Here is a 57,671-nt window from a genome sequence, read left to right as displayed (position 1 = left end):
CGACGGCCTGTTGAACGACAGTGCGGCCACCACCAGGATCGGCAGCGCCAGGTAACCGAGCACCAGCAACGCCACGATCATCACCCAGCGGTCCGCCAACCAGCGCGAGAGTCGCATTAGAGGACCTCCTCCGTGCCGGCCCTGCGCAGATAGCCGAAGACCACCGCGAGGATCGCCGCCATCAGCAGGAACGACAGTGCGGCACCCTGCGGGTAGTCCAGCCGGACCAGGAACGCCGAGTCGATGACGTTGCCGATCATGTATTCGTTCGGGGTGCCGAGCAGTTCGGCGTTGATGTAGTCACCGCTGGCGGGGATGAAGAACAGCAGCGTGCCGGCGACCAGACCGGGCATGGACAGCGGCAGCGTCACCCGCCGGAACGCCTGCGCCGGGCTCGCGTACAGGTCGGTGGCCGCCTCGAGCAGCCGGGGGTCCAGCCGCTCCAGGCTCGCGTACAGCGGCAGCACCAGGAACGGCAGGAAGTTGTACGTCAGGCCGAGCACCACAGCGAACGGCGTGGCCAGCAGCCTGCCGTCCGGTGCGAGCAGGTGCACGTCCCGCAGCAGGCCGACCAGCGCGCCGTTGTCCGACAGGATCGTCTTCCAGGCCAGCGTGCGGACCAGGAAGCTGGTGAACATCGGCGCGACCACGCACACCAGCAGCAGGTTCTTCCACCGGCCGGCCTTCTGCGCGATCGCGTACGCCAGCGGGTAGCCGAGCAGCAGCGCCAGCACCAGGGCCAGCCCGGCGTAGCCGAACGAACGCAGGAACTGCGGCCAGTACGCCTGCACCACATCCGGGTAGTTGCCGAACGCCCAGGTCATCGCGTACCCGGTGGAGAGCGAACCGCTGGGGTCGTACAGGCTGGCCGCCGCCAACTGCGCCAGCGGCACGCCGAAGAAGATGAGCAGCCAGGCCGCGCCGGGCAGCAGCAACAGGTACGGCAGGAGCCGGTGCCGCCCGGGTCGAGGTGCCGAGGGCGGTGGCTCCCCCGATCCGGTGCGGGCCAGGAGGGTCATGACGCCGCGCCCACCGGCTCGTCGAGCACCGGCGACGTCCGGTCGGTGTCGGCGGCGTCGCGGGGCAGCAGAAACGCGTGCCGGGGATCCCAGTACGCCACGGCTTCGCTGCCGACCGGCACCCGCTCCGACGCGCCGCTGTTGGCGGCGAAGACCGACACCTCGGTGCCCCAGCCGGTGCGCAGCAGGTACTGCGTGCTGACTCCCACGTAGGAGGCGTCGGTGACCACCCCGGTGACGTGCTGATGTCCTTGGGGCACCTGGTCGGCGGAGCCGACCAGAATCAGCTTCTCGGGGCGTACCCCCAGGTGAACCGGACCGTGGTCGGCCCGCGACCGGCCGGCGGGCACCGAGAACCGCGTGCCGTGCGCCGTCACCGCGACGTCGCCGCCGCCGGCGCCGGTGGCCTCCCCGGCGAGCAGATTGGACTGGCCGAGGAAGTTCGCCACGAACGCGGTGGCGGGGAACTCGTAGATGTCGGCCGGGGCACCCAACTGCTCGATCCGGCCGGCGTTCATCACCGCGACGGTGTCGGCCATGGTCATGGCCTCCTCCTGGTCGTGGGTGACGTGCACGAAGGTGATGCCGACCTCGATCTGGATGCGCTTCAGCTCGATCTGCATCTGTCGGCGCAGTTTCAGGTCGAGTGCGCCCAACGGTTCGTCGAGCAGCAGCACCTGCGGCCGGTTGATCAGGGCGCGGGCCAGCGCGACCCGCTGCTGCTGACCACCGGAGAGCTGGGCGGGGCGGCGGTTGCCGTAACCGTCGAGCTGCACCAGGGACAGCATCCGGGTGACCTCGTCGTCGACCGAGCGGATGCCGCGTCGGCGCAGCCCGAAGGCGACGTTCTCGAAGATGCTGAGGTGGGGGAAGAGCGCGTAGCTCTGGAAGACGGTGTTGACCGGCCGCTTGTACGGCCGCAGCCGGGCAATGTCCCGGTCACCGAGGAGCACCTGGCCGGTTGTCGGTTCCTCCAGGCCGGCGATCATCCGCAACGTGGTGGTCTTGCCGCAGCCGGACGCGCCGAGCAGCGCGAAGAACGAGCCCTGTTCGATGGTCAGGCTGAGGTCGTCGACAGCGGTGAAGACGCCGAAGCGTTTGGTGAGGTTGGCCAGGCGCAGGTCGCCGGCGGGTGTCTCGCGCGCCATCCCCGTCACGCCCCGATGACCTGCTGGAACTTACCCTCGTACTCCCGTTCCTGCTTCTCGTCCAGGGCCATGAACACCTTGGACTTCGACAGCAGCGCCTCGTCGGGGAAGATCAGCGGGTTCGCTGCCAACTCGGGGTCGATCTTCTCCATCTCGGCCTGCGCGCCCTTGACCGGGCAGATGTAGTTGACGTAGGCGGCGAGCTTCGCCGCGACCGCCGGCTCGTAGTAGTAGTTGATCAGCGCTTCGGCGTTGCTCTTGTGGGTGGCCTTGTTGGGGACCATCATGTTGTCGCTGTAGAGCATCACGCCGGAGTCCGGCGCGACGAACCGCACCTTCTCGTCCTCACCGGAGAGTTGGATCACGTCCCCGGACCAGCCGATGCACGCGGCGATGTCACCCTTGGCCAGGTCGGGCGCGTAGTCGTTGCCGGTGAACTTGCGGATCTGGCCGGAGTCGACGGCCTTCTTGAGCTTGTTGAGGGCGTCGTCGAACTGGGCGGCGGTGAAGTTCGCCGGGTCGTGCCCGTTCGACCCGAGCAGCAGACCCATCGTGTCGCGCATCTCGCTGAGCGCTGTCACCTTGCCCTTGAGGTCGGGGCGGGTGAGCAACTCGTCCACTGTGCGCAGTTCCTTCGTGACGTTGCCGTTGTACGCCAGACCAGCGAGGCCGGACTGCCACGGGATGGAGATCCGGTTCTCGGTGTCGAAGGGGCGGTTGAGCAGCGACGGAAGCAGGTTGGCCTGCACGTTCGGGATGTTCGCCGGGTCCAGCTTCTGGATCCAGCCGAGCCGGATCATCCGGGCCGCCATCCAGTCGGTCAGCACGATGATGTCCCGGTCGGTGCTCTGGCAGGCGGCGAGCTGGTTCTGGACCTTGCCGAAGAACTCGTTGTTGTCGTTGATGTCCTCGGTGTAGGTCACCTGGATGCCGGTCTTCGTGATGAACTCGTCGAGGCTCGGCCGCTTGGACTCGTCCTTCTCGTCCACGTCCATGTACTGCGGCCAGTTGGCGAAGGCGAGCTTCTTCTCGGTGCCGGAGAGGTCCTCGCTGACGCAGCCGGCTTCGGTCTGCTGCGCACCCTTGGTGCCGCAGCCCGCGAGGCTGCCGCCCATGGTGAGCAGGGCGGCCGAACCGAGAGTGCCGGTGAGCAGTCCACGCCGGGAGAGGGGCCGGAGGGGAGTACGCATGACGACTCCTAGGGGGTCATCGTCGGCGGGCGGGACGGGGAGGCGCGCCGGCGGGAATGTCGGGAGGATGAAGTGCCATGGACGACTGATCCTGACATGAGGTGACCTCCCTTACAAGGGATTCCGTTGTGGGAATAGCGATGTACGACGAAATACGCCAGACTACGCGGGGATACACGCGCGACATCACGATTCGGGATATGGGGAGCGGGCAATGACAAACCGGCAGCACGAGAACAGCAACGGCGGTCGACGCGTCGCTGTCCGTGACGGTGCCAATCACGCTCTGCTGGATGACGTGGCCAAGCAGATCATCGAGCAGCTCCAGGAGGACGGCCGCCGCCCCTACGCGACGATCGGCAAGGCGGTGGGGCTGTCCGAGGCGGCGGTCCGCCAGCGGGTGCAGCGGCTGCTCGACTCCGGCGTGATGCAGATCGTGGCGGTGACCGATCCGCTCCAGCTCGGCTTCCCCCGGCAGGCGATGATCGGCCTGCGTACCGACGGTGACCTGGAGGCGGTCGCGGACCGGCTGGCCGAGCTGGAGGAGGTCGACTACGTGGTGATCACCGCGGGGTCGTTCGACCTGCTCACCGAGGTGGTCTGCCGCAACGACGACCACCTGCTGGAGATCCTGCAACGGCTGCGCGCCGTGCCCGGGGTGCTCTCCACCGAGGCGTTCGTCTATCTCAAGCTGCGCAAGCAGACCTACACCTGGGGCACGGCCTGAGCCTCCCTTTGATCAACTCGGCTTTCCGGAAGTCGGGGCGTCCGGGCCGCCCTGATGCCCCGATTTCCGGCAACCCGAGTGGATCGAGCCGGCGGCCGCGGGGGGAGCTACCACCGGTCAGGCCCTTTGGAGCTGATGTCGCAAACGATTCAACGGCCGGCGGACGCGACCTGGACAGCCGAGCGGCACCCGACCGACTCGTCCTGATGTCGCAAACGATTCAGCTCCAAAGGCAGCCACCAGCACACCTCCGGCCCCCGCCCAGACTCCCGCCGACCGCCGACGAACTGGCCAGCAGCAGTACGAATTCCGTTGCATCCATGACGTCAGCGCGCTGAATCCGTCGCCAACGGACGGTGATACCGCCGATAACACTTGCTTCGTAGCGTAAGACTGTGCGATAACCGTTGGCAGAGCGGCCGGCCTCACCCCGTTGACCGGCCCGATGACCGATGGGGCTGACATGGCCAACGCCACCGACCACCTCTGGATGCACTTCACCCGGATGGCGAGCTACTCCGCCGGTGAGGTGCCGACCATCGTGCGCGGCGAGGGTGCGTACGTGTGGGACGCGCAGGGCCGCCGCTACCTCGACGGGCTCGCCGGGCTCTTCGTGGTCAACGCCGGCCACGGCCGCACCGAACTGGCGGAGGCTGCCGCCAAGCAGGCCGGCGAGCTGGCCTACTTCCCGCTCTGGTCGTACGCCCACCCGAAGGCCGTCGAGCTGGCCGAGCGGATCGCCGCGCTCACCCCCGGCGACCTCAACCGGATCTTCTTCACCACCGGGGGCTCCGAGGCCGTCGAGGCGGCGTGGAAGCTGGCCCGCGCCTACTTCAAGCGCACCGGCAAGCCCAACAAGTACAAGGTGATCAGCCGCTACATCGCCTACCACGGCACCTCCATGGGCGCCCTGTCGATCACCGGCCTGCCCGGCATCAAGAGCGACTTCGAGCCACTGGTGCCGGGCGCGATCAAGGTGCCGAACACGAACTACTACCGGGCGCCCGAGCACGGCGACGACCCCGAGGCGTTCGGCCGTTGGGCCGCCGACGAGATCGGTCGGGCCATCGAGCGGGAGGGGCCGGACACTGTCGCCGCGGTCTTCCTCGAGCCCGTGCAGAACTCCGGCGGGTGCTTCCCACCCCCTCCCGGCTACTTCGACCGGGTACGGGAGATCTGCGACGCGTACGACGTGCTGCTCGTCTCGGACGAGGTGATCTGCTCGTGGGGCCGGTTGGGTGAATACTTCGGCGCGGTGCGCTACGGCTACCAGCCGGACATCATCACCACCGCCAAGGGCATCACCTCCGGCTACGCCCCGCTCGGCGCGATGATCGCCAGCGACCGGCTGATGGAGCCGTTCCTTACCGAGACCGGCATGTTCGCCCACGGGGTGACCTTCGGTGGACACCCGGTCTCCTGCGCGGTGGCCCTGGCCAACCTGGAGGTCTTCGCCCGCGAAGACCTGGTCGGGCACGTACGCGCCAACGAGGCCGCCTTCCGGGCCACCCTGGAGAAGCTGTACGACCTGCCGATCGTCGGCGACGTCCGCGGCGACGGCTACTTCTACGGCATCGAACTGGTCAAGGACAAGACCACCCGGGAGACCTTCAACGAGGCCGAGTCGGAGCGCCTGCTGCGCGGCTTCCTCTCCACCGCCCTGTTCCAGGCGGGCCTCTACTGCCGGGCCGACGACCGGGGCGACCCCGTCATCCAGTTGGCCCCGCCCCTGATCGCCGAGCAGCAGCACTTCGACGAGATCGAACAGATCCTCCGCACAGTCCTAACCCAAGCCTGGACCAAGCTCTAACCCCACCCACCCACCCCAGACCGTGTTGATCAAGAGGTTTGCGTCAAGAACGCGCCAGACCATGACCGAAACCTCTTGATCAACGCCGGGAACGGCGGGGGCCGGGCGGCGCGGGGGGGCCGGGAAGGGTCGGGGGCCGGGGGTTAGTGGTTGGGGGGGATTACTCGGAGGTGGCCTCGGCGGCCGGTCTGGTGGGGGTTCTCCGAGTGGTGCTGGTCCGGCTCCGGGGGGCGGGGGGCCGGGCGGGCGGCTTCGCGGACCGCTTCGGCCAACGCGACCAGGTCGTCAGTGGTGGGCGGCGGCGGCTCGAACTCGCCCTCGTGCCGGACGACGTCCCAGCCCCGCGGGGCGGTGAGGCTGCGGGCGTGCGGCTCACACAGGTCGTACGTGTGTGGCTCGGCGAACGCCGCCAGTGGCCCCACCACCGCTGTCGACTCGTTGTAGACATAGGTCAATGTGGCGACCGCTTGCCGGGGGCAGCCGTTACGGGAGCAGCGCCGTGGTGACCTCACGTGCGGCAGGGTATCTCCATTACCGGGTCCGGCGCATCGGTTCGCGTTGCGACACGCCCGTCATGGTGATCACAGTCGACCGCCCTGGGCGCGCCGCGCCACAGGATCGGCGCTGCCGCTGGCCAGCCCGACACGGGCGCTACCCTTTGCCTCATGACGAGCCCGGAACACCGCCGCCCCGGCTCGGGCCGGCGTGCGCATCGGGACCGGCACGGGCGCGGCCTGCGCGGGCGGCTGGTCCCGGCCACCGTGCCGCTGGCACGGACCAAGGCCGAGGTCTTCGACGACCTGGTTCTGGACACCGTCGAGACGTTGGAGCGTCGGTTCGCCAAGGAGCTGGCGGGTGTTGAGTTCGCGGTCGAGGACGTCCCTCCGGACCTGAACGTCTACGACTCGGATGTGCTGGAGGACGGCGAGGTCCCGCTGGCCCGGCTGCTGCCCGGTCGCCCGGGCCGGCAGGAGATGCCGCCGCGGATCGTGCTGTACCGACGGCCCCTGGAGTTCCGGGCGATGGACCGCGAGGACCTCGCCGATCTCGTCCATGACGTGATCATCGAACAGGTGGCGAACCTGCTCGGGGTGGACCCGGACGAGCTCGCCTGAGCCGACCTCCGAGCGGAGAGTCGGGCGGCCCCCACCGCCTCGACCCCACACCGCCCCGACCTGAGACCGGTCAGGCGGCCCGCCGCTTCAACTTGCGCCGCTCCCGCTCGGAGAGCCCACCCCAGATTCCGAACCGCTCGTCGTGACCCAGAGCGTATTCAAGGCACTCGGTCTTGACCTCGCAACGCGAACAGATCCGCTTCGCCTCGCGGGTCGAGCCGCCCTTCTCGGGAAAGAACGCCTCGGGGTCGGTCTGCGAGCACAACGCCCGCTCCTGCCACTCCGGCGCGTTTCCGAGCAGGTCGGCCACCTCAAGCTGGCCGTCCATCAAATGCCTCCTTGTCGCGCACCGGCGTCATCGCCGCTGCAACCCCCCACGCGAAAGGCGTGCTTGTCCGTCCGGTCCCGTTTTGTTGCGTTCCGTGCGAACAACCCCATTCAAATTACACGCGTGTAATGCGTGCGCCGTCAAGCCAAACTTGATAATGGAGTCGCCCTCCCGACACCCTCGGCCGACCCACTCGGGCCGTCCAGCCTCGCAACCTGCCCTATCGATTCAGACCCCGGCCGAGTAACGCCCTCTCCGGCGAGTTGCCCGACTTTTCTCCCGTGGCGCTTCCCCGACGAGTCGCCGCCCGGACGGCACCGGAGACCTCCAACGCTAAGCTGATCTTGGTGGGAGACAGGTTAACGCGACGCGGCACAGACTGCCTGTCGAGCCGCAGACAGCACTCGCGCCCCGTCCATGATGTGGACGGGGCGCGGCGGTAGAACCGATTCGTCGAGATCAGTCAGTTGCACCAAAACCGCTGCTCGGCCAGGCGAATTCAGCTATCTCTCCACCATGGACAGAAATCGTGCCGGCGGACGTACGGTCGTCCCACCAGACGGTATAGATCCCGCTCGGCAGACCGGGATAGACCGCACTGTGGAACGAGCCGTCCCGCACCTTGCGCTCGCGCACCGCCGAGTGGACCCGCCGGTCGTCGTCGCGACTGATCTCGATCTCCCGCCCCCGCAGATCCCGACCCGTGTAGATGATCAGGGCACCGGTGTCGCCGCCCATATCCAGGACGACACTCCCGGTCTCCGACGGCCCGTACGCGTGCTCGTGCATCCGCCCGCCCCCTGCGCGGTCAGGACGCCGCCGACGGGTTGTTGAACCAGTCGGCGGTCAACGTCTGCCGGCGGGTCAGTCGCGGCCACTCCCGCTTCCGCTGATCACTGGTCATGGGCAACCTCTCCGGCGTGGCGCGAACGCGCCCGCGGAGACGGACGGGTCCGACGCCGCCTCGCGACACCGCCGGGCCCCTGAGGGGACACCGGTGGCGGTCCTCGCCGTGACCGCCACCGGCACCGCGTGGTACGGCCGGCGGCGGGGAAAGGTTCGACGTCAGGGCCGGGCGTGACCGTACGCGGTCGACCGCTTGCGCGCCGGGCGACCGGCGGCCTTCGCGATGGCCCGCAACTGCTCCTCGGTACGCGCCGACCCGTTGTCGGAGCCGGCCATCCGGGAGATCGTCTCCTCCATCAGCGTGCCGCCGAGGTCGTTGCAGCCACCCTGGAGCATCGCGACAGTGCCCTCGTCACCCAGCTTCACCCAGGAGCACTGGATGTTGTCGATCCGGCCGTGCAGCAGCAACCGGGACATGGCGTGCACCACCCGGTTCTCCCGCCAGGTCGGCCCCGGTCGGGCGATACCCGCCAGATAGATCGGAGCATTGGTGTGCACGAACGGCAGCGCCACGAACTCGGTGAACCCGCCGGTACGGTCCTGCACCCCGGCCAGCACCCGGAAGTGCGCCAGCCACTGCCCGGGGTGGTCGACGTGGCCGTACATCATCGTGGAGCTGGACCGGATGCCCAGCTCGTGTGCGGTGCTCACCACCTCGACCCAGGCGGCGGCCGGGAGTTTGCCCTTGGTGAGCACCCAGCGCACGTCGTCGTCGAGGATCTCGGCGGCGGTGCCGGGGATGGTGTCCAGCCCGGCCTCGCGGAGCTGGAGCAGCCACTCGCGAACCGGCACGCCGGCCTTCGCGGCGGCGGTGACGATCTCCATCGGGGAGAACGCGTGCACGTGCATCTCCGGCACCCGGGCCTTGATGGCGCGCACGATGTCGGCGTACCCGGTCACCGGCATCTTCGGGTCGATGCCGCCCTGCAGGCACACCTCGCTGGCACCGGCCGCCCACGCCTGCTCGGCCCGGTCCGCGACCTGCTCGACGGAGAGCCGGTACGCGTCGGCGTCCCGCTCGCGCTGGGCGAAGGCGCAGAAGCGGCAGCCCACGTAGCAGACGTTGCTGAAGTTGATGTTGCGGTTGACCACGTAGGTCACGTCGTCGCCGACCGCGTCGCGGCGCACGTCGTCGGCGAGGCGGCACAACTCGTCGAGCGCTGGCCCGTCCGCCGCGAACAACGCCAGCGCCGCGTCGGTGTTGGCGGGTTCGAGCAGCGCCGCCGGGTCGTCAACCGCGAGCCGGAGCCCCGCCGCCAGGTCACGGTCCGCACCACCGCCGGCCGCCACCGGGGGTACGCCCGCCCGACGCGCCGCCGCCTCCGGGGTGACCTTGTCGGCCACCTCGGCCCAGTCGCCGTAGACGCTGTCGAAGTCACCCCGCCGGTCATCGGTGCGGCCCGTGGTGTCGATGGTGGCGTGCAGGTCGGTCCGGCCGCCGAACGTCTCCTCCGGCTCCTGCCAGGGCCGGCCCTGCGGCATCGCCGACTCGACGGCCATGCCGGTGGCCGGGTCGGCCAGCGCGCTCACGTGCGGCAGCAGGCGCGGGTCGAGCCACGGGTCGCCCGCGCGCACGTACTCGGGGTAGATGGTCAACCGCTCCCGCAACGTGAACCCGGCCAGCTCGCTGTGCCGGGCCAACTCCTCGATCTGCGGCCACGGACGCTCCGGGTTGACGTGGTCCGGGGTGAGCGGCGAGACGCCGCCCCAGTCGTCGATGCCGGCACGCAGCAGCAGGTCGTACTCGCCGGCGATGAGGTTCGGCGGGGCCTGGATGCGGGCCTTCGGGCCGAGCAGCAACCGCGCCACCGCCACCGTGGCGGCCAGATCGTGCAGCTCCGCGTCGGGCATGCCACGCATCGCCGTGTCCGGCTTGGCGCGGAAGTTCTGCACGATCACCTCCTGGAGGTGGCCGTACTCCCGGTGGGCGCGACGGATCGCGAAGAGCGCGTCCACCCGCTCCGCCGGGGTCTCCCCGATGCCGATCAGGATGCCGGTGGTGAACGGCACCCCCACCCGGCCGGCGTCCTCGAGCACCCGCAACCGGACCGCCGGTTCCTTGTCCGGTGAGCCGAAGTGCGGACCACCCGGCTCGGACCAGAGCCGGGTCGCCGTCGTCTCCAACATCATGCCCATGCTCGGCGCGACCGGCTTGAGCCGCTGCAACTCCGACCAGGACAGCACCCCCGGGTTGAGGTGCGGCAGCAGGCCGGTTTCCTCCAGCACCGCCACAGCGCAGGCGCGCAGATAGTCCAGGGTCGAGTCGTAACCGCGTTCGTCCAACCAGGTCCGGGCCGCCGGCCACCGTTCCTCCGGCCGGTCACCCAGGGTGAACAGCGCCTCCTTGCAGCCCTGCTCGGCACCGGCCCGGGCGATGGCCAGCACCTCGTCCCGGTCCAGGAACGGCGCCGGCAAGCGGTGCGGCACCGTCGCGAACGTGCAGTAGTGGCAGCGGTCCCGGCACAGCCGGGTCAGCGGAATGAAGACCTTTTTGGAGTACGTGACCACACCCGGCCGCCCGGCGTCGCGCAGCCCGGCGTCGCGGATCCCACCGGCCAACCGGAGCAGCTCGTCGAGCGCGGCACCACGGGCGGACAGCAGCGCGGTCGCCTCGTCGACGTCCAGCGCCCGCCCGTTCGCGGCCCGGCCCAGGGCCCGCCGAACGCTCGCATCGCTGGGAACGGACTGGGTGCGATCAACCATCCACTCACCCTATGCGCAGCGCTGCGCCACCCAACCAGTCCCGGCCCGCACCGTGGGAAACGGCACTGGACGATCATGGCACGCCTGCCGCGACCGGAGGTCGCTGAACGCGCTGGCGGCCGTCCGTCAACCACCCGACCTCGTCGATCAGGGCGGTCACCGCACCCGGCGGTCACCGCACCCCAGGCCGCTTCGCTTCCCACAGCTGGCAATCTTGGACAGTTTCCGTCAGCTCGGAACGGAAAGTGTCCAAGATCTACGTTGCCTGCCCGCTCCCCCGCCCCGCGCGGCCCCGGTCGGCCGAGCGGGGCCGCGGGGCCGCGCGGTCGGGCGGGCGGACGGGCGGGCGGACGGGCGGGCGGACGGACGGGCGGGCGCGATACCGAGGTCGACGGGGCGGAGATGACTGACCGCGACCCTCGAATGTGAGCCGGGCCCCGTTACCAACCGTCCGAGGGCTGCTGGTCGGGTGAAGTCAGCGGGGTTGATCCGGGTGGTCGTTGGGCTTGATGTGCTGCGTGCGGTCGGTGTCCGGGTCGGTGGGGTGGGAAATGACCTCGGTAGGGTCGGCCGACTTGCGCGGGATGGCCTGCGTGGGGTCGGCGGACTGGCGCGGGATGGCCTGCGTGGGGTCGGCCGACGGCGGCTGCCCGAACGGGGGCGCGGCCGGGGACGGCGACTGCGGGGCCGGGCTGGCCGGCGGCGCTGACTGCGGCGCGGCCGGGAACGGCGGTGCCGACTGCGGGTGCTGCGGGGCCGGGAACGGCGGGGCGGACTGCGGGTGCGGCGGGGCCGACTGCGGAGCCTGGAACGGCGGCGACGGCTGGCCGAACGGGCCGGCCTGCGGGTAACCGGCCGACTGACCGGCCTGCGGGTAACCACCCGACTGACCGGGAGCGGGCCAACCGCCCTGCGGCTGGCCACCGGGCTGACCGGGAGCCGGCCACCCGCCCTGCTGCTGCGGCCAGCCCGGCTGCGGCTGGCCGTAGACGCCCGGCTGCGGCTTGGGTCGCGGCACGTAGTAGTGGGCGCGCCAGATCGTGTAGACCACCCAGGCGGCGATCGCGAAGATCACCATCCAGGCGAACCGGGTGAGCACACCGAGCAGCGCGTCGAGCACCTCGGCCTCGGCCAGCCGACCCACCGTCCAGATCAGCATGGTCAGCGTGCCGAACAGGGCGCTGACCGCGTACTCGATCAGGGCTGCCTGGGTGATCAGCTTCGCCTTCGCCAGCACCGGCGAGATGTGCGTGGCCAGCAGCACCGCCAGCACTGGCAGAGCCACACCCTCCACCCCGAGGAACGCGTAGAAGGCGCTGCCCGCCCGGTCGGTGAAGGAGCTGTAGTCGTTCGGGGCGACCAACCGGAGCAGGCCCACGAAGAGGAACACGGCGTTGGCGCCGAGCAGCGCGAGCGCGGCGAGCTCACGCAGTGGCTTGGTCAGCTGACGGGCCTGTGTCGCGTCAGCGGACGCGGGCTCGGTGGGGCTGGTCACGAGCTCCCCCTCGGGGCAGGAACGGACAGGGCGCACGTGAGCCTAGTCTCGCGGGCCACCGACGGATCGCAGGCGTCACGTGCGCGAGGATGGTCGACATGCGCATCGTGGTTCTGGCCGGCGGCATCGGCGGCGCCCGGTTCCTGCTCGGGGTCCGGGCGTACGCCCGTGACGTCGGCGCGGAGGTGACCGCCGTGGTCAACGTCGGCGACGACCTGTGGTTACACGGGTTGAAGATCTGCCCCGACCTGGACAGCGTCATGTACACGCTCGGCGGGGGTGCCGACCCGGAGCGGGGTTGGGGTCGGGTCGGCGAGAGTTGGACGGTCAAGCAGGAGCTGGCCGCGTACGGGGCACAGCCGACCTGGTTCGGCCTCGGCGACAAGGACATCGCCACCCACCTGGTCCGCAGCACGATGCTCAACGGCGGTTACCCGTTGAGCGCGGTCACCGAGGCGCTGGCCAGCCGCTGGGAGCCGGGCGTGCGCCTGGTGCCGGCGACGGACGACCGGCTGGAGACCCACGCCGTGGTGGAGGACGACCAGGGGCAGCGGGCGATCCACTTCCAGGAGTGGTGGGTGCGGTACCGGGCCGACATCCCCACCCACCGTTTCGTGTTCGTCGGCGCGGAGACGGCGAAGCCGGCACCCGGGGTGCTGGACGCGATCGCCTCGGCCGATGTGGTGTTGATCGCACCCAGCAACCCGGTGGTGAGTGTCGCGCCGGTGCTGGCCGTACCGGGGCTGCGGGAGGCCGTGGCGGGCGGCCCGGCGCCGGTGGTGGGCGTCTCCCCGATCATCGGCGGCGCGCCGGTGCGGGGGATGGCCGACCGTTGTCTGGCAGTGCTCGGTGTCGAGTGCAGCGCGGCGGGGGTGGGTCGCCTCTACGGCGGCCGGGCCAGCGGCGGCCTGCTCGACGGTTGGCTGGTGGCCGAGGAGGACGCGGGCACTGTGGTGCCCGAGGTGACGGTCCGCGCGGTGCCGCTGCGGATGACCGACGAGGCGGCGACGGCGGCCATGGTCCGCGCCGCGGTGGAGTTGACGTGAGGTTGGAGATTCTGCCGGTGCTCGGCATCGGCCACGTGACCGAGGGCGACGACCTGGCCGCGGTGATCGCGACCGCCGCGCCGTGGCTGCGCAACGGCGACGTGCTGGTGGTGACCAGCAAGATCGTTTCCAAGGCGGAGGGGCGACTGGTCGACGTGCCGGCGGACGGACCGGAACGGCTGGCCGCCCGGGACGAGGTGCTGGCCGGTGAGACCGCCCGGGTGGTGGCCAGTCGGGGGGCGACCCGGATCGTGCAGACCCATCACGGCTTCGTGATGGCCTCGGCGGGGATCGACGCGTCGAACGTGGACAAGACCCGGCTGGTGCTGTTGCCGGTCGACCCGGACGCCTCGGCGCGGGCCTTGCGGGACGCGCTGCGGGAGCGCTACGACCTGGACCTGGCGGTGATCATCAGCGACACGATGGGTCGGCCCTGGCGCAACGGGCTCACCGACGTGGCGCTCGGGGTGGCCGGGATGCCGGCCATCCGTGATCACCGGGGCGAGGTCGACCCGTACGGCAACGAGTTGCAGTTGACCCAGATGGCCGTGGTGGACGAGTTGGCGGGTGCCGGCGAGCTGATCAAGGGTAAGTGTGATCAGGTCCCGGTCGCGGTGGTGCGGGGCTACCTGCCCGCCACCGAGCCGGACGACGCCGGTGGCGCGCGGGCGCTGATCCGCGACGCGGCACAGGACCTGTTCTCGCTCGGCACCGCCGAGGCCCGCGCCGCCGGGCTGTCCGACGCCGCCACCCTCGCCGATGGTCCCGGTCCGATGCCAGCCGACCTGACCGCGGTGCGACGGGCCATCGACGCGGTCGCCGGGGTGGTCGCCCCCGGCACGGTCTTCACAGTGGTCGAGGAGGCCGAGGTACGCGCCGGTCTGGTCGCCGAGATGCCCGGGTGGCCGGAGGGCGCGGCCCTGCTGCTCGGCTCGGCCCCGACCCCCGTCGAGCCGATGGGTCTGGTCCGCTTCGGCGCCGACCTGCACCGACTGCGCGTCGCCCTGGCCGCCGAGGGCGTCGGGTCGACGATGTTGCCGCCACCTCCCGGCAGCTCGGCGAGCGCCGCCCTCGCCCTGTAGCAGGGCGGGCGCGGCCCTCGTCCGGCAGCCCGGCCAGCGCCGTCTGCGCCCGGTAGCCCGGCGAGCGCCGCCCCCCGCCCGGTAGCTCAGCGAGCGCCGTCTGCGCGCTGCGGTGCCGGCGAATGCCTCAGCCGGCTGGAGACGGCCGGGTCACGCGTCCAGCATGGCCCGGCCCAGCGGGGTCAGCGTGTGCAGCACACTGTTGCGTTCCCGGTGGCTGACCAGCAGGCCAGCGTTGCGCAGCACAGTGGCGTGCTGGCTCGCCGCGGCCGGTGAGATGTTGAGCTGGCGGGCGACCTCGCCGGTGGTGCAGCCTTCGTCGCTGGCCTGCAACACCGCCGCCCTGGTGCGACCCAGCAGCGCGGCGAGCGATTCACGGCCGGCACCGGGCGCGAACGCACCGTTGGCGTCGGTCGTCACCAGCCCGCCCAGCCGGTCCACCTGGTAGACCAGCACCGGTGGCAGTGCCGGGTCGAGCAGTGCTACCGGGATGGCCGCGCAGAAGAACGAGGGCACGAGCAGCAGCCCGCGGCCGTCCAGGTGCAGTTCCCGGCTGTGCGGGTAGCTGCGGATCTCCAGCACGCCACTGTCCCAGCGCATCGCCGGGCGGAAACTGGTGAGCAGGCCCTCGACTCCGCCGTCGAGCAGTGCCCGGGCCCGTCGCGCGCGGTCCGCCGCCACAGCGGCCTGGATCCGACCCCAGTACGGGCTGATCGCCAGTGACCGGTACTGCTGCATCGAATCGGCCAGGTGGTGCAGCGCCGACACCTCACCCCGGGCCAGCGCGGTCGCCGAGGAGGGCAGCTGATTCTCGGTGGCCAGCACACTCAGGTCCCGGTGCAGCATCTCGACGGGCGTACGGCGCAGCGCGTCCAGCCCGGCCTCGAAGCCCTCGACGCTGGCGTACGGGGTGAGGAAGTCGGGGAAGTAACCGCGCGGCGGGTTCAGCGCGAAGAGCAGGCTGAGCTGCTCGGAGGCGGCGTCCTGACGCAGCGCCCACGACACGCTGCGCCGCCAGTTGGCCGTCAGCGGATCGCGGGTGCGGCCGCGCAGCACGTGCAGGCTGAGGACCAGTTCCCAGACCGGGTCCGCCGCCGGCGCCACCCGGGTCCGGAGGATGTCCTCCCCAGAAAAGTGGATCTTCAGCATGGAGCGCTCCCGTGTCGCCGGCAGGGGGATGCCGGGTGACCGTTCGACTCTACCTGCACGGCAGTAATCTCCATCTTTAAGCCTGGAATGAAAAACCTCGACGCCCCCGGGGCCGGTTCGGCATGCTTCCACTGCCCGAACATGGCGCCGCGCGTCCTGGACGCCCGCGCCGCCGAGGCACCGGGACCGGGGAGGCCCCGGTGATCGGACGGCACCACGAGGGTCTGCGGCCCTTGCTCCGCAGAGGTGCCGTCCGGTCATCCCGCCCCCACGCCGTCTCAGCCGCCACAGCGCGCGACCGATGGTCCTCGTCCGCGCCGTGAGATCAGCCGGCCACCAGGAATTCGACGCGTCGCGGGGTCACCGAAGCGGCCCATCGGGTGGACGCTCGTACAGTGGCATGGTGCCCGACACCGTGATCACCGGCCCGACCGCTCAACCGACCAACCCCGAGGCGTACGCGGCGCTGCACGCCGACGCCACCGCGTTGCTGGAGGGCTGGCAGCCGACCAGCCCGGACGCGGCCGGCGCGCGGGACCGGACCCTCGCCCTGCTCGCCGCCGGTCCGGTCGCCATGAGCCGGCAGCACCGTCCGGGGCACATCACCGCCAGTACGCTGGTGCTGGACTCCACCGGCTCCCGGGTGCTGCTCTGCCTGCACGGCAAGTTCGGGCGGTGGGTGCAGCTCGGCGGGCACTGCGAGCCGACCGACGAGACCCTCGTCGCCGCGGCCCTGCGCGAGGCCACCGAGGAGTCCGGAATCGCCGGCCTGCGCATCGACCCGGTGCCGATCGACGTGGACGTGCACCAGGTGCAGTGTCAGGGCGGCTCGGCGCACCACGACGTCCGGTTCGCCGTGCTGGCCCCGCCCGACGCGGTGGAGCAGGTCAGCGACGAGGCCGAGGAGCTGGGCTGGTTCCCGGCGGACCAGCTGCCCGAGCCGCTGGCCGGCGGGACCGTGCAAATGGTCGCGCCGGCCCTCGCAGCCCTCAGACGTAGCCCTCTTCGCCTCGCTCCTTGAGCTCGTCGACCAGGGCCTTGACGTCCTGCGCCCGGTCGCGCGGGCAGACGAGCACCGCGTCGGGGGTGTCCACCACGATCAGGTCGTGCAGTCCGAGGACGGCCACCAGCCGGCCCGACTGCGGCACGACCACGAGGTTGGTGCTGTCCCGCAGGAGCACGCCCGGCTTGGCTTCCGTGCCGAGCACCACGTTGTTCGCCTCGTCGGCCGGCAACACCTCGCCCAGGGTGTGGAAGTCACCGACGTCGTTCCAGCCGAAGTCACCCGGCACCGTCGCGACCCGACCGGCAGTGGCCGCGCCCTCCATCACCGCGTAGTCGACGGAGATCTTCGGCAACGTCGGCCAGATCGCGCCCAGGACGTCGTCCTGCTCCGGTGTGCCCCAGGCGGCGGCGATCGCGGCGACGCCGGCGTGCAGCGCCGGCTGCTGGCGGGCCAGCTCGGCGAGGAAGACGTCCACCCGCCACACGAACATGCTCGCGTTCCACAGGTGCCGGCCCGAACGGACGTACGCCTCGGCGACCTCGGCGGCCGGCTTCTCCTTGAACTCGGTCACCGGCCGCCACGGCACACCGTCGGTCGGGTCACCGGTCTCCAGGTAGCCGTAGCCGGTCTCCGCGCGGGTCGGGGTGATCCCGACGGTCATCAGCATGCCCTGCTCGGCCCCGTGGACCGCCTCCTGGACTGTGCAGACCCAGCTGTCCGGGTCGCGGATCAGGTGGTCGGCGGCGAAGCTGCCCATCACCGCGTTCGGGTCGCGCGTCGCGATCACCGCGGCGGCCAACGCGATCGCCGCGCAGGAATCCCGGGGCGAGGGCTCGACCAGGATGTTCTCCTCCGGCAGTACGGTCAGCTGCCGTGCCACCGCCGTGACGTGCGCGGCGCCGGTGACCACAAGGGTCCGATCCGGTGTGGTCAGCGGCGCGAGCCGTTCCACTGTCGCCTGGAGCAGCGAGGCGTTGGTGCCAGTGAGCGGGTGGAGGAACTTGGGATGGCCAGCACGGGACAACGGCCACAACCTTGTGCCGCTGCCACCTGCCGGAATGACCGCATAGAGCATCCGCACATCATGCCCGACGTACCTACCCAAAGTGGCCCGGGTCACCAGCAGTGGCGCGGCGGGTCAGGAGCGGGCGCGGCTCCACGCGGCGATGTGCACCTCGGCGCTGGACTCCCAGGTGAATTCCTTGGCCCGGTCGACCCCCGCCTTCGCCAGCGACAACCGCCGCTGCTCGTCGTCGAGCAGAGCGGCCAGGTCGATGCCGATCTGCTCCGGATCCTCCGAGGTGTACGCGACCGCGTCGCCACCCACCTCGGGCAGTGAGAGCCGGGGCGTGGTCAGCACCGGGGCTGCGCACGCCATCGCCTCCAGGATCGGCAGCCCGAACCCCTCGCCGTAGGACGGGTACGCCGCGACCAGCGCGCCACCGAGGAAACCCGGCAGGTCGGCGTAGCGCAGATAGCCGGGACGCAGCAGACGCAGGTGCGACGGCACCTCGGCCACCGCCCGGTCGATGTCGTCGTCGTGCCCCTGCCCACCGGCGATCACCAGGGCCGGCGGGTCGACCCGGTCAGCCACCGCCCGCGCCCACCCACGGATCAGGTTGGGCACGTTCTTCCGTGGCTCCTTGGCACCGAGGAACGCGACGTAGCTGCTGTTGCCCAACCCCAGACGGGCGCGTACGCGGGCCTTCTCCTCCTCGGTGGGAGCGTGGAAGGCCGCCTGGTCGACGCCGTGGTAGGCCACGTCGATCCGCGTCGGGTCGGCGTCGAGCAGCCGGATCAGCTCGTCGCGGGTGGCCTTGCTGGGCACGATCACCCGGTCGGCGCGGCGCAGCGAGGTCTTGATGGCGCTGCGGAAGAACGTGCGGCGCGACTTGTCGTAATGCTCCGGCTCGGTGAAGAACGTCGCGTCGTGCACGGTGACCGTGACCGGACACCCGGCCCGCAGCGGGCAGGTGTAGAAGGGCGAGTGCAGCACGTGTGCGCCCACCTGCTGGGCGAGCAGCGGCAGGCCGGTCTGCTCCCAGGCCAGCCGGGCCGGGCGGTGCGCCACGGCGGCCGGAGCGGGGATGATCTCCGCGCCGGGCAGCATGCGGGTGTAACGCTCCAGGTCGGTGCGGAGACTGACCACCGCCAGTTCCACCCCCGACCCACACACCTTGCCGAGGGCACCGAGCAGACCGTCAACGTATCGACCGACACCACCACGGTCGGCGGGGACACTCGTGGCGTCGATGAGCACGCGGGGCGGGCGACCGGCGGTCACGGGGCGACTCCTTGCACTGGCGGGTCTGTGGGGAACAACACTCCGGGGGTCAAGCCTACGCCGGGGCGCGGGTCCGACGCTGACTGCGACCCGACGGTACGCCGACTTGTCATCGTCATTGAGTACGGCCCGCACTGGCGTATCGTTCGCGCCGATGGCCGACAACATTGCCCGGGTGTTCGCCGACGCGATCGCGACCGACCCGACCCGACCGCTGCTCACCTGGTACGACGACGCCACCGGCGACCGCACCGAACTCTCCGGCGTCACCCTGGCGAACTGGGTGGCGAAGACCGCCAACCTCCTCGTCGACGAGGTGGGCCTCGCGCCGGGCACCCCGGCCGGTGTGCTGTTGCCGCCACACTGGCAGACCGCTGCGGTGCTGCTGGGGTGCTGGTCGGCCAAGCTGAGCGTGGTCGACACACCGGGTGACGTGGGCGTGCTCTTCGCCGCCGTGGACCAGTTCGACGAGGCGCAGTCGTGGTCGGCCGACGAGCGGTACGCCCTCGGGCTGGCCCCGCTCGCCGCCCCGCTGCGGCAGGTGCCGCCCGGGTTCGCCGACTACGTCGTCGAGGTGCGCGGACACGGCGACCACTTCACGCCGCAGTCCGGTCCGGGCCCCACCGACGCGCACCTGCTGAGCCGGGCCGAGGTCCGTGCCAGCGAGTTGGGCATCGAGCCCGGCGCACGGATCCTCGTGGAGGCCACCCGCCACCCCGATCCGGTCGACTGGCTGCTGGCCCCCCTGACCCGGGCCGCCACCGTTGTCCTCTGCGCCAACCCGGACCCGACCCGCCTGGCCCCCAGGCTCACGGCGGAAAAAGTCACCCACTCCCTCCCCAGCTAACCTCCCCACCCCACCCCACCCCACCGCGATCTTGCAGTTTCTGTTGTCGATATGCATTGAATGCCCCTTATGTCGGAGCAGAAAGTGCAAGATCGACGGGGTGGGTGGGCAGGGCGGGGGCGGGGCGGGTCAGGCTTTGGGGCGGCGTTGGGCCAGGGCGGCGAAGGCGGTCAACGACTCGGGGTTGACCAGGGCGCCCTTGGCCGCCGCCTGGTCGACCGGGGTGCCGGTGAGGATCTTCTTGACCGGCACCTCCAGCTTCTTCGCCGAGAGCGTCCGGGGCACCGACCGCACCTGGTGGATCTCATCGGGCACGTGTCGGGGTGAGAGCGCCGTCCGCAGTTCACGGCAGATCTTCGTGCGCATCGGGTCGTCCAACTCCAGACCGTCGGCCAGCACCACGAAGAGCAGCAGCTCACCGGCGCCGCCCTCATCGTCCTCCAGGTGCACGACGACCGAGTCGAGCACCTCGTCGAGCCCCTCGACCACGGAGTAGAACTCGGCGGTGCCGAGCCGGACCCCACCACGGTTGAGGGTGGCGTCGGAACGCCCGGTGATCACACACCCACCCCGCTCGTTGATGGTGATCCAGTCGCCGTGCCGCCAGACGCCCGGGTAGACGTCGAAGTACGCCTCCGCGTAGCGGGTGCCGTCAGTGTCGTTCCAGAAGCCCACCGGCATGCTCGGCATCGGTTCGGTGATCACCAGCTCGCCGAGTTCGCCGATCACCGGCGTGCCGTCGGCGGAACGGGCCTCCACCTTGGCGCCCAACGCCCGGCAGGCGATCTCACCGGCGTACACCGGCAGCAGCGGCACCCCGCCGACGAAACCCGTGCACACGTCGGTGCCGCCGGAGAGCGACTGGAGCTGGAGGTGGTCGCCGACGGTCTCGTACACCCAGCGGAAGCCCTCGGCGGGCAGCGGCGCACCAGTGGAACCCACGCCGCGTACCGCCGACAGGTCGGCGACGTCCCGGGGGACCAACCCGGCCTTGCGGCAGGCCAGCAGGTACGGCGCGGACGTGCCGAAGTACGTGGTGCCGGTCTCCGCCGCCATCCGCCACAACCCGCCGAGGTCGGGCTCAGCCGGCCGGCCGGGCTCCGCGCGGACCGCCGGGTTGCCGTCGAAGAGCACGATGCTCGCGCCCACCGCCGGCCCGGAGACCAGGAAGTTCCACATCATCCACCCGGTGGTGGTGAACCAGAAGAACCGGTCGGCCGGGCCCAGGTCGTGGTGCAGGGCCAGCATCTTCAGGTGCTCCAGCAGGATGCCGCCGTGGCCGTGCACGATCGGCTTCGGCAACCCGGTGGTGCCCGAGGAGTAGAGCACGTAGAGCGGGTGGTCGAACGGCACCGGCGTGAACGTCAACGGCTCGTCCACGGGCGCGGCCAGCTCGGCCCAGCTCAGCGCGCCGTCGGGCGCGGGGCCCGCCGGGTCGAGGTAGCCGATGCTGACGGTGTGCCGCAGTGACGGCAGGGCGGCCCGGATCGCGGCCACCTCGGCGCGGCGGTCCACCGGCTTGTCGCCGTACCGGTACCCGTCCACGGCGACCAGCACCGACGGTTCGATCTGCTGCCAGCGGTCGGTGACGCTGCGGGTGCCGAACTCGGGGGCGCAGGACGAGAAGATGGCGCCCAGGCTGGCGGTGGCCAGCAGCAGGACGTACGTCTCGCCGATGTTCGGGGCGTACGCCGCCACCCGGTCACCGGCGGTGACGCCGAGCCGGCGCAGCCCGGCCGACACCCGGCGGACCTGCTCGCGCAGCTCCCCGGCGGTCAGCGTGACCGGCGGGCGCGTCTGCCCGTGGGAGATCACCATCGGGTCGTCGTCGCCCCGACCCGGCATCCGCAGCACGTTCTCGGCGTAGTTGAGCGTGGCGCCGGGGAACCAACGGGCGCCCGGCATCACCCGCTGCGCCAGGGTCGCGGTGGGCGGGGTGTGTGCGATCACCTCGAAGTGGTCCCAGATCGAGCGCCAGAACCCGTCCAGATCGGTGGTGGACCAGCGCCACAACGCGTCGTAGTCGGCGAAGTCCAACCCGCGGTGCTCCCGCAGCCAGCGCAGGTAGGCGCCGATCCGGGACCGCTCGCGTACGTCCGCCGGCGGCGCCCACAGCATGTCACCCACTGGTCCACCCTCCCCCTGGCCCGACACGACACTGTGACTGGGCCGTGGCGCCATCTTGCCCTACCTCGAAGCGCCATTCTGCGCACCGGGTAGGCCGACCGACGCGTGCCCGTCCCACACTCCAACCCGCCACCTCATGTGGGTCAGCCAGCGCGGTGGGCCTGGATGGCTCGACGGCGGGCGAGGCGGTGCGCCCGGCGAATCTCCGCCTCCTTGTACCGCCGCTCGTCCTCCGCGGTCTCCGGCAGCACCGGGCGGACCGCGCGCGGCGCCCCACCGACGTCCACGCCGACGAACACCAGGTACGCGGTGGCCACCCGGACCGGCGCGTCCTCGGCCGAGTCCCACCGCTCGGCGACCACCCGTACGCCCACCTCCATCGAGGTCTGGCCGGTCCAGTTCACCTGGGCGTGGGCGTGCACGAGGTCGCCGACCCGGACCGCCTCCGAGAAGACGATCTCGTCGATCGCCGCGGTCACCGCCGTTCCGCCGCTGTGCCGGGCGGCAGCGGCCCCGGCCACGTCGTCGACGAACTTCATCAGAACCCCACCGTGCACGGTGCCGTAGAGGTTGACGTCCACCGCCGTCATGATCTTGCTGAGAGTGACGCGCGAGTACGACGTCGGCTTGCCGTTCGGAGCGGCGGAGAGGTGCTCAGTCATGTCGAAAACGGTACGGTGCGCGGATGCGACATCTCTGGAGCTTCCTCGCCGGGCTGGTGGTGGCACCCATCACCTGGGTGCTGGTCACACTCGGGCAGGACGGGTCGAGCCGGACGGTCGACCGCTGGGTGGAGATCGGCACGTTCAACACCGCCAACCTGATCGAGCCGGCCGTGTACCTCGGTGTCGGCGGTGTCCTGCTGGGCCTGCTCGGCACGCTGCGCTTCTCACCGCTGGGCCCGTTGGTGGCGGGGGCGCTGCTGGTCACCCCGTACATCGGGATGTTCGTGGCGCCCTTCTCGGTGCGGGACGCGATCCCGCACGAGTGGAAGGTGTTCGGCGACCCGCTGCCGCTGCGCCTGCCCGTGGAGAACGGCACGCTCTTCCTGATCGGCATGCTGCTGCTGATGGCCACCTTCAGCCAACAGCGGTGGCGGCAGTGGCCGACCCCGGCGGCCGTTCCGGCCACGGCACCCGCCCCCGCGTCGGACGGAGGCCCCCGCAACGACGACTTCACGTTGACCGACTGGCCGCCCCCCGCGGCGGCGGAGCGGGACACCGCGCCGGTCACTCTGGGTTACCCGGCCGACTCGACACCGACCGAACCGCTGCCCCGCCGGGTGGGTGGCGAATCACCCTGGTCCGCCCCACCGCGCGGTCAGCCGCGCCCCGAGGACACCACCGAGATCCGCTGATCGTCGGGGCGGGCCGGTTTCACCGGCCCGCCCTCCGTCTCTCCCGCGCGACGACGGGGCCCGCTGCGGCGCGACCGCCGGGCGTTGTCAGTGCAGCGCGACAGCCAGGTCCGGGTCGACAGTGCCGAGGCTGGCGCGCGGAACGACAACGAGCATGACGATCAGCGCGGCGGCCATGCCGCCCGCGATGACGATCGCCATCGGTACGCTCCCCGTGCCGAACAGACCGGCCAGTGGCGCCGTCACCGCCCCGATGCCGAACTGCACCGCGCCGAGCAGCGCCGCGGCGGTGCCAGCGGCCTCGCTGTGCCGGCTCATGGCCAGCGCCGGCGCGTTCGGCAGGGCCAGCCCGGCGGCGGCCAGGACCAGCCACAACGACGCGAGCAGGGTGCCCAGGCCACCGAATCCGGTCGCCGCGAACATGACCAGCAGCAGGCCGGCAGCCGTTCCGGCGATCAGGGCGCTGACCAGGATCTGCTGCGGGGTGTAGCGGCGCAGCAGCCGCACGTTGAACTGGGTGGCTCCGATCAGCCCCACCGCGCCGGCCCCGAAGGCGATGCCGAACTGCTGCTCGTCGAGGCCGTACTCCTGCTGCAGCACGAACGACGAACCCGAGACGTACGCGAACAGGGCCGCCATCGCCAGCCCGGCGACCAGCACCAGGCCGACGAACGCCCGGTCGTTGAGCAACCCCCGGTAGTCGCGCAGGGTGGCGCTCACCCCGCCGTGGCGCCGACGCGCCACCGGAAGGGTCTCCGGGAGCCGGAACGCGGCCACGACGATCAGCAGCGCGCCCAGCACCGCCAACGCCGCGAAGACACCCCGCCAGTCGGTCCAGCTCAGCAGGCCACTGCCCAGCGTCGGAGCGAGGATGGGCGCCAGGCCCATGACGAGCATCAGCCGGGAGAAGATCCGGGCGAACGAGGCCCCGCTGAACAGGTCGCGGACCACTGCCGTCGCGACCACCGTGGCGGCCGCGACACCGAGCCCCTGGAGTACGCGCAGCCCGCCGAGCACCGTGATGTTGGGTGCGAAGACGCACAGCACGGATGCCACGATGTGCGCGGCCAGACCGACCAGCAGCGGCACCCGCCGCCCGACCACGTCGGAGAGCGGCCCGATCAGCAACTGGCCCAGCGCGAGGCCGACGAGCGTGCCGGTCAGCGTCAACTGCACGGCGGTCTCAGTGGTCTGCAGGCCCGCCGTGATGGCGGGCAGGGCCGGCAGGTACATGTCGATGGTCAGGGGCCCGATCGCGATCAACGCGCCCAGCACGAGGACGAGTTGTGCCCGCTGACGATTGGTCATCAGGTCGCCGGGCAGTACCTCGGGCGCGACGGCGGCATCGCGTCCGGTCTTCTCCACCAACTGCTTCATCATCTCGATCTCTCTGCGGAAGCTGGTGCGTCGTCACGAGCGGCGGCGCGGGGCGTCGACCGGGCCGCGTGGACGCGACGGCACGGTGTGGGGCGCTCGACGGTGGGCTGCGTGGACGTGACGAGGCAGGGGTCGTGGCGGGGGTGGCCGGGTGGGGCGATCATCCGAGGGTGATTCTGTCGGTCGGCAACACCTCGGCGGTGTGTGACGTTCCCGGTGTGTGGGGAGTCACCCCACCCCGTTCGGCCGAGCGAGCTGTGACCACTGTCACAGCACGATCAGAACCGGGGATGGGGTACGCGTCGTCTTGCCTGGTGTGAAGCGAAGTCTGGACGGTCTCGACGAGGGTGAACTCCTCCGCCGCGTCGCCCGGGGCGACCGGCGCGCGTTCGACGCGCTGTACCGGCGTACCGCCCCGTGGTTGACCGTGCGGCTGCGTCGACGCTGCGCCGACGAGGACATCGTGGCCGAGGTGCTCCAGGAGACGTACCTGGCGGTCTGGCGGTCGGCCGGCAGCCAGGCGCAGTCCACCTCCGGCAGCGCGGTGGGCTGGTTGTGGACGATCGCCGCGCACCGGCTGATCGACGCGTTCCGCCACCGGGCCCGACGCGAGCGGATCCCGACGGTACGCACCTTCGAACCCGTCGCCCCGGCGGCCGAGGACGAGGCGTTGGCCGGCGGGATGGACGCCAACCTGGAGAACGCCCTGCACGCGCTCCCCCCGGAACTGCGGCAGGTGCTGCGCTCGATGGTCCTCGACGGGCTGACCGCCCGGGAGACGTCGCTGCTGCTCGGCATGCCGGAGGGGACCGTGAAGACCCGCGCGAGACGCGCCCGAATCGCACTCCGGGAGGCGCTGTCATGACCGCTCACCCCACGCCCGCTCTCCTCTCCCGCTACGCCTCGGGCGGGGTGGGCGTCGACGACGCGACCATCTGGGCGGTGGAGGCGCACCTGGAGACCTGCGCCGACTGCCGGGCACTGCTGACCCATACCGTCGACCCGGGCACGCGTGACCTGCTGGACCGGGTGGCCGGCGCCGTGGCCGCCGGGATCGCCACCGGCCCCGCACCGGTGCGTCGTCGGCGGCTACCGCGTACCGGGGTCGCCGCCCGGATCCTGCCCTGGCTCGCCACCGCCGCCGGGCTGATGCTGGCCGCGGTCCTGTTCGAGAAGACCTTCGCCAGCCTGCCGTCGCTGGTGCTGCTGGTCGCTCCGGTCGCGCCGCTGCTGCCGGTGGCCGCCGTCTGGAGTCGGCGGGGCGACCCGGTGTGGGAGTTGGCGGCCACCACACCCCGTACCGGCCTGCCGCTGTTGATGCGCCGTTCGTTGGGGGCGCTGGTAGCGGTCCTGCCGGTGCTCGCGGTGGCCGGCTGGGGCACCGGGCACTCCCCCGGCCTCTGGTTGCTGCCGGCGCTGGGCTTCACCGCCGGGGCGTTGGCGCTCGGCACCGTGGTGGGGATCGACCGGGCCGCACTGGGGTTGGCGCTCGCCTGGTCCCTGGGTGTCGTGGCGCCGAGCCTGGTCGGCGGGCGACTCCCGGCCGTCCTCGCCGGCAGCAGCCTGACCGGTTGGGCGCTCGCCACAACGCTGCTGCTGGCCGTGGTCTTCGTCCAGGCCCGATGGCGGTCGCAGCTGCCCACCAGCACGTTCCGATGACGAGATCCAGCCAGCACCGAATGGAGACACGATGATGCGTACGGTCAGCGTGGCGGAGACCGCGCCGTCCACCTCCGCGTGGGCGGTGCACGCCGAGACGTTGCGGGTCCGGGCCGGCCGACACCTGGCGGTCAACGGTCTGGACCTGAGGTTGGGCACCGGTGTGCACGGGCTGCTCGGCCCCAACGGCGCCGGGAAGACCACGTTGATGCGAGCCCTGGCCACCGTGGTGAAGCCGGCCGGTGGGCGGCTGACACTGCTCGGTGAGGAGGTCACCGCCGGTGCCGACCTGCGCCAGGTCCGCCGCGGCCTGGGGTACCTGCCGCAGCACTTCGGCTTCTACCCGCGCTTCACGGTCCGCGAGTTCGTCGAGTACATCGCCTGGCTCAAGGAGATGCCGAAGGCGGTCATCCCTGGCGCTGTGCAACGGGCCGTCGAACGGGTCGGCCTGGCGGACCGCGCCGACTCCCGGATGAAGACGCTGTCCGGCGGGATGCTGCGCCGCGCCGGCATCGCCCAGGCGATCGTCAACGATCCGACGGTGCTGCTGCTCGACGAGCCGACGGTCGGCCTGGACCCGGAGCAACGCCTCGACTTCCGTGAGCTGCTGCGGGAGATCGGCCTGGACAGTTGCGTACTCGTCTCCACCCACCTGGTGGAGGACGTCGCGGTGGCCTGCACCGATGTGGTGCTGGTCAGCGAGGGTCGGTTGGTGTGGCAGGGCAGCACGGGAGAGCTGGCCGCGCAGGGCGGCGACGCCGACGCCGGCGACAGCGCCACCGAACGCGGCTACTCGTCGTTGCTGCGCGCCCACCGGGAGCGGGTGTCGGCGTGACCGGACGAATCCTCCGCATCGAGCTACGCCGGTCGGCGGCTCTGGGCGTCGGCCTGTTGTTGCTGGTGACCGGCGCGGCGTTGCTGCTGTCGTCCACCCAGTTCTTCGCGGGGCGGTGGATGCAACTGGCGGTGCTCGCCCGGTCGACGCTGATCATGCTGCTGCCACTCGCGCTGGCCGGTGGGGCGTGGCTGGGGCGGCGCGACGCGCGCTGCCGCGTCAACGAGTTGTTCGCCAGCACCGTCCGGCCACGGTGGCAGCGGGTCGTGCCGACCGCCAGCGCTCTCGCGGTCACTGTGGTCGCCGCGTACGTCGTGGTCTTCCTGGTGGCCGCCGGGTGGGTGGTGCCGACGGCGGGATATTTCCCGAGCGCGACGATCGTCGTCGCCGCGGTCGGCGTTCCGGCGCTGATCGCCGCCGGTTGGCTGGGCATGGCCGCCGGCCGGGCCGTGCCCCGGGTGATCACCGCGCCGGTCCTCGCGGTGCTCGGGTTCGTCCTGGTGGCGTTGGTGCCGGAGTGGATCACGGCACCCGCGACGGGCGCGGAGATCGGGCAGTTCCGGCAGGAACCGGCGGGGGTGCTGCTCCTACCGACGTTCACCGGCCTGGACGACTTCCAGACGATCGCGACCCGGGTCAGCCTGCTGCAGGCGCTGTGGCTGGTGTCTCTCGCCGTGACCGGCCTGCTGCTGCTCGGCGCCGTCCGCCGCCGCGCCGTCGCGTTCGCCGTGCTCCCGGCGCTGCTCGGCGTCGCGGTCGCCCTACCGCTCCTGCCCGTCGGCGGAGCCCGCGGGGCGGCGGTCGTCGACCCGGTCGCCGTCGAGCTGGTGTGCGACAACGACGGCCCGCAGGTCTGCGTGACACGGACGCACGCCGCGCTGCTGCCGGACGTGGTGGGCCCGGCCCGGCAGGCGCTCGCCATGATGGCGGCGAAGCTGCCCAACGCACCGGTCCGGGCGGTCCAGACGCAACAGGTCACCTACTGGGCGCGGCCGGACCCGGACACTGCCCCGGCCCGGCACTCCGCCGACACGATCGTCTTCGACACCCCCACCATCAACCGGGTGGGACGCGCCGACCTGTCCGGTGACTACTTCCTGCCGGCCCTGCTGGAGGCCGCCTGGCGGCAGGAGTGCGGCGACCAGTCGGTGCGGGGCGACGTGTACGAGGCCCGGATGGTCGCCGCCGCCTGGCTGACCGGTCGGCCACCGGCCCCGCAGCCCGGGTGGCCCCCGTCGGAGATGGCCCAGCTGGTGGGCGCGTACCAGGCGCTGGTCAACCTCCCGGAGGTCGAACAACGACGTCGGATGGCGGCGGCCCGCGAGGGTGCCCTGGCCTGCCGGGACGACGAGCTGGTGGCGAACGTGCCGACGGGCCGGCCGTGAGGTTCCTCCAGCTGCACCTGCGCGCCCGCCGGGTACCCCTCGCCCTGGCCACCGTGACCGCGTTGATCGCACTGGCCTGGGCGCTGTCGCTGGCCTACACCGACTCGGCGACCATCAGCGCCCGGACGGCCAGCCTCGCCATCATGCTGGCGGTGGTCGCGGTCGGCAGCACGCTCGACGGCGCCGACGGGGCCCTCGACCACACCATGGCGGTCAACTGGCCGGTACGGCGCGCCGGTCATCTGCTGCTCGCCGCCGCCGCGATCACCGCGCTGCTGGCCCTCAGCATGGTCACCGACGCGCGTTACGAGCCGTTCGCGGTGACGGTGCGCAACACCGCGGGGCTGCTCGGGCTCACCGCGCTCGGCGCCACGGTGCTGGGTGCCGCCCTGTCCTGGATCGCCCCGCTGACCTGGACCCTGATCGCGGTACTGCCGATCATGGTGCCCAGCCGGGACCTGAAGATGCAGGTCGCCGGCTGGCTGATCCAACCTGCCGGGACCACCGCCGCCACCGCCTGCGCCGTCGTGCTGGCGGTGACCGGACTGCTCGCGTACGCGGTGCGGGGTTGCCCCGTGCGGCCGGTGAGTGAGACGTCCCCCGACCAGTGACGGACGTTCCGATGCTCCGGAGACCCCGGAGCATCGGAGCGAGCCCTAGACGACGTCGGCCAGCAGCTGCCGGGCCATGACGATCCGCTGCACCTGGTTGGTGCCCTCGTAGATCTGAGTGATCTTGGCGTCGCGCATCATCCGCTCGACCGGGTAGTCCCGGGTGTAGCCGTAGCCACCGAGCAGCTGCACCGCGTCGGTGGTGATCTCCATGGCGGCGTCGGAGGCGAAGCACTTCGCCGCCGCGCCGAAGTAGGTGAGATCCGCGTCGCCGCGCTCCGACTTGCCGGCCGCCGCGTACGTGAGCTGGCGGGCCGCCTCGAGCTTCATGCCCATGTCGGCGAGCATGAACTGGATGCCCTGGAACTCGGCGACCGCCTTGCCGAACTGTCGACGCTCGGCCACGTACCCCTTGGCGTAGTCGAGCGCGCCCTGCGCGATGCCGACGGCCTGCGCGGCGATGGTGACCCGGGTGTGGTCCAGGGTCTTCATCGCGGTCGCGAAGCCGGTGCCCTCCGCGCCGATCATCCGGTCGGCCGGGATCCGCACGTTGTCGAGGTAGACCTCGCGGGTGGGCGAGCCCTTGATGCCGAGCTTCTTCTCCGGCGCGCCGAAGCTCACCCCGGAATCGGACTTCTCCACCACGAAGGCGGAGATGCCACGGGAACGGGCGGACGGGTCGGTGACGGCGAAAACCGTGTAGAACTCGGACACGCCGGCATTGGTGATCCAGCGCTTCACGCCGTTGAGCACCCAGTGATCCCCGTCACGTACCGCCCGGGTGGTCATGGACGCCGCGTCGCTGCCCGCCTCCGGCTCGGAGAGGCAGTACGAGAACATGGCGTCACCGGCCGCGACCGGCGTCAGGTAGCGACTCTTGATCTCGGCGGAACCGGCCAGCAGCAGTGGCATCGTGCCGAGTTTGTTCACCGCCGGAATCAGCGAGGAGGACGCGCAGGCACGGGCCACCTCCTCGATCACAATGGCGGTGGCCAGCGCGTCCGCCCCCGCGCCGCCGAATTCCTCCGGGATGTGCGGTGCGTGGAAGTCAGCCGCCCGCAACGCGTCGTAGGACGCCTTGGGAAACTCCCCGGTCTCGTCGGCCTCGGCGGCGTGCGGAGCCACCTTCGCGGCGCAGACCTCACGCACCGCTTCCCGGATCGCCTGGTGCTCATCGGGCAACCGGTAGACGTCGAACGACTCCCCTGCGGCCATCTCGGCCCTCCCCTTCACCGCTATCATGCGCAGTCTGTGACGACTCCTGACCGCCGACCGCGCAGACTGAAGACTAGCGACTGCAGTTCAGGTGATGTTACCGGCGCGTAGGCATGGGCAAGATGGTGCACCCGACGCGCTCAGCCATGATGAAGACCGAGACAGTGAGCTAGCCAGCGCGAGCGGAGAAGACAGGCGTGACGATCCCCTACCCCACCATCCAGCCGACCCCCGCCATCGCCGCGGTGACTCCGCCCTCGGGCGCTCCCCGGCCGCGGGTGACCTTCCTGGGAACTGGTTACCTCGGCGCGACGTACGCCATCTGCTACGCGGAACTGGGGTACGAGGTCCTCGGCTTCGACGTCGACGCCGACAAGATCGCAAAGCTGAACGCCGGCCAGGTGCCGATCCACGAGCCTGGCCTGGACGAGCTGCTGCGGCGCAACCTCGCCGCCGGCCGGCTCCGGTTCAGCACCGACATCGCCGAGACCGCCGACTTCGGTGACGTGCACTTCATCTGCGTCGGCACCCCGCAGCGGGCCGACGGCATGGGCGCCGACCTGTCGTACGTCGAGGCGTCGGTCACCAGCCTCGCGCAGCACCTGACCCGCAAGGCCCTGATCGTCGGCAAGTCCACCGTGCCGGTCGGCACCGCCGAGTGGGTCGAGCAGCTCGTCGACAAGCACACCCCCGACGGCCTGAACGTCGAGGTGGCGTGGAGCCCCGAGTTCCTCCAGGAGGGCTTCGCCGTCGACGACGTCCTGCGGCCCAACCGGATCGTGGTCGGCGTCAAGAGCGAGTGGGCCAACGGCATGCTCTACGCCGCCCACAAGGGCGTGTTCGACCTGGCCGCCACGGAGGACCGCGAGGTACCCCTGGTGGTCACCGACTTCTCCACCGCCGAGCTGGTCAAGGTCGCCGCGAACGCCTTCCTGGCCACCAAGATCTCCTTCATCAACGCGATGGCCGAGGTCTGCGAGGCCTCCGGCGGCGACGTCACCCAACTGGCCCGCGCGATCGGCTACGACCCGCGGATCGGCAACCGGTTCCTCCAGGCCGGTCTCGGCTTCGGCGGCGCCTGCCTGCCCAAGGACATCCGGGCCTTCCAGGCCCGCGCCCAGGAGCTGGGCGCCGGTGAGGCGCTGCGCTTCCTGCACGAGGTCGACCTGATCAACCTGCGCCGACGTACCCGGGTGCTTCAGCTCGCCGCGGACCTGCTCGGCCGCCGCTCGGGCCCGGCCGGCCCGGACTTCGCCGGCACCCGGATCGCCGTGCTCGGCGCCACCTTCAAGCCCAACACCGACGACGTCCGCGACGCCCCGGCGCTCGCCGTCGCCGCGCTGCTGCAGAAGGCCGGCGCCGACGTGCACGTGTACGACCCGCAGGGCACCGAGAACGCCCGCCGCGCCGTTCCCGAGCTGACCTACGAGGCCAGCATGAACGAGGCCGTCACCGACGCCGACCTGGTCTGCGTGCTCACCGAGTGGGCCGACTTCCGCAACGCCGACCCGGTCGCCCTGGGCGAGTTCGTCAAGGGCCGCAAGGTCGTCGACGGCCGCAACTGCCTCGACCCGGCACTGTGGACCCAGGCCGGCTGGGAGTACCGGGGCATGGGCCGCCCCTGACGGAACAGACGCCCACCGGCCGGTCATCGAGCATCTCGATGGCCGGCCGGTGTCGTTGTTTGCCCGGGACCCGCCGACAAGAGTCGAAATCCGCGCCAGCTTTGGGCATGCTGCGACAGTGGGAGTCCACAGTGCGGGTGGAGGGGTGTCGTGGCGACCTTTCAATGCTCCTCGTGCGGCCGGGAGATCAAGCCGGCCGTTCGATGCCCGCACTGTGGGGCAGATCAACCACAGTGGGTCGAGCACCTGGCCGACATTGAGCGTTCGATAGCGGAGATGAAGGCGCGCGACGCCGCCATCGCGCGCGAGCAGCGCCAGATCGCCGCCAAGATGCAGGCCGCGCTCTTCCAGCGGGACATCCTCGCCCACGCCGGCGAGGAGCGCATCAAGCAGGCCACCCGGCCACGCCGGGTGCTGCGCCGCCGTCCCGGCCGGCGGCCACCGACCGCCACCATGGGCGCGCCGCCCCGGGTGCCCCGCCAGGGCGCTCCGACCGCCCCGGAGGATCCGCCGCCCCCGCCCCGGGCCACCTGGCTGGACGTGGACGACCCGGAAAACCCGCCGGAGGCCTCCTCCCGCGAGGTGCAGAACATCCCTCTCGGGTTGGGTGCGCTGCTGCTCGGCGTGGCCGCGGTGGTCTTCGCCGCCGTGGCCACCAGTTCGATGGACGCGCTGGCCCGGCTGGGCATCCTGCTGCTGGCCACAGTGCTGATGCTGCTGACCCCCCCGGCGCTGGCCCGGCGTGGGCTCACCTCGACCGCCGAGACCATCGCCGCGGTCGGCCTGCTGCTGGTGCCGCTCGCCGGCAACGCCCTCTGGGCGGTGGACCGGATCGGCGCCGACAGCGGCTCCGGCACCGTCTTCGCCGGGGTGATCTTCGCGGTCACCGCCGTCGTCGCGTTCGGGTACGCCCGTTGGACCGGTCTGCGCGCGCCCCGCTTCGCGACGGTGCTCGCCGCGCAGCCGGTGCTGCCTCTGCTCGCGTACGACCAGATCACCGGCCCGGGCGGCTGGGCACTGGTGCTGGCCGTGGTCGCTCTCGTCAACCTCGGCCTGACCCGCTCCAGCGTGACAGTCGAACGCCCCGTCCGGCAGGACCTGCCATCGCCGGGAACGCCGTCGGCGCCCCGCCGACGCGATGCCGAGAGCCGGCCGGAGGGCGACCCGGAGGAGGCCGCCGAGCTGATCGACGCCGGCGCGGGCTCCGCCGACCCGGAGCCGGCCCGCCCGGTGCCCGGCCTGCCGGAGCTGACCTGGTTGCTGCACGCTCTGGCGGTCGCCGTCGCGCTGGCGTACGCGGTCACCGCCCTGTTGCGGGCACAGGCCGTGCCGACCGCGACCGGCGCCGGGGTGGTGCTGCTGCTGGCCGCCCTGATCGGGCTGGCCGGCGCGCTGGTGCTGCGTCGTCCGCCGCTGCCCGACGTGGCGGCCGGCGTCGTCACCCTGGCCGTGATCGGCGCGCTCAGCCGCATCGCCTCGGTGGCCCTCCCCGGTCGGGCGCTGCTGCTGATCGCGGCGGTCATCACGGTGACCGGGCTGGCGGTACGCGCCGTCCCGGAGGCGGCCCGACGTGGCCCGCAGATCGCGTCCGCGGTGGCCCTGACAGTCAGCGGTCTGGTGGTCGCCGGTGGCGCGCTGCGCGCCGGGGTGGCACCGGTACGGGCAGCGCTGCCCGCCTGGGACCCGGACCTCAGCCGGTACCCGGGCGAGTTGGCCGCCGCCGTCGGGCCGACCGGCTGGCAGCTCGCGGGGGCCGCGTTCCTGCTCACCATCGCGGCGGTGCTGGCCCTGCCCACCGAGATCCGCCGGGAGTTCGCGGTGGCCGGAGCGGCGCTGACGGCGCTCGCCGTACCGGCCTCGTTCGGTCTCGGCTGGGCGACGGCACCGTGGCCGATGGTGATCACCGCGATCGGCATCGGGGTCATCGGGCTCTCCGCCCGCACCGACCGGGCCGCTCTGGCGCACGCCGTCGGGGCGGCAGTGGTCGGCCTGTTCGGTGCGGGCGCCAGCCTGACCAGCCCCACCCTCACGGCCGCGGTCCTGATCACGCTGTTCGCGGCCGGCACGCTGGTCGCGCTGGCGCCCCGGATCCGGATCGCCTCGGCCGCCGCCGACACGGTAACCGCCTGGGCCGCCGGTGGCGCCGCGTTCGCGCTGCCCGGTGCGGTGGCCGCGTTCGTGGCCGCGACCATGCCGAAGGACCCGACCCCCACTCCGGCGAGCCTGCGAGAGGTGACCGTCCCGATCCTGGCGGCCAGTTTCCTGGCGGTCTGTGTGACCCTCGGCTACGCCGCCGTCGTGCAGGTCTCCCAGCGCCACATCCCCGCGCCGCTGTCGGTCGGCACCGGGCTGGGCGCGCTGGTGGTCACCGCCGCCGCGTTCGGGGCGCCCGGCGCGACCGTCGCCGACGCCTGGGTCGGCGCGCTCCTGCTGGTCGCCGCGGTCCTGCTCTTCCTGGCCCCCTCCATCGACGCCGGTCGTCGCGCCGACCTCACCCTCGACGGCTCGGACCTGGCCGCCGCGGCGGTCACGACCGCCCTGATCGCCACCCTGGTACGGATCGGGGCGGTCCTCGCCCCGGGCGCGCAGCTGGCGGTGGCCGCCGCCCTGCTCCTGGTGGTCGCCGTGGGCGCCCGCAGCATGCCCGAGGAGTGGCGACGCGGACCGATCCTCGGCCTCACCGTCGGCGGCGCCCTGATCGGGGTGCTCGCCGGCTGGTCGGCGGTGCGCGGTGGGGTCGGCGTGCTGGCCACCCCCGGCCCCATCTGGAGGGGCGACCTGAGCGACTGGCCGGCCGCCCCCGTCGGCGGTGCCACCTGGCAGGCGCCGGTCGCGCTGGCGCTGCTGGCCCTCGCCGCGGGCATTCTGCTCCCACCGCCGTGGCGCTGGGACGTGTCCGGGGTGGCGGTGGTGCTCGCCACCATCGGCGCGCCGGCCGCGTTCGATCTGGCCTGGTGGTCGCCGGTCCTGGTCGGCGGAATGGTCGCCACCGTGTTCGGCATGGCCGCGGTGGCCACCGAGGAGGCGCGCGCCGGGCTGTCCCGGGCCACGGTGGCCGGGGTCGTCGCGCTGCACGCCGCCGGTGCCGGGCTGGTCCGCCCGTGGACCACAGCCCTGGCGCTGGGCAGCATCGCTCTGATCGGCGTGGTGGTGGCCACGCTGGCCCGCGTTCTCGCCGACCCACAGGTCACCGACATCGACACCGAGGGGATGCCGCCCCACCTGGCGCAGATCGGCGGCGCGGCGATCGGTGCCGCCCTGCTGGCCCTGCCCGGTGCGGTGGCGGCACTGTCCGCCGAGTTCGAACACTCGGCGGAGGTGGTGCTGACCGCCGCGCTGGCGGCCACCAGCCTCGGCCTGGCCGCCGTGGCAGCGGTGCGGCGACAGGTGCCGCAATATCTGCCCTGGGTCAGCGTGGCGGTGGTCGGCGGGGCCACCATCAGCGCCCTCGCCGCCATCCCCACCGGCCTCGCCGCGGGCGTCTACGCGGCCGCTGCCGCCCTGCTCGGTGTGCTGGCCGAGCTGATCCGCGCGGCCACCGTGCCGCCCACCGGCGCCGCCCAGCCGGTCCGGCGCTGGGCGGTACGACTCGACGGCGCCCTACGGCGGCTGCCGGACGACCCGGAGCGACGACGGTGGCGGGTCAACCCGGCCGCCGGCGCGTTGGCCGCCGCAGCGCTACCGACCGCCCTGGCGCTCGCCTCGATCGGGCCGGCGCTGATCACCGCACTCGTCGAGCCGCACCGCACGCTGACCCGGATCTGGCAGGGCCCGCCGCCGGGGCTGCTCACCCCGCCGCCGGACGTGGTCGATCCGACCCACGTGCTGACGGCGCTGCTGCTCACCGCGACGGCCGCGCTGGCCGCCACCGGCTTCAGCGGCGGGCGACGGTCCCGGGCCGTGCCGGTGGTGTTGCCCGGGGCAGCCGTCACGCTGCTGATCGCACCCATCGCGCTGGGCCAGGGCTGGCCCGCCAGCACCATCGCCGCGCTCTCCGTCTTCACCATCGCGATGCTCGGTCTCGCGCTGACCCCACCACCGCCGCTGGTCGAGCGGGCCCGCTCGCTGCGGCTGGCCCGGGTGCTGGTGTTCGCCATCGGTCTGGCCGGTGGGAGCGCCGGGCTCGCCGGCAGCCTGGCCGACCGGCAGATGACCCTGTTCACCCTCGGCAGCGCGGTCGGGGTCGGCGCGGTGGCGGCGCTGTACGGCACCACCCAGCGGGCGCGCATCCTCGGCTGGCTCTTCGCCTCACTGATGGCGCAGCTCTTCGTGCTCACCGCCGGCCTGGTCGCCGGGCTGGCGGCGGTCTGGTCCGCGTTCGGGGTGCTGGCCGTCGGCGCCGTCCTCCAGGTGCTCGCCGCCACCCTGCCCCGGCTGCGCCGCCCCGAGTCGCAGCGGGAAGCCTCCACCGTGGAGTGGTCCGGCTACGCCGCCGCGCTGATCGCGTTGGCGCTCGCCTTCGACTCGCCCCGACACATCGCCGCCCTGCTGGCCGCCTGGGGCGCTGTCCTCGGCGTGGCGGCCACCCGACCCGGCCGTCGGCCGGTGGAACGCCGGATCCTGTTCTGGGCGGTGGTGCTCTGCGAGATCACCGCGTGGTGGATCCTGATGCGGGTCGCCGACGTCGCGCTACCCGAGGCGTACACGCTGCCGTTCGCCGCGCTTGCCCTCCTCGTCGGCGTCCTGGAACTGCGCCATCGACCGGACATGAGCAGTTGGGTGGCGTACGGTCCGGCGCTGGTCGCGGCGTTCGTGCCGACGCTCGCCATCGTGCTGGCCACCGAGTCCAGCACGATGCGGCAGATGCTGCTGTTGCTGGGCGCGGTCGCGGTGCTGATCTTCGGCTCGTCCAGTCGGCAGCAGGCCCCGGTGATCGTCGGTGCGTCGGTCACCGCGATCGCGGCGATCCACGCCCTGTTCAGCCTGGGCCCGTGGCTGGCGCTGATCCCGGTGGGCATCCTGCTGCTGGTGCTCGGCGCGAGCAACGAGCGCCGCCGCCGCGCCCAGGAACGCCTACAGACCGCCCTGCGCGGCATGAGATGAGTCGGAGGGTCACGGCGGTGTGGGTGAGTGGGCGCGGTGAGTGTGCCGGGCTCGCGCGTCACCCGCGCCCATCTCGCGCGATCTTGCACTTTCTGTTGTGGCATAAGGGATGAGAGCCGCGAAACAGCGACCGAAAGTGCAAGATCGCGGGTGCGGTGCGGTGCGGTGCGGTGCGGCGGGGTCGCGGGAGGGCTAGCGCAGGGTGGCGTGGAGGGCGGTTTCCTTGTCTGCCACCAGCTTCTCCAGGTCCTGCTGGTAGGTCGTCATCTTGGCGCGCAGGTCCTCGTCGGTGGCACCGAGGATCCGTACGGCCAGGAGGCCGGCGTTGCGGGCGTTGCCGATCGACACGGTGGCCACCGGAACCCCGGCCGGCATCTGCACGATGGACAGCAGCGAGTCCATGCCGTCGAGGTGCTTCAGCGGCACCGGCACCCCGATCACCGGCAGCGGCGTCACCGAGGCGACCATGCCGGGCAGCGCGGCGGCACCCCCGGCCCCCGCGATGATCACCTTGAGACCCCGGTCGGCGGCGTCGCGCCCGTACTCGATCATCGCGACCGGAGTCCGGTGCGCCGAGATGATCCGCACCTCGTACGCCACCCCGAAGTCGTCCATCACCTCGGCGGCGGCCCGCATGGTCGGCCAGTCCGAGTCACTGCCCATGATCAGCCCAACCGTGCTCACTGCGGCCCTCTCGTCGTCGGCGAAATCGTGGCTCACTCGTGGCCCTCGCGCAGCCAGCGCGCGGCCCGTGCCGCCCGCGCCCGCAGGTCGTCCAGGTCGTCGCCGAGCACCGTGACGTGCCCGATCTTGCGGCCGGGTCGCACCTGCTTGCCGTACAGGTGCACCTTGGCACCCGGCTCGGCCGCGAAGAGGTGGTGCAACCGCTCGTCGATCGACATCCCGCCCGGCTCACCGCCGAGCACGTTCGCCGAGACCACCACCGGGGCGGTCAACGCGGTGTCACCCATCGGGTAGTCCAGCACGGCCCGCAGGTGCTGCTCGAACTGTGAGGTCCGGGCACCCTCGATGGTCCAGTGCCCGGAGTTGTGCGGACGCATCGCCAGCTCGTTGACCACGATCGCCGGGCGACCGGCGTCGTCACGCACCTCGAACAGCTCCACCGCCAGCAGACCGATCACCCCGAGCGCGGTGGCCAGGTCGATGGCGAGCTGCTGGGCGGAGACCGCCAGCTCCTCGTCCAGGCCGGGTGCCGGGGCCAGCACCTCCACGTTGATGCCGTCGCGCTGCACCGTCTCCACGACCGGGTACGCGGCCACCTGGCCGAACGGCGAGCGAGCCACCTGCACGGCCAGCTCCCGTCGCAGCGGCACCCGCTCCTCCACGATCAGCCGGGTGCCGCCAGCGAGCAGGGTGGTTGCCAGCTCGGTGGCCTGAGCGGCGTCGTCGACCATCCAGACGCCCCGACCGTCGTACCCGCCCCGGGCCGCCTTCAGCACCACCGGCCAGCCGACCTGCTCGCCGAAGCCGACGAGGTCGGCGGGCTCCCCGACCGGCCGCCAGGCCGGGTTGGGCGCGCCCAGCTCGGTCAGGCGTTCCCGCATGACCTGCTTGTCCTGAGCGTGCAGCAGCGCGTCCGCCGGCGGGTAGAGGGGCACCCCTTCCGCGGCCAGCGTGCGGATGTGCTCGGAGGGCACATGCTCGTGGTCGAAGGTGACGACGTCGCAGCCCTTGGCGAAGGTACGCAGGGCGGCCAGGTCGGTGTGATCGCCGTACTGGACGTCGGCGGCGACCAGCGCCGCACCGTCGTCAGGGGCGGTCGCGAGCACACGCAGTGACTGGCCGAGGGCGATCGCGGCCTGGTGGGTCATCCGGGCCAACTGGCCGCCACCCACCATGCCGACAACTGGCAGACCGGTACGGGAATCCATAGCGCGGCCAGCCTATCCGGGCCGCCGACGCGCCCACCCGGAGGGCCGGCGATCCACCTGCGCGGGCGCGGGGAGGACCACCCGGCGGGCGGCGCGACGACTACCGGGCGTGGCCGTGCTGTCCGCCCAGCTCGGCGATCAGCTCCTCGACGGAGGTGACCGGCCGTTGGCAGACGAAACCCCGGCAGACGTACGCGGCGGACCGCCCCTCGACCAGCGGACGGTCGGCGAGCAGCGGCACACCCGGCTGGTCCGGCCGCCCGGCGACGACCACCGCTCCGGGTGGGGCATGCCGGCGGGCGGCGGTCACCAGCGGATCGCCGGCCGGGTCGTCGGTGACCACGGCGATCTCGTACGGCCCGGAGAGCAACGCCTCGCCGACCATGGCCGCGTACCCGGTGAACCGGGGGTGCTGCCCGACGATCGGCGCGACAGTGCCGAGGGCCGCTTCGGCTGCCTCCCGGTAACGCGTCTCCCCGGTCAGCGCCGAGTACGCCACCAGCCCGGCGATCAACGCCGACCGGCCCGACGGGGTGGCGTTGTCGGTCGGGTCGGCCGGGCGGGCGACGAGCCGTTCCGCGTCGTCGGCGGTGTCGTAGAAGGCCCCACCGGGGGCGGCGAAGCGCGCCAGGGCGGTGTCCAGCAGCTCGCCGGCCACGGTGAGCCAGCGGCCCTCGCCGGTGAGCTGGTGCAGGGCGCAGAAGGCCTCGGCCACGCAGCCGTAGTCCTCCAGGACACCGGCCGGCTCGCCGACCTTGCCGTCCCGGGAGACCCGGCGCAGCCGGCCGTCCACCAGGTGCACGGTGGCCAGGTGCTCGGCGGCCTGGCGCATCGCCCCGTCGGCGACGATGGTGATGCCGTCCATCAGGTTGGCGTCCTCGTCCTGCGGGGACACGTTCCCGGCGGCGACCTGCTGGAACTCGGCGAGAGCGGTGATCGCCAGGCCGTTCCAGGCGGCCACCACCTTGTCGTCGAGGGCCGGCTGCGGGCGGGTGTCCCGGGCGGCGAGCAGCCGTCCGACCACCTGCTGCCAGCGGGCACGCACCTCGGGTGCGGCATCGTCCACGTCCCGGGCGAGCCGCAGCACGCTCATGCCGTGTTCAAAGGTCCCCTCGTCGGTGACGGTGAACAGGTCGGCGGCGAACCGGCCGTCCTCCTCGCCCAACGCCTCGACGAGTTGGGTGGGAGTCCAGGCGTAGGTGAGCCCTTCGACGCCCTCGGTGTCGGCGTCCAGGGCGGACGCGAACCCCTGCCCCGGCCGGTGCAGCTCGTCGGCGAGGAACCGGGCGGTGTCCCGGGCCACCCGGCGGGCCAGCGGGTCGCCGGTGAGTCGCCACAGCTGGGTGTAGACCCGCAGCAGCAGCGCGTTGTCGTAGAGCATCTTCTCGAAGTGCGGCACCGTCCAGTGCGCGTCCACCGAGTACCGGGCGAAGCCGCCCGCGAGCTGGTCGTAGATGCCGCCCCGGGCCATCGCCTCGGCGGTGTGCCGGGTGATCTCCAGGCTGGTCGGGTCGCCGGTGCGCTGGTGGTGGCGCAGCAGGAAGAGCAGGTTCATGTGCGGCGGGAACTTCGGGGCCCCGCCGAACCCGCCGTTCGTGGCGTCGTACTCGCTGGCCAGCTTGGCGGCTGCGGCGTCGAGCAGCGGGGCGTCCAGCGGGGCGGTGGGGCCGCCCACGGCCTGCGCGCCGCCGATCGCCTCGACCACGGCGGCGCCCTGGCCGAGCACCGCCTCGCGCTGCTCCCGCCAGGCGGTGGCGACCGACTCGAGCAGTTGGATGAAGTTGGGTCGCGGGAAGTAGGTGCCGCAGAAGAACGGGGTGCCGTCCGGGGTGGCGAAGACGGTCATCGGCCAACCGCCCTGGCCGGTCATCGCCTGGGTCGCGGTCATGTAGACCGCGTCCACGTCCGGGCGCTCCTCCCGGTCCACCTTGATCGACACGAAGTTGTCGTTCATCAGGGCGCCGACCTGCGCGTTCTCGAACGACTCGTGCGCCATCACGTGGCACCAGTGGCAAGCCGCGTAACCCACGGAGATGAGCACCGGGACGTCCCGGCGCTTCGCCTCGGCGAACGCCTCGTCCGACCACTGCCACCAGTCGACCGGGTTGTCAGCGTGCTGGAGCAGGTACGGGCTGGTGGCGTCGACGAGTCGGTTCACCTGACGACCATAGCCAGCCCCGGCGCGGACCGCGCGGCCTCCACCCGGACGTCCCACCCGAGACCGGTCGGCCCCAGGCCACGCCGGACGGTCAGGCCACTCCGGTCGGCCCCAGGCCACGCCGGACGGTCAGGCCACTCCGGTCGGCCCCAGGCCACGCCGGACGGTCAGACCACTCCGGTCGGTCAGGATGCGCCGGTCGGTCAGGATGCGCCGTCGGCGCGGAGCCGGAACACGTTCGACTCCGCCGAGTCGCGCAGCGACCCGAGCACCGCGCCGATCTTGTCGGCCGGCATCGGCTTGAAGAAGTGGTAGCCCTGCGCGGAGGTGCAACCCAGCTCGGCCAGGGCCATCCGCTGCTCGGCGGTCTCGACCCCTTCGGCGACCACCCGTAGCCCCAGCTCGTGGGCAAGGCCCACCGTCGTCCGGACGATCGCGGCGGCCTCCGGCGAGTCGGCCATCCGGATGACGAAGGAGCGGTCCACCTTCAGCTCGTCCACGGCGATCCGGGTGAGGAACGTCAACGACGAGAAGCCGGTGCCGAAGTCGTCGACAGCGAGTTGCACGCCCATCGACCTCAGCGTCGCCAACACCTCGTCGATGACCTCCAGCTCGCTCATCACCACCGTCTCGGTGATCTCCAGGACGAGCCGGTGCGGCGGCACCTGGTGGCGGCGCAACGCGTCGGCGATCTCCACCGGCAACCGGGGGTCCAGCAGGCTGCGCGCCGACAGGTTGACCGAGATCGGGACGTCCAACCCCTCCCGAGCCCAACCGGCGGCCACGCTGAGCGCCTTGTTCAGCACGTAGCGGGTGAAGGTGCCGAGCTGCTCGCTGTTCTCCACCGGCCGGATGAAGTCGGCCGGGTTCAGCCACCCCCGCCGGGGATGCTGCCACCGGATCAGCGCCTCCACCCCGGTCGGCGCACCAGTGGCCAGGTCGACCGCCGGTTGCAGTGCCAGCACCAGCTGATCGTCGACAGTCAACGCCTCACGTAGCTCGGCCAGCAGGGCGAGCTGGTCGGTGCTGGCCGCGTCGCGCGCGCCGTCGTACGCGGCGACGTTGCCGCCGCCCTCCTTGGCCTGGTACATCGCGATGTCGGCCCGACGCAGCAGCTCGGTCAGGTCAGCGGTGCCGGCGGCGGCCACCACCACACCGACGGAGACCTCGATGGACATCCGTACGCCGGCCACCTCGGTCGGCGCGGCCAGCCGCTCGGCGATCTCGCGGGCCTGGCGCAGCGCGTGGGCCATCGGGGCGGCCCGGTCGCCGAGCACCGGCACCGCCGTGAGCAGGAGGGCGAACTCGTCACCGCCGAGTCGGCCGAGCAGGTCCCCGGTGCGGACCAGCGCGTTGAGTCGGTTCGCGGTCAGCCGCAGCAGTTGGTCGCCCGCCGCGTGACCGAGGGTGTCGTTGACTTCCTTGAACTGGTTGATGTCCAGCAGCAGCAGCGCCACCGGGTGGTCGTGGCTGAGCTGTCGCAGCGACTGGTCGCCCCTGCTCAGCATCGCCGCCCGGTTGGCGAGCCCGGTGAGCGGGTCGTGCACCGCGTCGTACGACGAACGGGCGGTCACCAGGCACAGCTCGTGGTGGGTAGCGGCGTCGTGCAGCGCGGCGGCGAGCGCGTCGCCGAACGCGGCCACCGCGTCGCGTTCCCGGGCGGTGGGCGGGGCCGAGCGGGGGAACCGCACCCGCAGCCGACCGACCGGCGCGGCACCGACCGACAGCGCCCGGCTCAGCTCGTGCTCGTCCGGTTCGGACTGTTCCGGTGGTCCGGTCTCGCGGTCGACCAGTTGACCGCCGGCGTCGCCCCGGTAGCGGTGCCACCGGCCGTCGGGCCGGGCCACGTCGACATCCACCAGTTCGGCGTTGAACAGCGTCAGCGCTCCGGTGACCGCCGCGCTGGCCACCCCCCGCTCGTCGAGCTGGTTGAGGGCCGCGGTGGCCTCGGCGAAGGCCCGCCAGGTGCGGCGCTCCTGATCCGAGCGCAGCCGGTAACGGTAGGTCTGCTGCAGCAGCCACAGCAGCGGCGGCAGCAACAGCAACCAGCGCGGGTCGAGCTCCAGCAGCGCGACCACCACGAGGCCGACCGCCACGTTGCCGACGAACATCAGCAGCTTGCCGCGCAGCGCGGCGAGCAGCGGCGGCCCGATGGGCAGGCCGTGCCGCAGACCCACCGTCACGCCGCCGAGCCAGGCGGTCACCAGGAGGTACGTCACCGAACCGGCGATCACGGCCAGCGCCAGCATCGGGGTGGGCGCAGAGAGCAGCGGCCGCCCGAGCGCGGTGGTCACGGACACCGCCAGTGCCGACGCGGCCGCGAGCGACGCGGCGATCCGGACGATCTCCAGGGCCGGACGGCGGTCGTTGTGCAGTGACAGGATCGTCCAGGCCAGCCCGGTGCCGAGCAGCGTGGCGGACGGGAGCCAGCCGGCGGGGGTCAGGTAGAGGCAGACGATCAGGGCCGCCTCGCCCCAGGTGATGCTGACCATGCCCGCTGGCGAGCGGAACCGCAGCCGGGCGAACTGGGCGAGGGCGAGGACGGCGACGGCGATGCCGAAGCGGGCCGGACCGCCGAGGGGGTCGTCGGCCGGCAGCCGGACCGGGAGGGTCAACCCGACCACCGCGGCGGCCACTGCGGTCACCGTGACGGCGGCGGTGAGCACGAGCAGCCGGCCCGGTGTGCCACGCACCCCGAGCCGATCGAACGGGTCGTCGGCCGGACCGGAGGTCATCGACCTCCCCCGTCAGCCGACCGACCGACGTCGCGGCGGGCGGCCGGTGCTGTGCTGGTCATCGGCGCCCCCTCCCGCACACGGCTCGGAGACTTTTGGTCCCCCCGGCGGAAGGCTAAGCCAAACCGGGTGGCCGCAACAGGGGGCGACCACCCGGTTCGGCGTGATTCATGCGCCGGCTACCCGTTCAGGTGCTGCTGGTGCCCGTTGGGAGCGGGTGTGGATGAATCCCGCCCCCCGGTCCCGTCTGTCGGATCGACGACTGACGCATCGGCCCTGGTCGGGTCGGCCGCCCCGGACTGCTGGGGGAAACGGTCCGGCAGACGGCGCAGCCGAGAGTTCATGTTGCGGATCAGCAGGATGGTCGCGGTGGCCAGCAGCAGGATGAGGAACAGGCCCATCGGCCCGGCCAGACCACCCGTGCGGGTGTCCCCGAAGTTGTTCTCCGCGAGCACCTGGGCAGCGGTCAGCATGGCGTTCCTCCGAAGTGCGGTTGGTAACCAGGGTAGCCCTGCCGGGAATCAGCGCGCGTGCGCCGTCTCCCGCACCCCCGCGAAGAGATCAGACTCGGGCAGCGGGCTGTCGACCATCGAGCGGGCCAGCTCGTAATCCTCGGTGGGCCAGGCGCGTTGCTGCAACTCCATCGGGACGTGGAACCAGAAGCCGTCCGGGTCGACCTGGGTCGCGTGGGCGCGCAGCGCGTCATCGCGGACCGGGAAGTAGTCGGCGCACTCCACCCGGGTGGTGATCCGGGGGCCCTTGTCGGGCCGATCCTCCCACCGCTTGAGCCACTCCTCGTAGGGCGACTCCAGCCCGGCGGCCAGCATGCCCTCGTGCAGCGCCATGATCTTGCCCTTGGAGAAGCCGATGTCGTAGTAGAGCTTCAGCGGCTGCCAGGGCGCGCCCAGCTCCGGGTAGCGCTCCGGGTCACCGGCGGCCTCGAAGGCGGCCACGCTCACCTTGTGACACATGATGTGGTCCGGGTGCGGGTAGCCACCCTCCTCGTCGTACGTGGTGACGACGTGCGGACGGAACTCACGCATCAGCCGCACCAGCGGACCCGCGGCGACCTCGACGTCCTGAAGGGCGAAACAGCCCTCGGGCAGCGGCGGCAACGGATCGCCCTCGGGCAGGCCCGAGTCGACGAAGCCCAGCCAGGCCTGGTCGACACCGAGGATCGCCCGCGCGGCGTCCATCTCGGCCCGCCGGATCTCACCGATGTTGGCCCACACGTCGGGCCGGTCGAGCTTGGGGTTGAGCACGCTCCCGCGCTCGCCGCCCGTGCACGTCACGACCAGGACGTCCACCCCCTGAGCGACATACTTCGCCGTCGTCGCCGCGCCCTTGCTCGACTCGTCGTCCGGGTGCGCGTGCACGGCCATGAGACGCAGTTGCTCTGCCAACTTCGGCGCTCCTCGTCTGTGCCGGACGGTGGACCCGACCGGGCTCAACCGGCTGACCTGCCGGGATCTTCTCGCCGCACCCTGTCGCCGGCCAGCAGCGCCAGGCATGACCTGCCATTCCTGCCGCTGGACCGGGTGGGAGGATGGGGCTCTGTCATTCTTGCCGATGCCGCCGACAACAACGCCAGGAGATACCCGCCGGTGACCGAGACGCACGCCACAATTTCACCAGCTGCGCCGGAATTCCCGGCCGGGCGCTACGGCCGGCGTCGGGCACCGGGCGGCAAGCGCCGCCGTACGCTGCTGGCCGCGCTGGCGCTGCTGGCGCTGGTGGCGACGCTGACCGTGATCTCGTTCCGGCTCTACCGGCAGTACGGCGACCCGGTCTACGACGCACAGGTGATCACGTACACCGACATCACGGACAAGCAGGTGCTCGTCCACTTCCGGGTGACAGTCCCGCCGGGTGGCTCGGCGGTCTGCGTGCTGCGGGCCCGGGACCGTGCCGGCGCCGAGGTGGCCCGCGAACAGGTCACCGTGACCGCCGCCCCCGGGGATCGGCACGTCACGACCCGACACCGCCTGGCCACCACCGCGCGGCCGTTCATCGGCGAGGTGCTGCGCTGCCAATCACCGTCCTGAGCTGCCCGAACAGCACTGGAAACGCTGTCGATCGAGCGCCTACCGCGGGTGTCGGATCCGGACACCGGCGGTGATGGCCGACACCCTGTGTCGTACCGCACTGGTAACTTGGTAGTTCACCTGTCAGCCAGCCACGCACAACTGAGGAGAACGCCTGTGTCCACTGGCAACGAGGCGCCCGCCACCTGGCTGTCCCAGGACGCGTACGACCGCCTCCAGGCCGAGCTCGACGAGCACATCGCCAACCGTCCGGCGATCGCAGCCGAGATCAACGCTCGGCGCGAGGAGGGCGACCTGCGGGAGAACGGCGGCTACCACGCCGCCCGCGAGGAGCAGGGCAAGGCCGAGGGTCGCATCCGCTACCTGCAGGAGCTGCTGCGCACCGCGAAGGTCGGCGAGGCCCCGTCCGCCGACGCGGTGTCGCCGGGCATGGTGGTGACGATCTACTTCGACGACGACACCAACGACACCGAGACGTTCCTGCTCGGTTCGCGGGAGATCGCGGCCACTACCGACCTGACCGTCTACAGCCCCGAGTCCGCGCTGGGCAAGGCGATCCTGGGCGGGCGAGCCGGGCAGACCTGCACCTACACGGCACCCAGCGGCGCCGACATCAAGGTGACGGTGGTCAGCTTCGAGCCGTTCTCCGGCTGACCCGTCGCCGACAGCGGCCGGCCGGGTTGACCGAGGCCGGCACCGAGACACCGCGTATCCGAGGCGTGGCACCTACCGGTGTCACGCCTCGGCTGCGAAGACCACCTGATAGCCGCTGGCCCGCAGGGCGCTGATCAGCGTGTCCGAGTGTTCGACGCCCCGGGTCTCCACCGACAGCGCGACCTCCACCTCGCCGAGGCTGAGGTGCGGGTTGGCCCGCTGATGCTCCACGTCGACCACGTTGGCCCGGTGCTCGGCGATCTGGCTGAGCAACGACGCGAGCTGCCCCGGCCGGTCCGAACAGCGGACTGTCACCCGCAGGTAGCGACCCGCGGCGGCCAACCCGTGCTCGATCACCCGCAGCATCAGCAACGGGTCGATGTTGCCGCCGGAGAGCACGGCGACCACCGGCGTCTCCACCTCGACCACGCCGGCCAGCAGCGCGGCGACCCCGACCGCCCCGGCCGGCTCGACCACCTGCTTGCCGCGCTCCAGCAACATCAGCAGGGCCCGGGAGATGTCCTCCTCGGAGACCGTGACGATCTCGTCGACCAGCTTGCGCACGTGGTTGAAGGTGATCTCGCCGGGCCGGCCGACCGCGATGCCGTCGGCGATGGTGGCGAAGGCGGGCAGCCGGACCGGTTCCCCGGCCACCAGTGAGGGCGGGAACGCCGCCGCGCCGGCCGCCTGCACACCGATGATCCGGACGTCCGGTCGCACTGCCTTGACGGCCACCGCCATGCCCGAGATCAGACCGCCGCCACCCACCCCGGTGATGATCGTCTTCACGTCCGGGCACTGTTCGAGGATCTCCAGCGCCACTGTGCCCTGTCCGGCGATCACGTCGGGATGGTCGAACGGGTGGATCAGCACCGCGCCGGTGCGCTCGGCGTACGTGTGCGCGGCGACAAGCGACTCGTCGACGGTGTTCCCGGCCAGCTCGACCTGCGCGCCGTACCCCTTGGTGGCGGCCACCTTCGGCAGCGGCGCGTTGACCGGCATGAAGACGGTGGCGTGCGTGCCGACCAGGCCGGCGGCGAGGGCCACGCCCTGCGCGTGGTTGCCCGCGCTCGCCGCCACCACGCCGCGCTCCCGCTCCGCCGCCGACAACCGCGAGATCCGCACGTACGCGCCCCGGACCTTGTACGAGCCGGCGCGCTGCACGTTCTCGCACTTGAGCCAGGTCGGCCCGCCCAGGGCCGCGCTGAGCGGGCGGGAGGGCTCCAGCGGGGTGGTGCGGGTGACCCCGGCGAGCAACTCCCGTGCGGCCCGCACGTCGTCGAGACCGACCAGTTCCGTCATGCCCCGATCGTGCCACCCGCCGCCGCGGCCCTCGGCGGCGACACCGGTGTCGACAGGACGGACCGGCTGGCTCGATCGCCACGTCAGTCCGCCGCGCACCCGGTTGATCCACTCGACGGTCCTGATGTCGCGGTGTCAGCCTCGCTGCGACACCGCGACATCAGCGAACCCGAGTGGATCATGCCCGAGGTGACCCCTCCAGCCCAGGAACGGCCGGAGCGCCCGGAGCGGTCGACGGGGCCGGAGCGGCCGGCGGGACCGCGTCACCCGCCGGGACCGGGACGGCCGGCGGGACCGGGACGGCCGCCGGGACCGGCGGGACCAACGGCGCGGGCGGCATCTCCGGCAGCACCGCGCCCGGCCAGACCCCGGCGGTCTGCCACACCGGCAGCGCGCGGGCGATGCGGGCCTCCTGCGCGGCGGAGATCCGCTGGATCAGCAGGTACAGCGTCACCGCGGCGACCACGCACGCCACCGAGGGCACGATGTTGCGCAGCAGTGAGTCCCGGTAGTAGTCGACGTACTGCTGGTAGCCGCCGTCGGTGGTGGGGGTCTCCGGCAGCTTGTTGTAGGCACCGTCGTCGAGGCGGCTGACCAGTCGCTCGCCGAGGCTGAACACCAGCCAGGAACTCCACCAGACGGCCACCAGGGTCGGGGTGAACCGCCGCCAGAGGCTGTCGCGCGCCACGGCCGCCATCACCCGGGCCGGCACCACCAGGTTCGCGAACGGCACCAGCCAACCGGCGATCGCCCATCCGGCCCCGAGCGTCGGCAGCGCGCCCGGGAAGGCGTCGGTGTTCTTGCGTGCCCGCCACATCCAGATGATCACCAGCACGGCGGCGGTGAGGTACGCGACCACCATGGGCAGCGACGACACCACCTGCATGATCAACGCGGCGACCAGCAGCTCAGGGTCGTTGTCGACCTTGGCCTGCCGAGCGAGGGCCATCCCGACCAGCGGGGAGAGCGCCACCACGAGGTAGAGCACGGCGGTCGCGCCGACCGCGATGCGGGCCGCCAGACCGATGCCACGCACGCGGTACGTCGGCAAGCCGGGAGTGATCGCGGCCTGGCCGACCGGCGTGTAGCACCGTTGGCATTCGTCGTGCTCGGGGGAGATGGCGTCCCCGCAGGTCTGGCAGCGCATGAGTTCCCCCGGTGTGCACGCGTGATGATGCGCGCACACCGTAGACGATCATGCGGAGGTCGGCGACCCCGTTCCGACCCGGGGGTAGCCGGGTGCGTGGCGTGTCCACGGGGCGGCCATCTCGAACTGGCCGGCCACACCGAGCAGCAGCAGCTCCGAGCCGGGCGGACCGACCAGCTGCACGGCGACCGGCAGGCCGTCCGGGCGGCGGCCGACCGGCACGACGACCGCCGGCAGGCCGGCGATGTTCCAGGGCGCGGCGTACGGGGCGTACCGGATGTTGGCCGACATGTTCGCCCGCCAGGACCGCTCCGACCAGCGGGCCGCCTCCGGTGGCGCGCTGGCCAGCGCCGGGGTGAGCAGCAGGTCGACCGAGTGGTCGGTGAAGAAGTCGACCGACCGTTGCCGCCACGCGGCCCGGTCCGCCTCCCGCACGTAGCCGCGGCGCTGCGCCCACTCGCCCAGCGCGACGTGCCGCCGGGTACGCCGTTGCAGACCGCGCCGGTCCAGGCCGGACGCCCGGACGTCGGTGGCGGCCGCGGCGAGCCAGGTGGCGATGCCCTGAAGGCCGAGCGCGGTGGGGTAGACCGGATCCGCCGGCACCGTGTCGTGCCCGGCGGTGGCGAGGAGCCGACCGGCGGCGGCGACCGCGTCCCGGTTCGGCGCGTCCGCCGCGACACCGCGCACCGGGGAACGCAACGAGACCCCCACCCGCAGCCGCTGCGGCGGGACGAGCTTCTCGGGGCGTCGGCCGGCGAGCACCGAGAAGCCGACCGCCGCGTCGGCGACCGTGCTGGTCAGCATGCCGTGCTCGGTGAGACCGAACCAGTCGTCGGCACCGAGCTGGCAGGGGACCACGCCCCGACCGGGCTTGAGCCCGACAAGCCCGCAGCAGGCCGCGGGAATCCGGATCGAGCCGAGACCGTCGTTGGCGTGCGCGATCGGCACCAGCCCGGCGGCGACCGCGGCGGCCGAGCCACCCGAGGACCCACCGGGGGTACGCGTGCTGTCCCACGGGTTACGGGTCACCGCGCTGTCGTCGTCGGTGAGCGCCCACAGCCCCAGTTCGGGCATCCGGGTCACGCCGAGGATCACCGCGCCGGCGCCGCGCAGTCGACGCACCACCTCGTGGTCGGCCTCCGCGACGTCGGTGCGGGCGGCGGCCGACCCGTTCCAGGTGGGCAGGCCGGCGACCGGGGTGTTCTCCTTGACCGCCACCGGAACCCCGGCCAGCGGCAGGTTCGCCAGGTCCTCCTGCTCGTCGACCTTCTCCGCCTCGGTGATCGCCTCACCGCCGCGAACGGCGCGGAACGCGGCCAGCTCACGGTCGGCTCGGGAGATGTACTCGAGGTGGTCGGCGACGACCTGGGTCGCCGAGACGTCACCTCGGCGTACGCCCCGGGCGATCTGCTTGGCGGTCGCTCCGACCCAGGTCGCCATGATGTCCTGCACGGCCATCCTTCCCCAGCGGTCAGCCCAGCGCCTGCTCCAGATCGGCGAGTAGGTCGTCGACCGTCTCGATGCCGACAGACAGTCGCACGAGATCGCCGGGAACTTCAAGCGGCGAGCCGGCAGCACTTGCGTGTGTCATCCGGCCCGGGTGCTCGATCAGGGATTCCACGCCGCCCAGCGATTCGGCGAGCACGAAGAGCTTGGCCCGGTTGCAGATGTCCACGGCGTGCTCCTCACCACCGGCGGCGCGGAACGAGATCATGCCGCCGAACCGGCGCATCTGCTTGACGGCCACCTCGTGACCGGGGTGCGAGGGCAGCCCCGGATAGATCACCTGGGCCACCTTGGCGTGCCCGTCGAGGTACCCGGCGAGCCGCTCGGCGTTGTCGCAGTGCCGGTCCATGCGTACCCCGAGGGTCTTGATGCCCCGCAGGGTGAGCCAGGCGTCGAACGGGCCGTTGATCGCGCCCATCGCGTTCTGGTGGTAGCGCAGCTCCTCACCGAGACCGGCGTCGGCGACGACCAGCGCGCCACCGACCACGTCGGAGTGCCCGCCGATGTACTTGGTGGTGGAGTGCACCACCACGTCCGCGCCGAAGGCGATCGGCTGCTGGAGGTACGGCGAGGCGAAGGTGTTGTCCACCACCAGCAGGGCGCCCGCGTCGTGTGCCACGGCGGCCAGTGCGGCGATGTCGGCGATGCCGAGCAGCGGGTTGGTCGGCGTCTCCACCCAGACGATCTTCGTGCGACCGGGCTGCACGGCCGCCCGGATCGCGGCCGGGTCGGAGACCTTGGCCGGGCTGAACTCCAGGCCCCAGCGCTGGGCGACCCGGGCGAAGAGCCGGTACGTGCCGCCGTACGCGTCGTCCGGGATCACCACGTGGTCACCGGGCTGGCACACCGCCCGCAGCAGGGTGTCCTCCGCCGCCAGGCCGCTGGCGAAGGCGAGCCCCACCGGCCCGCCCTCCAGCGCCGCCAGGCACTCCTGGAGCGCGTCCCGGGTCGGGTTGCCGGACCGGCTGTACTCGTAGCCGAGGCGGGGTGCGCCGACGGCGTCCTGGGCGTACGTGCTGGTCTGGTAGATCGGTGGGATCACCGCGCCGGTGCGGGCCTCAGGGTCCTGGCCGGCGTGAATGGCGAGCGTCTCGAAGCCGTGACTCATTCTGGTGAGGCTAGTGCCCCGTCGGAGAGGGCTGGAACGGAACCCGCGCTCCGAGGCGGGGCCGGGCCGCCAACGGCGTCGGCATAACCTGGCCCGATGAGCGGCTGCGTGTTCTGCGGGATCGTGGCGGGCGAGGTGCCGGCGTTCCGGGTGGCCGACACCCCGGACGGGGTGGCGTTCCTGGACACCCGGCCGGTGTTCAAGGGGCACGTGCTGGTGGTGCCCCGGGCGCACCTGGTGACGCTGGCGGAGTTGCCGGCCGACCTGCTGCCCGGCTACTTCGCCCTGGTCCAGCGGCTGGCGGTGGCGGTGGAGACCGCCCTGGGCGCCGGTGGGACGTTCGTGGCGATGAACAACAAGGTGTCCCAATCGGTGCCCCACCTGCACACCCACGTGGTGCCGCGAACCAAGGGCGACGGTTTGCGGGGCTTCTTCTGGCCGCGCACCCGGTACGGCGACGACAGCGAGGCCCAGAGCTACGCGGACCGGGTAGCGGCGGCGTTCCCGGCCGGGGCCTGAGTCACCGTCACGCGGGTAAGGAAGCAGGACCCTCTGGTGTTGCACGCCGCGAGTGGTACGAGAGGAGATCCCCACCGTGTTTCTGCGCCGCATGAAGGCCGAAATGGTGACGCCCGACCAGGCCCTGCCGGGCCGCCCGATCGCCATGCCGGTCGCTGACCGCCACGAGGTGCTGGGCACCCCGTTGAAGGGCCCGTTCCCGGAGGGCCTTCAGGTAGCGGTCTTCGGCATGGGTTGCTTCTGGGGCGCCGAGCGGCTGTTCTGGACGCTGCCCGGTGTCTACACCACCTCTGCCGGCTACGCGGGTGGCATCACCAAGAACCCGACGTACGAGGAGACCTGCTCCGGCCGGACCGGGCACGCCGAGGTCGTCCAGGTCGTGTACGACCCCAGCAAGATCAACTATGAGGATCTGCTGAAGGTCTTCTGGGAGAACCACGACCCGACCCAGGGCATGCGCCAGGGCAACGACGTCGGCACCCAGTACCGCTCGGCGATCTACACGACCACCGACCAGCAGCGGGCCATCGCCGAGTCGTCCCGGGACGCGTTCCAGCCGATCGTGACGCGCGCCGGCAAGGGTGAGATCACCACCGAGATCGCCCCGCTCGGCAGCTACTACTTCGCCGAGGACTACCACCAGCAGTACCTGGCGCCGACCAAGAACCCGAACGGGTACTGCAACCACGGCCCGAACGGCCTGAGCTGCCCGGTCGGCGTGGCCCGTGTCGACGGCTGACCGGCGCGGGCATTCCCGTTCGGCCCTGTGATCGAAATCCGTTGCCGAGCCCGACGAGAACTCGATAACGTGGCCGTACACGTGAAAGGAGGTGGTCCAGACTTGTATAGCAATCGGACTCGTGAGGTGGCTGTCAGCTAGCCGCTGTCCTCGACAGTGATCGGCCCGCCGCGAGGCGGGCACCAGCACCATCGTCGAGACCGTGTGGCAGCGGTGCGGCGAATTCCAGGCAGCCACCCGACCCCCGGGGCGCCGGCCCAGTCCAGCCGGCCCGTGCGACAGCGCGGAGCGCCCCGGGGGTCGCTCCATATCCGCAGGAGTGGCCATGTCCATGCGCGAGTTGGTGGTCCTGGGGACGGCCAGCCAGGCACCGACCCGTCAGCGCAGCCACAACGGGTACGTGCTGCGCTGGGACGACGAGGTGATCCTCTTCGACCCGGGCGAGGGCAGCCAGCGCCAACTCCTGCACACCACTGTCACCGCCACCGACCTGACCCGGATCTGCGTCACGCACTTCCACGGCGACCACTGCCTGGGCCTGCCCGGCACCATCCAACGGCTCTCCCTGGACCGGGTGTCGCACCCGGTAGCCGTGCACTTTCCGGCTGGCGGCGCCGAATACTTCGCCCGGCTGCGGCACGCCACCTCCTTCTACGAGACCGCCGAGCTGCGGGTCGAGCCCATCGAGGCGGACGGGCAGCGCATCGCCCTGCGCTGCGGCACGCTGGAGGCCCGCCGGCTCCGGCACCCCATCGAGACGTACGGCTATCGGCTGGTCGAGCCGGACGGGCACCGGATGCTGCCGGAGAAACTGGCCGCGTACGGCATCGTCGGCCCGGCCGTCGGCGAGCTGATCCGCGTCGGGCACCTCGACCTCGACGGACGCCGCGTCACCCGGGCCGAGGTGAGCGTGCCCCGACCGGGGCAGCGGTTCGCGTTCGTGATGGACACCGGCCTCTGCGACGGGGTCTACGCCCTCGCCGAGCACGCCGACCTGCTGATCATCGAGTCGACATTTCTGGAGTCGGAGGCCGCGTTGGCCGCCGAGGTCGGCCACCTGACCGCGGCGCAGGCCGCCCGGGTGGCGACCGAGTCCGGGGTACGCCGACTCGTGCTCACCCACTTCTCCCAGCGCTACAGCGACCCGCGCCGGTTCCACGACGAGGCACGCGCGCACTTCGACGGTGAGCTGATCGTCGCCGAGGATCTGACCACGGTGCAGCTTCCGCCGCGCCGGGTAACCTCGGCCGGGTGACCATCACGCTCCGCTCCGCGACCGAAGGCGATCTGATGGCGGTGGGGGCCCTGCACCAACGCTCCCGGGTCGCCGCGTACTCCGCCTTCCTGCCGGCCGAGGCGCTGGCCGACCCGACACCGGAGGCGATGGGCCGCTACTGGGTCGAGCGGTGGCTGTGGGAGCGGGACACCCACCGGATGACAGTGGCCGAGCGGGCCGGGGCCTTGGTCGGGTTCAGCCACCTGGGCCCGGACGACGAGGACGACCCCACCACCGGGCTACTCAACGCGATCCACCTCGACCCGCGCGAGCAGGGCCGGGGCGTCGGTCGCACCCTGATGGTGGACGCCCTGGACGCCATGCGGGCGCAGGGCTGGCGGCGTGCCGTGCTCTGGGTGCTCCGGGAGAACGCCCATGCCCGAGCCTTCTACGAGCGCGGCGGCTGGACCCCGACCGGCGCGGAGCGCGTCGAGCACATCGGCACAGCCCTCACCCCGCAACTCCGCTACACCCGCCCCCTCTGAACTCCCCCCACCCCGCCCCCGCCCCGCCCCGCCCCGCCCCCGCCCCCGCCCCCGCCGATCTTGCACTTTCTGTCGCCGCAATTCGGGGCACAAGCCGCTTATGGTCGACCGAAAACGCAAGATCGGCGGGACAGGAGGGCGGGGGCGCGGGGGCGCGGGGCTGGGGTTGGGGTTGGGGTTGGGGTTAGTGGGCTCCGAGGTGGGACAGCAGGTCCTGGCGGGTCAGGACACCCTTGGGCTTGCCGTCGACCAGGACCAGCGCCGCGTCGGACTTCTCCAGCATGCCGACCGCCTCGCTCACCGGCTGACCCCCACCGATCATCGGCAGTGGGTCGCCCATGTGCCGCTCGATGGTGTCGTGCAGGTGAGCCTGACCGGTGAACAGCGCGTCGAGCAGGTCCCGCTCGGCGATCGAGCCGGCGACCTCACCGGTCACCACGGGCGGCTCGGCCTTGAGCACCGGCAGCTGCGAGACGCCGTACTCGCGCATGTAGTCGATCGCGTCGCGGACCGTCTCGGTCGGGTGCACGTGCACCAGCTCAGGCAGCCCGCCCGGCTTGCTGGCCAGCGCGTCGGCCACCGTCGGCTCGGCGCCGGAGTTGTCGAGGAAGCCGTACCGGGCCATCCACGAGTCGTTGAAGATCTTGGAGAGGTAGCCTCGGCCGCCGTCGGGCAGCAGCACCACCACCACGTCGTCCGGGCCGGCCCGGCGGGCGACGTCCAGCGCGGCGACCACCGCCATCCCGCAGGAACCGCCGACCAGCAGCCCCTCCTCGCGGGCCAGTCGCCGGGTCATCTCGAACGACGCCTTGTCGGAGACCTCCACGATCTCGTCGGCGACGCCCCGGTCGTACGTCTCCGGCCAGAAGTCCTCGCCGACGCCCTCCACCAGGTACGGCCGGCCGGTGCCGCCCGAGTAGACCGAGCCCTCCGGGTCGGCCCCGACGACGCGCACCCGACCCTCGGAGGCCTCCTTCAGGTAGCGGCCGATGCCGGAGATGGTGCCTCCGGTGCCGACGCCTGCCACGAAGTGGGTGAGCTCGCCGTCGGTCTGCTTCCACAGTTCCGGGCCGGTCGTCTCGTAGTGCGACCGAGGGTTGGCCGGGTTGCTGTACTGGTTGGGCTTCCAGGCGCCGGGGATCTCCCGGGTCAGCCGGTCCGAGACGTTGTAGTACGAGCGCGGGTCCTCCGGCGCGACGGCGGTCGGGCAGACCACCACCTCGGCGCCGTACGCCCGGAGCACGTCCTGCTTGTCCTGGCTGACCTTGTCGGGGCAGACGAACACGCACCGGTAGCCCTTGAGCTGGGCCACCAGGGCCAACCCGACACCGGTGTTGCCGCTGGTCGGCTCGACGATGGTGCCGCCGGGCTTGAGCAGACCGGCAGCCTCGGCGTCCTCCACCATCCGCAGCGCGATCCGGTCCTTCACCGAACCACCCGGGTTGACGTACTCCACCTTGGCCAGCACGGTGGCCTGGATGCCCTCGGTGACGTTACGCAGACGCACCAGCGGGGTGTTTCCGATCATGTCGACGACGTTGTCGTAGTACTGCACGGTGTGCCCTTCGTTGCGGTGCCGACGGTGGCGACCGGGAAGACGGTTCCTCGCCGCCCAGCGTACGTGTCGTCAGGGCACCAACCCCCCGGGGATGACCGAGCTGCGACGGGCCTCCCACTCCAGGAAGCGATCGGTTTCGGCGAGCACGCTGCCGGCCAGCCAGGTGACCATGACCGCGTCGTCGGCCAGCCCGAAGATCGCCAACGGGATCTCCGGGAGCAGGTCGATCGGCGAGACGATGTACGCCGTCGCCGCGGTCATCAGGGCCAGCCGAAGGCCGCCGTCGTACTCCCCCTTGGCGGTGGCCCGGATCATCCGGGGCAACGCGGCCAACCGGGTGCCGATCGACGGCCCGTTGCGCGCCCCCGCCGCCAGGGCCCGCGCCAGGGCCGTGAACGCCGCGCTGCGCTTCAGTGTCTTACCCATCGTCGCGCTCCTCTCCGCCGGATCAGCGTGGCGGGTCGGCGCAAGTCGGCCGGCCTCTCCCATTCAGATACCCCGTCGCGTCGGGTTCCAGGCACCCGGGTGCCGTCACGACGACAGCGGGGTGTCGGACCAGCGCGATAATGTCGCGGTATGGGGGTGGCAGATTCCGTCGTACCCGGTAGTGATCGCTGGCGGCAGGCCCGGCGGTTCGTCCGGCTGGCAGCCATCGGGACAGGCGCCACCGCGGCGGCCGCGGTGGCGACCGGCGGGGTGCTGGTCGGCCAGGCCCGGCAGGCTCGACGGACCATCCCGATGGCCGAGGCGCCGCCACCCCGCTGCGATGGGATGTACGGCGCGAAGTTCCCCGGCCCGGCGCTCACCATGGTGGTGCTCGGTGACTCGTCGGCGGCCGGCTACGGCGTGCACCGCCGCCGGGAGACGCCTGGGGCGCTGCTCGCCACGGGCCTGTCCCGTCGACTGCACCGGCCGGTTCAGCTGCACCGCTTCGCGGTGGTCGGCGCCATCTCGGCGGCGCTACGCCACCAGGTGGAGGCGGCGCTGGAGTGCCGGCCCGACATCGCGGTGATCCTCATCGGCGGCAACGACATCACCAACCGCACCCCGCGCGGCCTCGCGGTGCGCTACCTGGTCGAGGCGGTGCACACCCTGCGTGACGCCGGGTGCGAGGTGGTCGTCGGCACCTGCCCCGACCTGGGCGCGATCCGCCCGATCCAGCCACCGCTGCGCTGGCTGGCGCACCGCTGGAGCCGCCAGCTCGCCGCCGCCCAGACGGTGGCAGTGGTCGAGGCGGGCGGCTGGACGGTCTCCCTCGGTGACCTGCTCGGCCCCCGGTTCGCGGCCGAGCCGACCCGGATGTTCGCCTGGGACCGGTTCCATCCCTCCGCCGAGGGGTACGCGATGGCTGCCGCCGCGCTCCTGCCGACGATGCTCTCCGCCCTCGGCGCGACCCCGGAACGACGGGCCACACCGATGCGCGGCGACGGCGTACGGTCGCTGCCGGAGGCCGCGCAG

At 72.0% G+C, this 57,671-nt stretch carries 49 protein-coding genes and 1 pseudogene (2 of these 50 only partly in view); 22 read left to right on the top strand and 28 right to left on the bottom strand.

Annotated elements, in window-relative coordinates; translation table 11 throughout:
- The 4 genes in view from ACX27O_RS05825 to ACX27O_RS05810 are tightly spaced (at most 5 nt apart) and all read right to left on the bottom strand, a layout consistent with a single transcriptional unit that may run on beyond the window.
- Positions 1–117, bottom strand: partial view of an ABC transporter permease gene (locus ACX27O_RS05825; RefSeq protein ID WP_036412865.1) — the 5' end (the start) only. 720 nt of this gene lie to the left of the window's left edge; only the first 117 of its 837 coding nucleotides appear in the window; it begins with the start codon at positions 115–117; its stop codon lies off the left edge, out of view.
- Complete coding sequence (locus tag ACX27O_RS05820) at positions 117–1,019, bottom strand: ABC transporter permease (RefSeq protein ID WP_030338300.1); 903 nt, start codon at positions 1,017–1,019, stop codon at positions 117–119. Before ACX27O_RS05820 ends, ACX27O_RS05825 begins: the two co-directional genes overlap by 1 nt.
- Positions 1,016–2,167, bottom strand: a complete 1,152-nt coding sequence (locus ACX27O_RS05815; RefSeq protein WP_458939019.1) for an ABC transporter ATP-binding protein — start codon at positions 2,165–2,167, stop codon at positions 1,016–1,018. Before ACX27O_RS05815 ends, ACX27O_RS05820 begins: the two co-directional genes overlap by 4 nt.
- A gap of 5 nt (positions 2,168–2,172) precedes the next feature.
- Entirely contained in the window at positions 2,173–3,357 is a 1,185-nt protein-coding gene (locus ACX27O_RS05810) for a polyamine ABC transporter substrate-binding protein (protein ID WP_357638182.1), read from the bottom strand.
- Between the two features lie 214 nt (positions 3,358–3,571).
- Here ACX27O_RS05810 and ACX27O_RS05805 point away from each other — a divergent pair, with 214 nt between their 5' ends.
- On the top strand, positions 3,572–4,084 hold the full coding sequence (locus ACX27O_RS05805) for an Lrp/AsnC family transcriptional regulator (protein WP_030338307.1): 513 nt from the start codon (positions 3,572–3,574) through the stop codon (positions 4,082–4,084).
- Positions 4,085–4,547: 463 nt separating this feature from the next.
- Positions 4,548–5,894, top strand: a complete 1,347-nt coding sequence (locus tag ACX27O_RS05800; protein WP_030338309.1) for an aspartate aminotransferase family protein — start codon at positions 4,548–4,550, stop codon at positions 5,892–5,894.
- A gap of 143 nt (positions 5,895–6,037) precedes the next feature.
- Here ACX27O_RS05800 and ACX27O_RS05795 read toward each other — a convergent pair whose 3' ends face one another.
- Positions 6,038–6,406 (bottom strand): DUF3499 domain-containing protein, encoded by a 369-nt coding sequence (locus ACX27O_RS05795; RefSeq protein WP_030338263.1) that lies wholly within the window; start codon positions 6,404–6,406, stop codon positions 6,038–6,040.
- 153 nt (positions 6,407–6,559) lie between these two features.
- On the opposite strand from ACX27O_RS05795, the gene ACX27O_RS05790 reads away from it, so the two are divergent.
- On the top strand, positions 6,560–7,009 hold the full coding sequence (locus ACX27O_RS05790) for a metallopeptidase family protein (protein ID WP_030338265.1): 450 nt from the start codon (positions 6,560–6,562) through the stop codon (positions 7,007–7,009).
- A 70-nt stretch (positions 7,010–7,079) separates the two neighbouring features.
- On the opposite strand, the gene ACX27O_RS05785 is transcribed toward ACX27O_RS05790, so the two are convergent.
- From ACX27O_RS05785 to ACX27O_RS05770, 4 genes are all read right to left on the bottom strand, one after another.
- Entirely contained in the window at positions 7,080–7,337 is a 258-nt protein-coding gene (locus ACX27O_RS05785) for a WhiB family transcriptional regulator (protein ID WP_007455784.1), read from the bottom strand.
- Positions 7,338–7,796: 459 nt separating this feature from the next.
- Complete coding sequence (locus ACX27O_RS05780; RefSeq protein ID WP_030338268.1) at positions 7,797–8,126, bottom strand: hypothetical protein; 330 nt, start codon at positions 8,124–8,126, stop codon at positions 7,797–7,799.
- 276 nt (positions 8,127–8,402) lie between these two features.
- The gene (locus ACX27O_RS05775; protein ID WP_030338270.1) at positions 8,403–10,946 is read right to left on the bottom strand and encodes a bifunctional FO biosynthesis protein CofGH; all 2,544 of its coding nucleotides are present in this window, start codon (positions 10,944–10,946) and stop codon (positions 8,403–8,405) included.
- Positions 10,947–11,421: 475 nt separating this feature from the next.
- Positions 11,422–12,441, bottom strand: a complete 1,020-nt coding sequence (locus ACX27O_RS05770; protein WP_358127627.1) for a hypothetical protein — start codon at positions 12,439–12,441, stop codon at positions 11,422–11,424.
- A gap of 98 nt (positions 12,442–12,539) precedes the next feature.
- On the opposite strand from ACX27O_RS05770, the gene cofD reads away from it, so the two are divergent.
- Entirely contained in the window at positions 12,540–13,487 is a 948-nt protein-coding gene (cofD, locus tag ACX27O_RS05765; RefSeq protein ID WP_030338274.1) for a 2-phospho-L-lactate transferase, read from the top strand.
- Entirely contained in the window at positions 13,484–14,569 is a 1,086-nt protein-coding gene (locus ACX27O_RS05760) for a coenzyme F420-0:L-glutamate ligase (RefSeq protein WP_030338276.1), read from the top strand. Before cofD ends, ACX27O_RS05760 begins: the two co-directional genes overlap by 4 nt.
- Before the next feature lie 150 nt (positions 14,570–14,719).
- On the opposite strand, the gene ACX27O_RS05755 is transcribed toward ACX27O_RS05760, so the two are convergent.
- A complete protein-coding gene (locus tag ACX27O_RS05755) occupies positions 14,720–15,718 on the bottom strand; it encodes an ArsR/SmtB family transcription factor (RefSeq protein WP_030338278.1) in 999 nt (332 codons plus the stop codon).
- A gap of 403 nt (positions 15,719–16,121) precedes the next feature.
- Here ACX27O_RS05755 and ACX27O_RS05750 point away from each other — a divergent pair, with 403 nt between their 5' ends.
- On the top strand, positions 16,122–16,739 hold the full coding sequence (locus tag ACX27O_RS05750; RefSeq protein ID WP_357638172.1) for an NUDIX hydrolase: 618 nt from the start codon (positions 16,122–16,124) through the stop codon (positions 16,737–16,739).
- Here the strand turns inward: ACX27O_RS05750 and ACX27O_RS05745 are convergent.
- Together ACX27O_RS05745 and ACX27O_RS05740 are read right to left on the bottom strand one after the other, a co-directional pair.
- Positions 16,708–17,799, bottom strand: a complete 1,092-nt coding sequence (locus ACX27O_RS05745) for a mannose-1-phosphate guanylyltransferase (protein WP_210861225.1) — start codon at positions 17,797–17,799, stop codon at positions 16,708–16,710. The genes ACX27O_RS05750 and ACX27O_RS05745 overlap by 32 nt on opposite strands.
- Before the next feature lie 63 nt (positions 17,800–17,862).
- The gene (locus tag ACX27O_RS05740; protein WP_030338285.1) at positions 17,863–19,008 is read right to left on the bottom strand and encodes a glycosyltransferase family 4 protein; all 1,146 of its coding nucleotides are present in this window, start codon (positions 19,006–19,008) and stop codon (positions 17,863–17,865) included.
- Positions 19,009–19,162: 154 nt separating this feature from the next.
- Between ACX27O_RS05740 and ACX27O_RS05735 the strand changes: the two genes are divergently transcribed.
- The gene (locus ACX27O_RS05735) at positions 19,163–19,855 is read left to right on the top strand and encodes a TIGR03089 family protein (RefSeq protein ID WP_210861226.1); all 693 of its coding nucleotides are present in this window, start codon (positions 19,163–19,165) and stop codon (positions 19,853–19,855) included.
- A 129-nt stretch (positions 19,856–19,984) separates the two neighbouring features.
- Here the strand turns inward: ACX27O_RS05735 and ACX27O_RS05730 are convergent, their stop codons facing one another.
- Positions 19,985–21,982, bottom strand: coding sequence for an acetoacetate--CoA ligase (locus tag ACX27O_RS05730; RefSeq protein WP_358136110.1), 1,998 nt, complete (start codon positions 21,980–21,982; stop codon positions 19,985–19,987).
- A 143-nt stretch (positions 21,983–22,125) separates the two neighbouring features.
- Positions 22,126–22,644 (bottom strand): acyl-CoA thioesterase, encoded by a 519-nt coding sequence (locus ACX27O_RS05725; protein WP_030337966.1) that lies wholly within the window; start codon positions 22,642–22,644, stop codon positions 22,126–22,128.
- Positions 22,645–22,667: 23 nt separating this feature from the next.
- On the opposite strand from ACX27O_RS05725, the gene ACX27O_RS05720 reads away from it, so the two are divergent.
- Positions 22,668–23,339, top strand: a complete 672-nt coding sequence (locus ACX27O_RS05720; RefSeq protein ID WP_357638167.1) for a hypothetical protein — start codon at positions 22,668–22,670, stop codon at positions 23,337–23,339.
- An 87-nt stretch (positions 23,340–23,426) separates the two neighbouring features.
- Here the strand turns inward: ACX27O_RS05720 and ACX27O_RS05715 are convergent, their stop codons facing one another.
- Positions 23,427–24,719: a multidrug effflux MFS transporter gene (locus tag ACX27O_RS05715; RefSeq protein ID WP_245233792.1), complete on the bottom strand. Its 1,293-nt coding sequence runs from the start codon at positions 24,717–24,719 to the stop codon at positions 23,427–23,429.
- Between the two features lie 313 nt (positions 24,720–25,032).
- Between ACX27O_RS05715 and ACX27O_RS05710 the strand changes: the two genes are divergently transcribed.
- The 5 genes from ACX27O_RS05710 to ACX27O_RS05690 are packed head-to-tail and all read left to right on the top strand — an operon-like array spanning position 25,033 to position 29,206.
- Positions 25,033–25,581 carry an RNA polymerase sigma factor gene (locus ACX27O_RS05710; RefSeq protein ID WP_051708902.1) on the top strand — a complete coding sequence of 183 codons (549 nt, stop codon included), beginning with the start codon at positions 25,033–25,035 and terminating at the stop codon, positions 25,579–25,581.
- Positions 25,578–26,375: a zf-HC2 domain-containing protein gene (locus tag ACX27O_RS05705; RefSeq protein WP_210860388.1), complete on the top strand. Its 798-nt coding sequence runs from the start codon at positions 25,578–25,580 to the stop codon at positions 26,373–26,375. The genes ACX27O_RS05710 and ACX27O_RS05705 overlap by 4 nt, the downstream gene beginning before the upstream one ends.
- A 34-nt stretch (positions 26,376–26,409) precedes the next feature.
- Complete coding sequence (locus ACX27O_RS05700) at positions 26,410–27,210, top strand: ABC transporter ATP-binding protein (protein WP_358127738.1); 801 nt, start codon at positions 26,410–26,412, stop codon at positions 27,208–27,210.
- Positions 27,207–28,595 (top strand): hypothetical protein, encoded by a 1,389-nt coding sequence (locus ACX27O_RS05695; protein ID WP_051708901.1) that lies wholly within the window; start codon positions 27,207–27,209, stop codon positions 28,593–28,595. The genes ACX27O_RS05700 and ACX27O_RS05695 overlap by 4 nt, the downstream gene beginning before the upstream one ends.
- A complete protein-coding gene (locus tag ACX27O_RS05690; RefSeq protein ID WP_051708900.1) occupies positions 28,592–29,206 on the top strand; it encodes a hypothetical protein in 615 nt (204 codons plus the stop codon). The genes ACX27O_RS05695 and ACX27O_RS05690 overlap by 4 nt, the downstream gene beginning before the upstream one ends.
- A gap of 45 nt (positions 29,207–29,251) precedes the next feature.
- On the opposite strand, the gene ACX27O_RS05685 is transcribed toward ACX27O_RS05690, so the two are convergent.
- Entirely contained in the window at positions 29,252–30,421 is a 1,170-nt protein-coding gene (locus ACX27O_RS05685) for an acyl-CoA dehydrogenase family protein (RefSeq protein ID WP_030337958.1), read from the bottom strand.
- Between the two features lie 197 nt (positions 30,422–30,618).
- Between ACX27O_RS05685 and ACX27O_RS05680 the strand changes: the two genes are divergently transcribed.
- Together ACX27O_RS05680 and ACX27O_RS05675 are read left to right on the top strand one after the other, a co-directional pair.
- Positions 30,619–32,046 carry a UDP-glucose dehydrogenase family protein gene (locus ACX27O_RS05680; RefSeq protein ID WP_030337957.1) on the top strand — a complete coding sequence of 476 codons (1,428 nt, stop codon included), beginning with the start codon at positions 30,619–30,621 and terminating at the stop codon, positions 32,044–32,046.
- A 150-nt stretch (positions 32,047–32,196) separates the two neighbouring features.
- A complete protein-coding gene (locus tag ACX27O_RS05675; protein WP_030337956.1) occupies positions 32,197–37,089 on the top strand; it encodes an SCO7613 C-terminal domain-containing membrane protein in 4,893 nt (1,630 codons plus the stop codon).
- Between the two features lie 192 nt (positions 37,090–37,281).
- On the opposite strand, the gene purE is transcribed toward ACX27O_RS05675, so the two are convergent.
- From purE to mca, 6 genes are all read right to left on the bottom strand, one after another.
- On the bottom strand, positions 37,282–37,773 hold the full coding sequence (purE, locus tag ACX27O_RS05670; protein WP_210863298.1) for a 5-(carboxyamino)imidazole ribonucleotide mutase: 492 nt from the start codon (positions 37,771–37,773) through the stop codon (positions 37,282–37,284).
- Positions 37,774–37,805: 32 nt separating this feature from the next.
- Positions 37,806–38,981 (bottom strand): 5-(carboxyamino)imidazole ribonucleotide synthase, encoded by a 1,176-nt coding sequence (locus ACX27O_RS05665; protein WP_210863297.1) that lies wholly within the window; start codon positions 38,979–38,981, stop codon positions 37,806–37,808.
- A gap of 100 nt (positions 38,982–39,081) precedes the next feature.
- Positions 39,082–41,139, bottom strand: coding sequence for a thioredoxin domain-containing protein (locus ACX27O_RS05660; RefSeq protein ID WP_358127639.1), 2,058 nt, complete (start codon positions 41,137–41,139; stop codon positions 39,082–39,084).
- A gap of 203 nt (positions 41,140–41,342) precedes the next feature.
- Complete coding sequence (locus tag ACX27O_RS05655) at positions 41,343–43,874, bottom strand: putative bifunctional diguanylate cyclase/phosphodiesterase (protein WP_458939018.1); 2,532 nt, start codon at positions 43,872–43,874, stop codon at positions 41,343–41,345.
- Between the two features lie 179 nt (positions 43,875–44,053).
- The gene (locus ACX27O_RS05650) at positions 44,054–44,347 is read right to left on the bottom strand and encodes a hypothetical protein (protein WP_030337951.1); all 294 of its coding nucleotides are present in this window, start codon (positions 44,345–44,347) and stop codon (positions 44,054–44,056) included.
- A gap of 48 nt (positions 44,348–44,395) precedes the next feature.
- Entirely contained in the window at positions 44,396–45,277 is an 882-nt protein-coding gene (mca, locus tag ACX27O_RS05645) for a mycothiol conjugate amidase Mca (RefSeq protein ID WP_030337950.1), read from the bottom strand.
- Between the two features lie 201 nt (positions 45,278–45,478).
- On the opposite strand from mca, the gene ACX27O_RS05640 reads away from it, so the two are divergent.
- Positions 45,479–45,919 carry a DUF4307 domain-containing protein gene (locus ACX27O_RS05640; RefSeq protein ID WP_210860908.1) on the top strand — a complete coding sequence of 147 codons (441 nt, stop codon included), beginning with the start codon at positions 45,479–45,481 and terminating at the stop codon, positions 45,917–45,919.
- Positions 45,920–46,075: 156 nt separating this feature from the next.
- Positions 46,076–46,573 (top strand): transcription elongation factor GreA, encoded by a 498-nt coding sequence (greA, locus tag ACX27O_RS05635; protein ID WP_030337948.1) that lies wholly within the window; start codon positions 46,076–46,078, stop codon positions 46,571–46,573.
- Positions 46,574–46,654: 81 nt separating this feature from the next.
- On the opposite strand, the gene ilvA is transcribed toward greA, so the two are convergent.
- From ilvA to ACX27O_RS05615, 4 genes are all read right to left on the bottom strand, one after another.
- Complete coding sequence (ilvA, locus tag ACX27O_RS05630) at positions 46,655–47,875, bottom strand: threonine ammonia-lyase (protein WP_458939017.1); 1,221 nt, start codon at positions 47,873–47,875, stop codon at positions 46,655–46,657.
- Positions 47,876–48,053: 178 nt separating this feature from the next.
- Positions 48,054–48,926 (bottom strand): DUF4328 domain-containing protein, encoded by an 873-nt coding sequence (locus ACX27O_RS05625; protein ID WP_458939016.1) that lies wholly within the window; start codon positions 48,924–48,926, stop codon positions 48,054–48,056.
- Positions 48,927–49,070: 144 nt separating this feature from the next.
- Positions 49,071–50,480: an amidase gene (locus tag ACX27O_RS05620; RefSeq protein ID WP_458939015.1), complete on the bottom strand. Its 1,410-nt coding sequence runs from the start codon at positions 50,478–50,480 to the stop codon at positions 49,071–49,073.
- A gap of 13 nt (positions 50,481–50,493) precedes the next feature.
- Positions 50,494–51,636 (bottom strand): cystathionine gamma-synthase, encoded by a 1,143-nt coding sequence (locus ACX27O_RS05615; protein ID WP_210862618.1) that lies wholly within the window; start codon positions 51,634–51,636, stop codon positions 50,494–50,496.
- Positions 51,637–51,732: 96 nt separating this feature from the next.
- Between ACX27O_RS05615 and ACX27O_RS05610 the strand changes: the two genes are divergently transcribed.
- The 4 genes from ACX27O_RS05610 to ACX27O_RS05595 all read left to right on the top strand — a co-directional run bounded on the left by ACX27O_RS05610 (position 51,733) and on the right by ACX27O_RS05595 (position 54,655).
- A complete protein-coding gene (locus ACX27O_RS05610; protein WP_210862620.1) occupies positions 51,733–52,155 on the top strand; it encodes an HIT family protein in 423 nt (140 codons plus the stop codon).
- A gap of 76 nt (positions 52,156–52,231) precedes the next feature.
- Positions 52,232–52,894 carry a peptide-methionine (S)-S-oxide reductase MsrA gene (msrA, locus tag ACX27O_RS05605; RefSeq protein WP_030337942.1) on the top strand — a complete coding sequence of 221 codons (663 nt, stop codon included), beginning with the start codon at positions 52,232–52,234 and terminating at the stop codon, positions 52,892–52,894.
- A gap of 325 nt (positions 52,895–53,219) precedes the next feature.
- The gene (locus ACX27O_RS05600; protein WP_458939014.1) at positions 53,220–54,149 is read left to right on the top strand and encodes a ribonuclease Z; all 930 of its coding nucleotides are present in this window, start codon (positions 53,220–53,222) and stop codon (positions 54,147–54,149) included.
- Positions 54,146–54,655, top strand: coding sequence for a GNAT family N-acetyltransferase (locus ACX27O_RS05595; protein WP_458939013.1), 510 nt, complete (start codon positions 54,146–54,148; stop codon positions 54,653–54,655). The genes ACX27O_RS05600 and ACX27O_RS05595 overlap by 4 nt, the downstream gene beginning before the upstream one ends.
- 184 nt (positions 54,656–54,839) lie before the next feature.
- Here the strand turns inward: ACX27O_RS05595 and ACX27O_RS05590 are convergent, their stop codons facing one another.
- Positions 54,840–56,210, bottom strand: coding sequence for a cystathionine beta-synthase (locus ACX27O_RS05590; RefSeq protein ID WP_030328739.1), 1,371 nt, complete (start codon positions 56,208–56,210; stop codon positions 54,840–54,842).
- Between the two features lie 72 nt (positions 56,211–56,282).
- On the bottom strand, positions 56,283–56,639 hold the full coding sequence (locus ACX27O_RS05585) for a YkvA family protein (RefSeq protein WP_030328742.1): 357 nt from the start codon (positions 56,637–56,639) through the stop codon (positions 56,283–56,285).
- Between the two features lie 150 nt (positions 56,640–56,789).
- Here ACX27O_RS05585 and ACX27O_RS05580 point away from each other — a divergent pair.
- Positions 56,790–57,671, top strand: a pseudogene (locus tag ACX27O_RS05580) (SGNH/GDSL hydrolase family protein); its annotated part runs 182 nt beyond the window's last position; the annotation flags it as partial.

This window comes from Micromonospora sp. SD19, from assembly GCF_054462275.1.
Note: the sequence above shows the minus strand (reverse complement) of the source record. Positions and strands in the feature narration are given on the sequence as shown.

Coding starts and splice junctions, on each gene's coding strand:
- ACX27O_RS05820 (WP_030338300.1), bottom strand. CDS start 1,019: ATGACCCTCCTGGCCCGCACCGGATCGGGGGAGCCACCGCCCTCGGCA.
- ACX27O_RS05815 (WP_458939019.1), bottom strand. CDS start 2,167: ATGGCGCGCGAGACACCCGCCGGCGACCTGCGCCTGGCCAACCTCACC.
- ACX27O_RS05810 (WP_357638182.1), bottom strand. CDS start 3,357: ATGCGTACTCCCCTCCGGCCCCTCTCCCGGCGTGGACTGCTCACCGGC.
- ACX27O_RS05805 (WP_030338307.1), top strand. CDS start 3,572: ATGACAAACCGGCAGCACGAGAACAGCAACGGCGGTCGACGCGTCGCT.
- ACX27O_RS05800 (WP_030338309.1), top strand. CDS start 4,548: ATGGCCAACGCCACCGACCACCTCTGGATGCACTTCACCCGGATGGCG.
- ACX27O_RS05790 (WP_030338265.1), top strand. CDS start 6,560: ATGACGAGCCCGGAACACCGCCGCCCCGGCTCGGGCCGGCGTGCGCAT.
- ACX27O_RS05785 (WP_007455784.1), bottom strand. CDS start 7,337: ATGGACGGCCAGCTTGAGGTGGCCGACCTGCTCGGAAACGCGCCGGAG.
- ACX27O_RS05780 (WP_030338268.1), bottom strand. CDS start 8,126: ATGCACGAGCACGCGTACGGGCCGTCGGAGACCGGGAGTGTCGTCCTG.
- ACX27O_RS05775 (WP_030338270.1), bottom strand. CDS start 10,946: ATGGTTGATCGCACCCAGTCCGTTCCCAGCGATGCGAGCGTTCGGCGG.
- cofD (WP_030338274.1), top strand. CDS start 12,540: ATGCGCATCGTGGTTCTGGCCGGCGGCATCGGCGGCGCCCGGTTCCTG.
- ACX27O_RS05755 (WP_030338278.1), bottom strand. CDS start 15,718: ATGCTGAAGATCCACTTTTCTGGGGAGGACATCCTCCGGACCCGGGTG.
- ACX27O_RS05745 (WP_210861225.1), bottom strand. CDS start 17,799: ATGCTCTATGCGGTCATTCCGGCAGGTGGCAGCGGCACAAGGTTGTGG.
- ACX27O_RS05735 (WP_210861226.1), top strand. CDS start 19,163: ATGGCCGACAACATTGCCCGGGTGTTCGCCGACGCGATCGCGACCGAC.
- ACX27O_RS05725 (WP_030337966.1), bottom strand. CDS start 22,644: ATGACTGAGCACCTCTCCGCCGCTCCGAACGGCAAGCCGACGTCGTAC.
- ACX27O_RS05720 (WP_357638167.1), top strand. CDS start 22,668: ATGCGACATCTCTGGAGCTTCCTCGCCGGGCTGGTGGTGGCACCCATC.
- ACX27O_RS05715 (WP_245233792.1), bottom strand. CDS start 24,719: ATGATGAAGCAGTTGGTGGAGAAGACCGGACGCGATGCCGCCGTCGCG.
- ACX27O_RS05705 (WP_210860388.1), top strand. CDS start 25,578: ATGACCGCTCACCCCACGCCCGCTCTCCTCTCCCGCTACGCCTCGGGC.
- ACX27O_RS05700 (WP_358127738.1), top strand. CDS start 26,410: ATGCGTACGGTCAGCGTGGCGGAGACCGCGCCGTCCACCTCCGCGTGG.
- ACX27O_RS05685 (WP_030337958.1), bottom strand. CDS start 30,421: ATGGCCGCAGGGGAGTCGTTCGACGTCTACCGGTTGCCCGATGAGCAC.
- ACX27O_RS05665 (WP_210863297.1), bottom strand. CDS start 38,981: ATGGATTCCCGTACCGGTCTGCCAGTTGTCGGCATGGTGGGTGGCGGC.
- ACX27O_RS05655 (WP_458939018.1), bottom strand. CDS start 43,874: ATGACCTCCGGTCCGGCCGACGACCCGTTCGATCGGCTCGGGGTGCGT.
- ACX27O_RS05650 (WP_030337951.1), bottom strand. CDS start 44,347: ATGCTGACCGCTGCCCAGGTGCTCGCGGAGAACAACTTCGGGGACACC.
- ilvA (WP_458939017.1), bottom strand. CDS start 47,875: ATGACGGAACTGGTCGGTCTCGACGACGTGCGGGCCGCACGGGAGTTG.
- ACX27O_RS05620 (WP_458939015.1), bottom strand. CDS start 50,480: ATGGCCGTGCAGGACATCATGGCGACCTGGGTCGGAGCGACCGCCAAG.
- ACX27O_RS05615 (WP_210862618.1), bottom strand. CDS start 51,636: ATGAGTCACGGCTTCGAGACGCTCGCCATTCACGCCGGCCAGGACCCT.
- ACX27O_RS05610 (WP_210862620.1), top strand. CDS start 51,733: ATGAGCGGCTGCGTGTTCTGCGGGATCGTGGCGGGCGAGGTGCCGGCG.
- ACX27O_RS05600 (WP_458939014.1), top strand. CDS start 53,220: ATGTCCATGCGCGAGTTGGTGGTCCTGGGGACGGCCAGCCAGGCACCG.
- ACX27O_RS05585 (WP_030328742.1), bottom strand. CDS start 56,639: ATGGGTAAGACACTGAAGCGCAGCGCGGCGTTCACGGCCCTGGCGCGG.